Origin of the sequence: Tateyamaria sp. (assembly GCF_039945315.1) — a bacterium.
In the GTDB taxonomy this organism is placed as follows: Bacteria; Pseudomonadota; Alphaproteobacteria; order Rhodobacterales; family Rhodobacteraceae; genus Tateyamaria.
In genome coordinates, this window is sequence record NZ_JBDUXB010000006.1 from 172,684 (window position 1) to 226,932 (window position 54,249).

Genomic DNA, 54,249 nt, shown 5'->3' on the forward strand with positions numbered 1-54,249 from the left:
CCGCGCAACTGAGGCTGCAGTGCGCCGCATCGTCAGAACTCTGATCGCGCTTGTTGTGTTGGGTGTGGCCATCGGGCTGTTCCTGACGCGACCTGGTAATATACCTGATGGATTTACCGCGAATACCGCGGCGAATCCGGAGGCAGGTGCGTTGATCTTTGCGGCCGCGGGCTGCGCATCGTGCCACACATCTCCCGGCTCAGAAACTGACGGCCTGCCCGTGCTGGCTGGTGGTCAGGTCTTTGCCAGCGATTTTGGCACCTTCTACGCTCCCAACATTTCTTCTGATCAAACTGCTGGTTTGGGCGGTTGGAGCCTAGATGAGTTTGCCCGTGCTGTCACCGTGGGTGTCTCGCCTCAGGGCCAGCATTACTACCCCGCCTTTCCCTATTCCGCATACCAACACATGACGGCGGCAGATGTAGCAAACCTATTTGCTTACATACAAACCCTGCCCGGCGACGCGACACCATCGCGCGCCCATGATGTCGGCTTTCCTTTCAATATCCGGCGCGGACTGGGCCTTTGGAAACTGGCGTTTGTGAGCGACAATTACGTCATGGCAGCAGACACCGAAACGCTGGCGCGCGGGCGGTATATGGTCGAAGCGCTTGGCCATTGCACCGAATGCCACACGCCGCGCAACGCCGTTGGCGGCCTTGATCGATCTCGTTGGATGGCCGGGGCTCCGAATCCGTCGGGCAAGGGAACGATTCCGAACATCACGCCCGCTGCTTTGGAGTGGAGTGAAGGCGATCTGGTTGAGTATTTCACCTCGGGCTTCACCCCGGACTACGACAGTGCGGGAGGTAAAATGGCCGAGGTCGTTGAAAACCTCAGCCGCCTGCCCGAGACGGACAGAGCCGCCATCGCGGCCTATGTCAAAGCACTGCCTGCTGTCCCCTAAACGCCAGCTTAGGCCAGTTTAGCCTGCCGGGCCGCACGCAATCGGGCAAAGTCATCGCCCGCGTGGTAAGACGACCGGGTCAAAGGCGTAGCCGAAACCATCAGGAACCCTTTGCCGTAAGCCGCTTTTTCGTAAGAGGCGAATTCGTCTGGATGCACGAAGCGGTCCACTCGGTGATGCTTGGGAGTTGGTTGCAGGTACTGGCCGATCGTGAGGAAATCGATATCGGCGGCGCGCATGTCCTGCATCACCTGAACGACAGACTGGCGGTCTTCGCCAAGGCCAACCATGATACCGGATTTGGTGAACATCGATGGATCCAGCTCTTTTACCCGTTGCAACAGGCGCAGCGAGTGGAAATAGCGCGCACCGGGGCGGACCTCTGGATAAAGGCCGGGCACCGTTTCAAGGTTGTGGTTAAAAACATCCGGACGGGCCTCGACCACAATCTCCAAAACGGATGGGTCACAGCGAATAAAGTCTGGTGTCAAAATCTCGATCGTCGTGGCGGGGCTGCGGTGGCGAATCGCACGGATGGTTTGGGCAAAGTGGTCTGCACCGCCGTCTTCGACGTCGTCACGATCCACAGACGTGATAACAACGTGGTTCAGACCCAGCTTTTCGACGGCATGCGCCACGCGCCCCGGCTCAAACGCGTCAAGGTCCTCCGGCGGTTTGCCGGTGGCAATGTTGCAGAAGGTACAGGCCCGGGTGCAAACCTCGCCCATGATCATCATGGTGGCGTGCCCCTGCGACCAGCATTCACCCACATTCGGACACCCGGCTTCTTCGCACACTGTCACCAGCTTGTTGTCACGCATGATCCTTGCGGTTTCAGCGTATCCTTCACCGCCGGGGGCTTTGACGCGAATCCAGTCGGGCTTCTTGGGCTGCGGGTTGTCCGGGCGGCGCGCTTTTTCGGGGTGGCGCTGTTCAGGAATTTTCAGATCGCGCATGTGCTGTGCCTTGTGGGTGAGTTGCTGTCCGCATCTTAACATAGGCACGCAGCCAATGAACACCACATGGCACAACCCCGCTATGCAATGCGCACTTGGCCCAAAGCCACCATGTGTCTTCTGACAACAAGTACCATGCGGTCTGGGGTAGCGCCCCGGTCCCAGAACCCCAAACAAAAAAATGGCGCTGAGAGGGAGGGATCGCAGCGCCATTTCTGTCAGACCGAAAAGTTGATCAGCCGATCAGGCCGCCCCCCGGCCCTGTGGTTTCGTCATAGTGTTGCTTGAGCCGCATCAACGCGATGCGAAGCACGATTTTGCCCGAACGCGCCGACCAGCCTAACTTCTTCTCCGCCGCTTCAAGCCCTTCAAGGTAGCAGCAGCACCGCAGCACAACATCGGACAGACCCGGGCCAAGGTCTTTGAGGACAAATGCCACACGTCTACGCGCCCGCTCGGGTCCATTGCACACCCCACTGTCGGCAGCAAAACTGCCGCGCCCACCTGCGGTTAGAAATCGATCCCAGTTCTGCGCAACACGCGGCCCCATCTGGGCCAATTCAAAATCCTCACGCAGACGTTCACCCGCGCTGACCAGATCATCCGTAAGGAACACGGCCCCGTCCTTGTCCCGCCTGCGGGCCAAGGACGTCAGTGGCGATTCCGCCAGGTTGTAGCGCACCTTGCGCGATTGACCGGTTTCATTGTCCCGTATCGTGCGCTCGCCCCAGACCCGATGCTGGTCCGCAAATTCCGCCGGGGCTTCGGCCATGCCGGATGCCCCGGCGCCTTCCCCCTCCATCATTTCGGCAAGAGCTGTCCGTCCGGCTGACGTAATCTTGTAGCGGGTGATGCGCCCGGACACGTCCGCACTGATCCACTCCTGCAATGCCATTGCTTCGGCTACCTTGCGGTCCACCACAGCCGTGCGTGTGCTGGACCCTGTGGCACCGTCTCGCACCACGACGGCTTTTTCCATGTCTACAGCTACGGCCAATACGGCACCCGTTTCACAAAGACGGCGCAGGATGCGGCGCGCATCGCGTGTCAGTGTAGTGGCGTCAGGGCCTTGATCCTTGATCGCAAGTCTCATCGGATCCACTTCCTTTTTCTGCTTTTGGGCATTCTTCGAAGTTCGAATGGTCACCCGTGCACCCAGTTTACGAAGCACGGCGTCGATCAGCGGATCATCGCGGCGTGTTTCGTATCTGCGGATCTGACGCAGGACGGTAGACGCATGGCATCCCGATTTTCGGGCCAGTTCGCGGATCGGCAAACCGGCTTCTGTATGGGCCAGATAATGGATAGCAGCGTCCGGCACCCATCTTGGCAATCCCGCAAGCACGGGAGGAGATCCATCGTTTGATTGCATCCGTTGTTTTCCGTCCTCAATATCAGCGTGGCGCGGTCTTAATGCCGAAGTTGTCCACAAGCTATCCACACAACCTAAGAGTGTACTGATTACCCATTCGTTAATATTCGTCGATGTACGCAGCATTGTTTCCAAAAGATAAACAGTTGCTAAACGAACGCGCGGCGGCGTCGGAATCTACGCAACACCCGCTTAGGTTGTGTGATAGTGCAGATGCCAGCATGATGGGGATCAGGCCGGCAGACACTCAAGGAGTACTGGAAAATGCAAGATATCCTGTCGATGCTGAACGCGCTGCACCGCCCACGCCTTCTGATCCGCGCCGCTCGAATCGGAGCAGAAGACTATCGCCGCGCAGCCCATTTGCCGCGCCTGCTTGGCTATGGGCAATTGCCACGCCATGGCAATGCGCTGATGCGCCTGATGGAAATTGAAGGTGAGTTAAACGCGCTGCGCCTCGGCGAAGACTCGTCCTACAGCCTGTTGCGCCACATAGATGTTTTGATCGCCATAGTCGGCGAAGGGCGGATCCTGCGTGCCGCACAGGTTGATGCCCCTGCAGCCTGACAGGACTACATAAAGCTGTCGGGCTCTGCTTCTTTCTTTTGCACGACATAAGCGTCCAGCGCCTCGCGCGTTGCGGGTTCCATGGCCGGTTGCTGATAGTCGCTCAATAGTTTGGCAACGCGTGCAGTGGCCAGGGCTTGCGTATCGCGCGCGCCCTCATCGGCCCATGTTTCAAAAGGCTTGTAATCCAACACATCAGATTTCCAGAACGCGGATTTGAAGTTCTCTTGCGTATGGGCACATCCCAGATAGTGCCCGCCCGGGCCAACTTCCCGTATCGCATCCATCGCTTGGGCGTTTTGATCCATTTGCACACCCGCTGCCAGATGATGCAGTGTGCCAAGCTGATCAGCATCCATCACGAATTTCTCGTATGAACTGACCAGCCCCCCTTCGAGCCAGCCGCAAGAATGAAGCATGAAATTCACGCCTGCCAACAATCCCATGTTGAGCGAGTTAGCGGTTTCATAGGCTGCCTGCGCATCCGGCAGCTTTGAACCACAAAACGACCCCGCAGATCGGAATGGCAAACCCAATCGCCGAGCCAGTTGCCCAGCGCCATAGGTGATATGTGCTGCTTCTGGCGTACCAAAGGTGGGCGCTCCAGAATTCATGTCGATCGAGGTCACAAAGGCCCCAAAAATCACCGGTGCCCCGGCTTTGCACAGTTGTGAATATGCGATACCCGCCAACACTTCGGCCAGCACTTGAGTCAGCGTGCCCGCAACTGACACAGGCGCCATAGCGCCGCCAACAATAAATGGCGAAATAATGCAGCCCTGCCCGGCCTGCGCATAGACCTCCAGCGCGCCCATCATCACATCGTCAAACGTCATGGGCGAGTTGATGTTGATCAGTGAAGTCATGACCGCGTTTTCAGCGACAAATTCCTTACCAAACAATATCTCGGACATCTCGACCGAGTCCTGCGCCCGGCTGGGTTCAGTGACAGACCCCATGTACGGCTTGTCCGACAAAGTCATATGGGCGTGCAGCATATCGAGATGGCGTTTGTTCACTGCAACGTCGGTCGGCTCGCAAACCGTGCCTCCGGAGTGATGCAACCACTTCGACATGTAGCCAAGCTTCACGAAGTTGCGGAAATCTTCCATCGTTGCATAGCGGCGACCGCCAGCGGCATCGCGCACAAAGGGCGGCCCGTAAACAGGGGCGAGCACAAGGTTATTGCCGCCCACCACAACACTGCGTTCGGGGTTGCGCGCATGCTGGGTGTAACTGCTGGGGGCGGTGGCGCAGAGCTGACGGGCCAGACCACGAGGGATGCGGACGCGGTCGCCTTCAATGTCTGCTCCGGCATCCGCCCAGCGCTTGATAGCAGCAGGGTTGTCCGGGAAGTTAACACCGATCTCTTCCAGAATCGTCTCTGCATTGTGCTCGATCACCTCGAGAGCTTCGGTTGTGAGCACTTCGTAATTTGGGATGTTGCGCTCTATGTAGCGGGCAGTCTCAAAAGACACGGCACTGCGCGCCGCACGGCGTGCCGCCCCTCCGCCACCACGGGCGCGTCTGCTCGGTGCTGTCGCCTCAGCCATGTGTCCATCCCCTCATCGCGGTCATCCGGTGCAGTTGGGCTTACCCGATCCGGCCCTTTCAAACGCGCAATAAGCGCCGCACGAGGGAAAAAAGCGACATCCCCGTTTCTTCTGACCAAAAATACAGCGAGGTCTGGGGGGAACTCCTGTCCAACGCTTGCCACCTGCTCCCCCCGCGCCTATTGCACGGGCATGACAGACCAGATTCATGACCGCCTCCTCATCATCGACTTCGGCAGCCAGGTGACGCAGCTAATCGCGCGGCGCTTGCGCGAATTGAATGTCTATTGCGAAATTCACCCCTACCAGAACGTCACAATGGATTTTGTGACTGCGATGGCACCGCGCGCGATAATTCTATCCGGCGGACCGGACAGTGTGACTCGTCCCGGCTCACCCCGCGCACCCGAAGGAATCTTTGGCCTCGGCCTGCCCATCCTCGGCATCTGTTACGGCCAGCAGGTCATGATGCAGCAATTGGGTGGTGAGGTGCTGGGCGGCAAGATATCGGGCGGCGGCGGCACTGCAGAATTTGGACGGGCCTTTGTGACCCCGGCAAGTGACCTTGATCTGCTTAACGGCTGGTTTGACGAGGGTCGCGAACAAGTCTGGATGAGCCATGGCGATCATGTGTCAAAGCTTGCACCGGGGTTTGAGGTCTATGGAACCTCTCCCAATGCGCCTTACGCAGTAACGGCGGACACGATCCGACACTTCTATGCCGTACAGTTCCACCCCGAAGTGCATCACACTCCGCGCGGTGCCAAGCTATATGAAAACTTCGTGCGTCTGGCAGGGTTCAAAGGCGACTGGACCATGGGTGCCTATCGCGAGGAAGCGATCCAGAAAATAAGGGACCAGATCGGCGACAAGAACGTGATCTGTGCTTTGTCAGGTGGCGTGGACAGTTCTGTCGCTGCGGCATTGATCCACGAGGCGGTAGGCGATCAACTCACCTGTGTTTTTGTAGACCACGGCCTACTGCGCAAAGACGAGGCCGCCGAGGTCGTGGGCATGTTCCGCGACAACATGAACCTGTCGGTCATCCACGCCAATGAGGCAGACCTGTTTCTTGGCGAACTTGATGGCGTGTCTGACCCGGAAACCAAGCGCAAAATCATTGGGCGCCTGTTCATCGACGTGTTCCAGAAATACGCAGACCAGATCGAAGGGGCAGAGTTTCTGGCTCAGGGGACCCTCTATCCAGACGTCATCGAATCGGTTTCGTTTTCTGGCGGGCCTTCGGTCACCATTAAATCTCACCACAATGTGGGCGGTTTGCCCGAAAAGATGGGTTTGAAACTGGTCGAACCCCTGCGTGAGCTTTTCAAAGACGAGGTGCGCGCATTGGGCCGTGAATTGGGTCTGCCTGCATCCTTCATCGGGCGCCACCCTTTCCCGGGTCCAGGCCTTGCGATCCGTTGCCCCGGAGAGATCACCCGGGCGAAACTTGAAATTCTGCGCGAAGCTGATGCCGTTTACATCGACCAGATCCGCGCGCATGGCCTTTACGACGATATTTGGCAGGCTTTTGTTGCCATCCTGCCTGTGCGCACTGTCGGGGTGATGGGCGATGGGCGCACCTACGACTATGCCTGTGCCCTTAGGGCCGTCACATCCGTGGATGGGATGACGGCGGACTACTATCCGTTCAGCCACGACTTCCTTGGCGAAACGGCAACCCGGATCATCAATGAAGTGCCAGGAATCAACCGCGTGACATATGACATCACCTCCAAGCCTCCTGGTACCATTGAGTGGGAATGACGTCGCCGTTGACGCCATCCAAATTTTAAACCGGTTGTGTTTGTGCGCCACCCCGGTTGCAGTTTAGCAAACATCACCGCACAGTCCGCCCGCGACGGTTGGACCGGTTCGCAAAGTGCGAACAGGAACCATCAATGAGTTCAGTCCAAAATGCTGCTTCTACGCCTCAGGTCTTGAAGGCTGCCCTTTGGATGACGGGGTCTATCGCCTCGTTCTCCTGCATGGCCGTGGCCGGGCGCGAAGTATCAGGCGATCTCGATACATTTGAAATCATGATGTATCGCAGCATGGTCGGGGTGATCATCGTCTGTGCATTGGCAGGTGCAACGGGCGCTTGGCGGTCCATCAAAACGGAGCGTCTTGGCACGCATACCATGCGAAACTTGGCCCATTTCACTGGCCAGAACTTGTGGTTCTACGCCGTAACGGTCATCCCACTCGCGCAGGTATTTGCGCTTGAGTTCACATCGCCCATATGGGTCATCGTGCTAAGCCCATTGGTCTTGGGCGAGCGTTTGACACTCGTGCGCGGCTTTGCGGCGATCATGGGGTTCATTGGTATCCTGATCGTGGCACGCCCTGACATGGCCGGGCTGAACGCTGGCGTCATTACGGCCGCCTCCAGTGCCATCTTTTTTGCACTTACCATCATGCTGACTAAAAGGCTTACGCGAACAGAGGGAATCACGTCGATCTTGTTCTGGCTGACCGTAATGCAACTGGTGATGGGGGTTGTGATGGCGAGCTGGGACGGAGATGTCGCCTTGCCGAATGCGCAAACGACGCCATGGGTCTTCCTGATTGGTTGCGCAGGTCTGCTGGCCCACTACTGCCTGACTAATGCTCTGGCGATTGCACCAGCCACAGTCGTGGTGCCTATCGACTTTATCCGCTTGCCCACGATAGCCGTGATCGGAATGCTGGCTTACAACGAAGCAATCGATATCTGGGTGTTCGTTGGCGCACTGATCATCTTTGCCGGAAACTACCTGAACCTTTGGGTTGAAACCCGTCGCAATTAGGATTGCAGCGGCGGCGTCACAAATTTATGACGCTCCGTCACAAGTCGGTTTGTGCCCTAGGGTCATTATTGACGCACCCCCCTTGAAAATAGCTTATGCACACCCAGCGCGTACCCACTCAAAACAGATTTCGCGCTTTGGGAGGAAGTAAATGAAAACGTATATTTTGGCGACGTCCGCCGTTTTACTGGGTGCTACAGCAGCGTCGGCAGCAGGAGTGGAACGCACCAATCAATCAGTCGCGCCACTGTTCGAGAACGGCCGCTATCTTGAATTTAGCTATGCGCATATTAGCCCAGACACCTCGGGTGTAGGTGGTTTGGTCACGCCAGGCGCCCAATCGGGTGACTTGACGCCCAGCTACAACCAGTTTGGTTTCGCGTACAAAGCGGACATCAACGAAAAGTTTTCGTATTCATTGATCTATGACCAGCCCTATGGCGCGGACGTAGATTATCCCACCGGTACCGGATACTTCGCTCAGGGTTCAACGGCGTTTTTTGATTCCGACGCACTGACCGCGGTTTTGCGATACAAGATGCCAAACCAATTCAGTGTTTACGGCGGGCTGCGGTACCAAGTTATCTCAGCCGCGGCTGTCGTGCCGTTCGTTACGGCGGTGCCGGGTGTGACTCCACCTTATGAAGCAAACGCCGACAGCGACGGCGCAGTTGGCTACCTCGTTGGTGCGTCTTACGAGATGCCCGAAATTGCGATGCGCGTCTCGCTGACTTACCAGTCCTCCATCGAGCACGAACTTGACACCATCGAAAGCAGCGTTTTGGGAAGCGGTGTTGCGTCAACTACGAAGATCGAAACACCGCAATCGCTGACGCTGGATTTCCAATCCGGGATCGCCAAGGACACGCTTCTGTTCGGTTCGGTGCGCTGGGTCGAGTGGTCCTCGTTCGAAATCGCACCGGAGCAATATGTTGCCTTGGTTGGATCGCCGCTGGTATTTTTTGACGATGATCGGATCACATGGACGCTGGGCTTGGGCCGCAGGTTGAATGATCAGTGGTCCGTTGCAGGATCAGTCAGCTACGAAGAAACCACAGGATCGCCCACAGGGAACCTAGGCCCGACTGATGGCTTTACCAGTGTGGCGCTGTCTGCGATCTACACAAAAGGCAATATGAAAGTCACAACTGGTGTTCGGTTTATCGACATCGGTGATGCAAATACACGCGTCGGCGGAGCGGTGCCTGGCGGTATTTTTGAAGACAACGACGCAATAGCGTTCGGCATCAAGATCGGTTACAACTTCTGATCCATTCCGTCTTGAAAATGACCAAACCCCTGCAGCTAACGCCGCGGGGGTTTTTCTTTGCGCAGCATTCGGGTGGCACCTACTCAGCGCAGCTGACACTACTTCTCACATGACACCACAAAAGACGATGACAGGCCGTGCTTGGGCCGAGATGATCTTGCTGGCCACGGTATGGGGCGCATCCTTTCTGGCCATCCGGGTGGCGCTGGATGAGGTGCCCCCTCTGACTTCTGTTGCCCACCGTACCGGATGGGCGATGCTGGCACTTTGGGCCGTGGTGGCTGTGATGCGTCTGCCCCTGCCCCGCGACCCGCGCATCTGGTTGGGTTTTCTGGGCATGGGGCTGCTTAACAACGTGATCCCGTTTGGTCTGATGGCGTGGGGGCAGCTTTACATTGAAACGGGCCTGACCTCGATCTTGAACGGAGCGACCGCCATTTTCGGGGTGATTGCAGCCGCCCTGTTTTTTGCGGATGAGCGGATCACCACGCGTAAGGCCATTGGGGTGACCTTGGGTTTTTTGGGGGTCGCGACCGCCATCGGCCTCGATAATTTTCGCAGCTTTGATCTGCAAAGCCTTGCACAGCTCGCCATTCTTGCCGGCACAGTGTCCTACGCTCTGGCAAGCGTTTGGGCGCGCCATTTTCTGGGTGGGCTTGCCCCTCAGGTCGCCGCCGCAGGTATGCTGACCGGGTCTACGCTGATCATCCTACCACTCGCGTGGATCGTTGACGGACCAATCAGCCTTGATCTGGCGACACCGACGCTGCTCGCCATTGGATACTATGCTTTCATCGCCACGGCAGGTGCCTACCTGCTCTATTACCGAGTGTTGGCATTGGCGGGCTCAGGCAATCTGATGCTCGTCACCCTGCTGATCCCGCCTGTGGCCATTGCCCTCGGCGCGTTGGTGCGAAGTGAGGCTTTGGGGCCGAATGCCTTTGTCGGCTTTGCCTTGCTGGCCCTTGGTCTTGCCATTCTGGACGGTCGACTTTGGGCATGGGTGCGCAGCACGCGCTGAGCGTCTGGGGGATGGTCGTGTTGACCGCTAGCAGGCACATCGTTACCACGGCGCGAACCGAAGCGAACAGGAACCACGATCATGCTTTATCGCAGTGCCGATGACTGGCGCGCCGCCGCGCAAAAGCGCGTGTTGGTCTATGGCATGTCAGGTCTGGGCAAGACGCACATGTCAAGCATCGTGCGCGCCTCCGGCCACTGGTTCCACTACTCTATCGATTACCGGATCGGCACGCGTTATATGGGCGAGCTGATCGCCGACAACGCCAAGGCCGAAGCCATGAAGGTGCCGTTTTTGCGGTCTTTACTGATGTCTGACAGCATCTATATCGGCTCAAACATCACATTCGATAACCTGTCCCCTGTGTCCACCTATCTGGGCAAACCCGGCGATCCGGAAAAAGGTGGACTGCCCATCGCGGAATATCGTCGCCGTCAAGAACAGTTCCACCAATCAGAACTGTCCGCCCTGAACGACACCAGCTATTTCGCAGACCGGGCGCAGGCGCTTTATGGCTATCCGCACTTTATCTGTGACACCGGCGGGTCAATCTGTGAATGGGTGGACGCTTCTGACGACAACGACCCCCTGCTGACCCATCTGTCGCGCACCTGCCTGCCGCTTTGGATCAAGGGGGATGCCGCCCATACCCAAGCGCTGATCGCACGGTTCGACAAGGCCCCCAAGCCCATGGCCTATCAGCCCGAGTTCCTATTGAACTGCTGGGACACTTATCTGGGCGAAACCGGCCTCGGCGAGGACAAGGTCGATCCAGACGCCTTTGTTCGCTGGACGTACGCGCGCGCATTGGCGCACCGCCAACCCCGCTATGAGGCGATGGAGCGTTGGGGTGTCAGCGTCACGGCGGACGAAGTCGCCTCTCTCAAAGGTGAAGCGGATTTCATCGATCTCGTCGCCGACGCCCTTGAGCGCCGCGCCAGCTAAGGCTATCTGCCTTCCCCTAGCCCTTTCGCCCGGAACCACCCATGCCCCTGAAACTGCCCCGCACCCTGCCCGCCTATTCCGTCCTCGACAGCGAGGGCGTGATGGTGATGGATGACGAGCTGGCGGCCTCTCAGGACATTCGCCCGCTCAAAATCGCGCTGCTGAATCTGATGCCCAAGAAAATTCAGACCGAGACACAGTTTGCGCGCCTCATTGGGGCCACACCATTGCAGATCGAACTGACGCTTGTCCGGATGACCGATCATGAGGCCAAGAACACCTCGGCCGATCATATGGACAGCTTCTATCGCCCGTTTGCAGAGATCAAAGATCAAAAGTTTGACGGCTTGATCATCACGGGCGCGCCCATCGAACACCTCGACTTTGAAGACGTGAGTTATTGGGCAGAGCTGTGCGAGGTCATGGACTGGACCCAAACCAATGTGCATTCCACCTTTGGCGTATGCTGGGGCGGGATGGCGATGCTGCACCATTTTCACGATGTACCCAAACACCTGCTGACGGAGAAGCTGTTCGGCACGTATCGGCACGCAAACCTTGCACCCGCCTCGCCCTATTTGCGTGGCTTTTCAGATGATTGCGTCATCCCCGTAAGCCGCTGGACTGAAGTGCGCCGCGATGAAGTAGAGGCAGCAGGTCTGCCAATTTTGCTGGGGTCGGACGTCACCGGCCCCTGCTTGATCGAAGACCCTCAGCACCGTGCGCTCTACATCCTGAACCACTTTGAATACGACAGTGACACGCTGAAACAGGAATACGACCGCGATCTGGCGTCCGTTCAGGTGCAGGGCGCCAAGATCGCCATGCCGGTCGGGTATTTCCCAAACAATGACGCCAATCAGCGCCCCCTTAACCGCTGGCGCAGCCACGCCCACCTGCTCTATGGAAACTGGTTGTCAGAAGTCTATCTGACCACCCCATATGAGATGGAGCGGATCGGACAAGATCGTACCGACCTACGGGGATAGGCGATGAAAACAGCACTGGTGTTTCTGCTTGCCGTGATTGTGGTCTCGGTTGTGATTGTGCAGTTCTTTTCGATCAAACGCGACAGGGATGCTGCCGCCAACTACCCCCATATGGGGCGATTGATCGATGTGGACGGCGTGACGGTGCACGCGGTGCAGATGGGTCAAGGCCCAGACGTCGTGCTACTGCACGGGGCCTCAGGCAACACGCGCGATTTTTCCTTTGCTTTTGCCGATATGCTAAAGGACCGATACCGCGTCACGATGCTGGACAGACCCGGAATGGGATGGACCGAACAGTTGGACCCGACCCACAAGCGCGCCTTTTCCACCGCTCATGCCAGCCCACGGGATCAGGCAAGGTTATTAAGGGCCGCCACGGATCAGCTGGGGGTCACAAACCCGATTGTGTTGGGGCACTCGTTCGGTGGGATCATAGGATACGCATGGGCGCTGGAATTTGACGATCTGGCCGGGCTTGTGTCGGTCGCTGGCGTGGCCAACCCTTGGCCGGGTGATCTGGGCTGGACCTACCGCATAAATGGCTCGGCTTGGGGCGGCGGGTTGGCGGTGCCTTTGCTGTCAGCTTTCGTGCCAAAAACCTACGTCGAAACCACGCTCGCCAGCATATTCGAACCCCAAGACGCGCCAGATGGCTATCTGGAGCATGTCGGAGCGGCCCTGTCGTTAAGACGCCATTCGATGCGGGCCAATGCCCGTCAGGTGAATTGGCTGCGCCCCTATGTCGTTGAAATGTCCGCGCAATACAGTGAAATCAAAGTTCCCGTGGAAATCGTGCACGGGGATGCGGACACCATCGTGCCGCTGGCGGTCCATTCTGCCAAGGTTCCCGGGCAGATCAAAGGGGCAAATGTCACCGTCCTGCCCGGCATCGGACACATGCCGCAACACACGAACCCTCAAGAGGTAATCGCTGCAATCGACCGGGTCGCTACACGGGCCGGTTTGCGTTAACCGCTAACCTCCCCCATATTGCATGTTAAGAGCAGTAACTTGAGCGGGATATCAAATGACCCTTCCCTTTGACGGTGCCATCACCGAGTTCTACGAAACCGGTGCCCCAGACGATGTGCGCGACAAGATCGCCGGCGCTGACAAGGATGATATCCTGACCCCGACTTACCCTCACGCAGAGCGGATGAAGCGCAAAGATTACGAACGGGAAATGGAAGCTTTGCAGATCGAATTGGTCAAGATGCAGAGCTGGGTCAAAGCAACCGGCGCGCGGATTGCTTGTGTTTTTGAGGGGCGCGATGCCGCCGGAAAGGGCGGCACGATCCAACGGTTTCGCCAGAACCTGAACCCACGTAGCGCTCGGGTCGTCGCCTTGTCAAAACCCACTGAAAAAGAAAGCACGGAGTGGTATTTTCAACGCTATACCAAGCACTTACCCTCTGCCGGTGAATTGGTGATGTTCGACCGCAGCTGGTACAATCGCGGCGTGGTCGAACATGTGTTTGAGTTTTGCACGCCCGCGCAACGAAAGCACTTTTTCGCGCAAGTGAACCCCTTCGAAGAGATGATGATTGACGATGGAATCCACGTCTTCAAGTTCTGGCTGAACGTATGCCGGGCCGAGCAGTTGCGCCGGATCATGGCGCGCGAACGTAACCCGCTCAAACAGTGGAAACTCAGCTGGATCGATGTCGAGGGCCTCAACAAATGGGATAACTACACCGACGCGATCCGCGAAACGTTGCAGCTATCACACTCAAATATCGCGCCCTGGACCATAGTGAGATCGGACGACAAGAAGCGCGCACGCCTGAACGCAATCCGCACGCTTTTGCACGGGTTGGATTACACAAACAAAGACGTGCAAGCCATTGGTAAAATAGAAAAAGACATCTGTGGCGGACCGGATATCTGGGATGCCTAAACGCGGTTATCACCACGGAAATCTTCGACAAGCTTTGATCGATGCGGCCTTGCAATTGATCGAGGAAAAGGGCCCAACAGGTTTCACCCTGTCAGAAGCGGCCAAGCAGGCAGGCGTAACCCCGGCTGCCGTCTATCGACACTATGAAGGGCGCGAGGATTTGATCGCGGAATGTGCGCGGCAGGGCTATGGCATCTTTGCTGATCTGATGGAGCACGCCTATCAATCCGGGCAACCTTCGGCCCTGGCTGCATTCGAGGCGACGGGTCGGGCCTATCTGGCCTTTGCCCGCCGCTTTCCCGGCCATTACATCGCGATGTTTGAAAGCGGCATTTCTGTAAACCGCACCCCGGAACTGGCCGATGTGGCCAACCGGGCCAATGATGTTCTTGAAAAGGCTGCGGGCGATTTAAGTGAGCATATTCCAGAGGATAAGCGCCCACCTGCATCCATGTTTTCCGCCCATATCTGGGCGATGAGCCACGGGGTGGTCGAACTGTTCGCGCGCAACTCGCCCGGGCGCGCTTCGCCCTTTCCGCCTGAGGATTTGCTGGAGTCCGGCATCGGCGTTTATCTGCGCGGTTTGGGGTTGATCAAGCCGGACGAGTAGCATGCACTCAACGGCTTTTTGATGTCTCAGCCAGCACAAATGCCTAGCGGATGTTGACCTCATAAAAACAGGAACAATCGTCTAGTCACACCCCGTGCACCATGTGTGCTCACCCTGTGCACCGCGTGGCATACGATTTACGCAAATGGCAGTCGTTAACGCAACGGACGGTGGCGATTGTAAAAGAAGAGTTAATCATGACAGGCCAGCGCAAAGGTCTCGCCCATCAGTTCCGGTGATCAAGGCCCAAACACCTCGATACACAGCACCACGACCGCGATGGGCAACGTGACGAGGCTGGCTACGACAGCTGCGCCAAACACAGTTGGTTTGGAAGGCGGAGCATAGCAACCTGCCACAGTCTTTTGCGAAGTTTTCCTTGCCGCCATGATCACAGTTAACGCCACATTAGGTTTCGGATGACTTAACAGTGGCGATGGAACCGGATCTCTGCCTGCCCTTACAACAACACCCACAATACAGCGCGGCGTTACGCCAGACCGGTTGCGCCGTGCTTGAGGTTCACCTGCCCAGTGCAGCACCAGTGCAGGCGATATCACGCTTTGGTCTGACGCTAGCCTCTCGCGGGCCAATCTGGTGGGCTGAGTATGGACCAAATGATGCCAACATCCTGCGCTGCTCCGGCCTGAACGTGATCAACAGCATTGGGTACGATCTGGCCGCACTCAGGTCTGCCGGGTACCGCCTGATACATACGCCAAACTGGGTCGCCGAATTGTCCTTGTCGGGCACCTCATCCGCACGTCTGGCCGCGATGAAACCCAAATGGCGCGCAACCTTGAGCCGGGCAGAAAAGGCACGTTTACGGGTCAAACATGACCGATTTGATCCGCTCTGTCACGGCTGGTTACTCTCCGCGGATCTGGCGCAACAGCGTTCCAAGGGATTTCGCAGCCTGCCGCATACTGTGTTGCAGGCCTATGCCAAGGCCAGTCCCGACCACGTGCTGGTGTTCGTCGCATCCGACAAACGAGATCCCGTCGCGGCGATGTTGTTTTTAGTACATGGGCACGTGGCCACTTATCACCTGGGGTGGTCTGGAGTAGCCGGGCGCAGAAGTGGCGCGCATCACGCTCTGTTGGTGCGAGCATGCGATCATCTGGAAAGGCGAGGCTTGGCCCGCCTTGATCTTGGCCAAGTGGATACGGTGAACGCGCCGGGGTTGGCGCGGTTCAAAATCGGCACCGGTGCACAGCTGCGCGCCCTGGGCGGGTCATGGTTGCGTGTACCTTGGCTGTAAGAACCAACGTCAAAAACAAAAAAGGCCGCCCCCGATCGTAGCGGCCTTTTTTCTTTGCTGTAATAGAAAGCTTAACGCTTGGAGAACTGGAAGCTCTTACGCGCCTTGGCCTTACCGTATTTCTTACGCTCAACAACGCGGCTGTCGCGGGTCAGGAAGCCTGCCGCCTTCAGTGCGCCGCGCAAGGACGGATCGTAGAGTTGCAGAGCCTTGGACACGCCGTGCTTGACCGCACCGGCCTGACCAGAGAGGCCGCCGCCTTTGACCGTTGCGACAACGTCGAACTGGCCTTCGACGCCAGCGACGGAAAACGGCTGGGCAAGGATCATTTGCAGCACGGGGCGCGCAAAATAGTCGTTCATCTCTTTGCCGTTCACCGTGACCTTGCCGGAGCCTGGCTTGATCCAGACGCGGGCGACCGCATCTTTACGCTTACCAGTGGCATAGGAGCGGCCCAGTGCGTCACGCACAGGTTCGCGGTGGATCACTTCAGCTTCAACCGGGGCGGCATCGCCGGCCACGGCTTGCAGGTCTTCGAGTGTGTTGATTTCGTCGGCCATGCTCATGCGCTCCGCGTGTTTTTCTTGTTCATGGATGCAACATCCAGAACTTCGGGGCTTTGCGCCTCGTGGGGGTGATCGCCGCCTGCATAGACGCGCAGGTTGGTCATGATCTCACGGCTCAGACGGTTGCCGGGCAGCATGCGCTTGACCGCTTGGGTCACAACGCGCTCGGGGTGCGCGCCTTCAAGGATTTGCTCCTTGGTGCGGCTTTTGATCCCGCCGGGGTGACCGGTGTGCCAGTAGAAGTTCTCCTGACGCTTGTTGCCCGTCATCTGGATCTTCTCGGCGTTGATGATGATGACATTGTCACCACAATCCATGTGCGGCGTGTAAGACGCCTTGTGCTTGCCACGCAGGCGCATGGCGACGATCGAAGCAAGACGGCCCAACACCACGCCTTCGGCGTCGATGAGGATCCATTTCTTGTCGATGTCCGCAGGTGTTGCGGTATAGGTTTTCATGTGTCGCATCCCTTGGGGGGCTCGAATTTCGGATTGGGCGGGTATAGGCGCGGCAGAATTGCGCGTCAACGGACATATGTCAGTTTTAAATATGCAAAAACAATATCTTACAAATAAGGTATTATTATACCCCATCAATTTCGCCGTTTACACTCTTGCAATGGGGTCTCACGTCCAACAAGAGGGTGGCACACCTGTCCTTCGGCTTTGATCTTTTATGTTTTTGTCCCTTGCCGCCCCTGCCCTCGCCGCCCTTGCGTTGATCGCGTTTGGTACGCTTGCAGGCGTTCCGGCGGTGAGAAAGCTAATCGCGGTTTATGAGGCGAAGCATGAGTTGAAGCAGGGCTCCACCGGCTGGCTGCGCAGCATTGGTGGCTGGTCCATCATCGCCTTCTGGCTGATGACCACATGGTTTCTGGCCACGATCATTGGCGATTGGGGCGCGACGGGCGATTTGGAAGGCGCGATTGGCCGGTCCTGGCTGCGCCTGCGTGTGTTGCTTGAGATTGCCATTGCGATCATGGGAGAGGACTGATGGCGGCGCCTGTCATCCAGTCCGAACTGCAATGCGCCACCTGCGCGGGTCAGTGTGTGTACGACCCTGCAGTGCAAGCCTTAAAATGCGCCAGCTGTGGAAACGTCACCTCGCTGGAAACTGCTGACGACGATGCAGCGGCTGAAGAATTCCCATTTGACCCGCTGGCATCCGCCCCTGAGGCGCAGGTCGACTTTGACAGCATCGTTCACCGGTGTGAGACCTGCGGCGGGTCTGTTACCTTTGTGGCCCAATCGCTGAGCACCCGGTGCTCTTATTGCGACGGGCCAGTTGTAGTTGAAACAAATGACCGCGGATACGAGCCCATGGCGTTGATCCCTTTCCGCGTTCCCGAACAGGATGCCCAGACCCTCGCACAGGCTTGGGTGCGCAAACGCATTGCTGCACCCAGTGATCTGGCCGGCGTGGTGGCCAAAGCCCGTGTGGCTGGCCTCTACGTCCCGTTCTGGACCTTTGATAGCGACGAGTTGATCCAGTATTGGGCCAGCTACCGCGTGCGGCGCAACAAGCGCACTGAGACGCGCCAGACCTCGGGCGTGTTGCGTATGCGGGTTGACGATATGCTCGTGCCCGCTTCGCACCATGTGACACCGCTGATCCGTGACGGCATCCTGCACGACTTTTACCCCGAGCGGCTGCGCCCGTATCGCGCTGGCTATCTGTCAGGCTTTGCCGCCGAACAGCATCACCAGACGCTGAGCGAGGGGTTGGAGCGCAAGGGCAATGAAAAGGCGCTGCTGATCCGCAACCGGATCAAGGGGCATGTGAACAAGTCCGGCGTGCACAACATCCGCTATCACACCGACACCAGTGGCATTCATTACCGGCGTATTCTGCTGCCGGTGTGGATCCTGCACTACGAATACAACGGCACCGCAAAAAAGGTCGTTGTCTGCGGGATCGAAGGGCGCGCATACGGAGAGCGTCCGTATTCAGCTTTGAAGCTGGCGGGGTATGCGGCGGCGCTGACAACTTTGGCCGTTGGGTTGGGGCTGGCCTGGGGTGCCGCGGGGTTGATCTAACCGGGCAAATCAACGCCTTGGGGCGGAATGGCATAGGTCAGGCTGGCCCGCGCCACAGGTTTGTCCATGCCTTCGGAATAGATCAGCACGTCCGACACGGACAGTTGCTTGCCCAGTTTCAACAGCCGCCCCCTGGCAATCAGATCGACCCCGGCGGCGGGCTTGCGCATGAAATCAATGGAACAGTTCGTGGTCACCGCCAGCGCGCGCGGCCCAATATGGGCCAGCGTCACCATGTAGGCTGTCACATCGGCAAGGGAGAACATGGCTGGGCCAGATACCGTACCACCGGGGCGCAAATGGCGATCCTGCACAAACAGCCGCAAGGTGACAGTGTCGCCACTGACCTCTTCCACATGGAATTCGCCCGCCACCTCCAGAAACACGCGGCCCAGAAAGGCGTTCATTTCGGCGGCGTCCATCAGTGGGGCCATACTTTTCCTCCTCGCACAATTGCCCTAGGGTTCGCTGCAAAGACGAGGGAGAGCAAGATGGCAATTCTGGAACGTGAGGTCACGGGTGCTGTAATGCATCTGCGGATGAACGCGCCTGAGCGGTTAAACGCGCTGAGTGATGAGATGATCGCAGCGCTGCATGGCGCTCTGGATGACGTGGCAGACGACCGCAGTGTGCGCGCCGTCATATTGTCCGGAGCAGGCAAAGCGTTTTGCGCGGGTCACGATCTGAAACAGATGACCGCGGGGCGTCAGAACGCGGATGGCGGTGCTGCCTATTTCAAAGACCTGTTTGATCGCTGTGCGGCCATGATGGCGCGCATCCAGTCCCTGCCCCAGCCAGTGATTGCTCAGGTACACGGAATCGCCACAGCCGCTGGGTGCCAGTTGGTCGCCACCTGCGATCTGGCCGTGGCCGCACATGGCACCCGATTTGGCGTGAACGGGGTGAACATCGGGTTGTTCTGTTCGACCCCTATGGTCGCCTTGTCCCGCAACATCCCACGCAAGCAAGCGTTCGAGATGCTGACCACAGGTGATTTTATCGAGGCCGAGCGCGCCCAAACGCTGGGCCTGATCAATCGCGCCGTTGCGCCCGAGGATCTGGCAGACGAGGCATCAGCCCTCGCCGAGCAGCTGGCATCGAAACTCGGATCAGCCGTGCGCATTGGAAAAGAAGCTTTTTACGCCCAAATCCAGATGCCCGTCGCCGACGCTTACACCTATACCGGGCAGGTCATGGTCGAGAATATGGTGCACCCAGACACCAAAGAAGGCATTGATGCCTTTATCAACAAACGCCCGCCAGAGTGGTCACAATAGGGTTTCAGCCATATAAATAAGGGTAACCTATGGTTGTCTCCGTATTGGCACCTGATTGTTTCCGAATAAGCTCTATTAATCTGGGCGCAAATGAGGCACAAATTGGACACGGTTAACAACCGGATACGATTTTGGGTCGCCGACTGGCGGAAGGTCCCTCCAGGTCAGCCTCTCACTGACCGACCATCCCCGCAGCGGCGACCCCAAAAATCCCCCCCACCCTGATCAAAGTTGCGCAACGGCGCGCGGTGCCCTACATCCGCCCCATGAAAGAACAATTGCATATCGTTGGCGGCGGCATGGCCGGATCCGAAGCGGCCTGGCAAGCGGCCAATATGGACGTGCCCGTGGTCATCCACGAAATGCGACCCGATGTTGGCACTTTTGCCCATCAGACCGGTCGTTTGGGCGAAATGGTCTGCTCGAATTCGTTCCGCTCTGACGACAGTGAACAGAATGCTGTGGGCCTGCTCCACTGGGAAATGCGGGCTGCCAATGGTTTGATCATGGCCACGGCAGACCAGCATCGCTTGCCAGCGGGCGGCGCACTGGCCGTTGACCGTGATTCTTTTGCCCAGTCGGTGACAGATGCACTGACGGCCCATCCCAATATTTCGGTCGAATACGGTGAAATCACGGAACTGCCCGCCACCGGGAACTGGATTTTCGCAACCGGTCCGTTGACCTCCACAGCATTGGGTCAGGCCATCGCGCAGGAAACTGGCGGCGAAGCCCTCGCCTTTTTCGACGCTATCGCACCCATCGTCTATTTCGACAGCATCGATATGTCCAAGGCATGGATGCAGTCCCGTTATGACAAGGGAGAGACCGAGGAAGAGCGCACCGCCTACCTCAACTGCCCCATGGACCGCGACCAATACGAGGCCTTCATCGACGCACTGCTGTCAGCCGACAAGACCGAGTTCAAAGAGGGCGAAACAGCGGGCTATTTCGACGGTTGTCTGCCGATCGAAGTGATGGCCGAACGCGGGCGCGAGACGTTGCGGTTTGGTCCGATGAAGCCGGTCGGGTTGACCAACCCCCACAGCGACAAAAAGCCTTACGCCGTTGTGCAGCTGCGCCGAGACAACAAGCTGGGCACGCTTTACAACATTGTCGGCTTTCAGACCAAAATGAAATACGGCGCACAAACCGATGTTTTCAAACGCATTCCCGGACTTGAGAATGCCAGCTTTGCACGATTGGGCGGCATTCACCGCAACACATTCCTGAACAGTCCAACCCTGCTGGGCGCGGACATGCGCCTGAAGTCACGGCCCAATATCCGCTTTGCCGGGCAGATCACCGGGGTCGAAGGCTATGTTGAATCCGCCGCCATGGGCCTGCTTGCTGGTCGGATGGCAGCCACGGAGATTCTGGGCGGCGCACTGGACATCCCACCCAACACGACAGCCATGGGCGCCTTGATCACACACATCACCGGCGGTGCTGAGGCCAAGACGTTCCAGCCAATGAACGTCAATTTCGGTCTGTTCCCGCCTGTCGAGGGCCTCAAAGGCGGGCGGCGCGGACGTAAAGACCGCTACAAAGCCTACACAGATCGCGCCAAGGCAGACTGGCAAAACTGGTTGGCTCCTCAGTCACAAGCAGCCTGATCTGGTTCTGACTGGACATGCTGCGGGTGTTGCCCGTTGCCCTGACCTAATCAAGCCACTGGACGCCGCGCATTTGACGCGGCTAACCTACGCCCATGACCAAATTCCTCGACAAAGCTTACACCGCCCGCGACGCAGCTTCGACGCGCGTGCTTTATGACGACTGGGCCGCGAGTTACGAAGCGGAAGTGAGCGAACACGGCTATGCCACGCCCGGGCGCTGCGCGGATGCGCTCAAGCACTATGCAGGCGACACGAGCGCGCCGGTGCTGGACTTTGGCTGTGGCACGGGTTTGTCCGGCCTTGCCCTGAAACTCGCCGGGTTCGAAACCATAGACGGCGTCGACCTGTCAGCAGAGATGCTGGAAGGCGCGCGCAGCAAAAGGGTATATCGCCACCTCGACCAGATCGAAGCGGGCGCGGACCTGCCCCGCAAGGATTACGCGCTGTGCGCCGCAATCGGGGTGATCGGCGCGGGTGCGGCCCCCATTGAGGTGCTGCACATCCTTATGCGCGCCCTACCGCGCGACGGTAAACTGGTGTTTTCGTTCAACGATCATGCTCTCGAAGAACCCGCAAACGAGGCTGGTGTCGCCGAGTGGACCGATTGTGGTGCAGCGCGGTTACTGTTCAAAGAACATGGCCCCCATCTGCCCGGTATCGGCTTGAAGTCCAACGTCTACGTACTTGAAAAAGCGTGATATTCAAAACCCGATTTGCGCCATCCCCGACGGGCCCACTGCATCTGGGCCACGCCTATTCGGCACTGCTTGCCTATGACATGGCCCAGGCTCAAAACGGCACTGTCTTGCTACGGATCGAGGACATCGATCAGACCCGCGCACGTGATCACTGGGAAAGCCAGATTTATGACGACCTTGCATGGCTTGGGGTGAGCTGGACTGAACCGGTGTTGCGGCAATCGGACCGCATGAACTTTTATGCACAAGCGCTTGATATATTATGGGAACGAGGCCTGTTGTATGTATGCGACTGTACCCGTCGCGACATCGAAGCAGCCCTGAGCGCTCCGCAAGAAGGCGTACAGCGCCATGGCCCGGATGGGCTCATCTATCCCGGCACCTGCCGCACCCGTCATCCCCGTACTGGCCCGAGGCCGACAGACAAGGCCCTGCGGCTGGATATGGTGGCAGCAATGCGTCACCTCGCAGCGCCGCTCAGCTATGAAGAGACCGGAGTGAACGCAGGGCAAATCGCAAGCGGTGACCTCGTCACCACGGTGGGTGACATTGTTCTTGCACGTCGCGACATGGGCACATCTTACCACCTGTCTGTGGTCGTCGATGACGCTGCTCAGAGCATCACTGATGTGGTGCGCGGAGCGGATTTGGCAGAGGCCACGATGATTCACGTACTGCTTCAAAAACTTCTGGATGTGCCGACCCCGGCCTATCATCACCACCGTCTGATCCGGGACGAAGCGGGCAAGCGGCTTGCCAAACGCGACGATGGACGCGCAATCTCCAAATACCGCGCAGAAGGCGCGACTCCGGACGACATTCGCGCGATGGTCGGCCTGCCGCCCTACAGCGGTGCCATCAACTCCACTTCGGACCCGTCGACGACTTCGGTATAAAAACAAGTGCGCCGCCCGGTGTGGCAGGCAGCGCCAGTCTGGTTCACTTGCATCAGCAAACAATCGCGATCGCAATCCACACGCAGCGACACGAGTTCCTGAACGTGCCCTGACGTCTCGCCCTTGATCCAGAACGCCTGGCGCGAGCGGGACCAATACGTGACTCGCCCCGTGTCCAGCGTGCGTGCCACAGCCTCGGCATTCATCCACGCCATCATCAAAACCTCTCCGCTCGTCGCATCCTGCGCGATAGCGGGCACCAGCCCTTGCGCATTATAAAGCAAGCTTGCGGGGTCAAAGGGTGTGGTCATAACAAAACCTTTTTGCATCTGGCTTGGGCGGGCTTATGTAGGACGGATAAGTAACCGACACCAGAGCCGGAGGGGACATGCCCGCCGATACCGACCTGATCAAACTCTATTCGACCCGCATTCTGGCGCTGGCGGCGGACATCCCGCACACCAAACGTCTGACGGACGCACATGCGACGGTCAAAAAACGCTCTCCGTTGTGCGGATCGGCTGTGACAGTGGATGTTTGCGTCGAAGACGGTCGAATCACAGATTTTGCCCAGGATGTGAAGGCCTGCGCTCTGGGTCAGGCCGCGGCGGCCGTCACTGGTCATGCCGTGATAGGACGCAGCCTGCCCGAGATTGAGGACGCCCGTGATGGTCTGCGCGCAATGCTGAAATCCGGCGGCGACGTACCCGCAGCCCCCTTTGACGGATTCGAAGTGCTTGCACCCGCGAAGGATTTCAAAAACCGGCACGCGTCAATCCTGCTCGCCATCGAGGCCACGGCTGAGGCAATGGAACAGGCATTACAGGCCAACTGCGCCTGACCCCTTCTGACATGACCAAAAAAAACGCCGCTCATCCGGGAAGGATGGCGGCGCAAGTGAAGCGTGTCTTGCGGGGGACGGATCCGGGACCCCTGCGGGAACAGGGTCACCCTGCGGCAGGCAGAGCCGCTTGGTGAGGACGCCAATTGGGACGGGCGCGAAGGTGGATCACAGGCAAGTACGCAGGCAGAAATTCAGATCAAAGACGGCAAGTGCAAAGCGACCACAAGCATCACAGTCAACGCTGCTGCACCAACCACATCCTGAAGCAAAGTGGCTTCGGCGCGGGTTGCGACATCTTTGAGTGTGCGGAGTGTGGTCATATCAGCATCCTTCCTTGAAGTTGCCCCTTTGTTCTCATAAATTTAACACTCCGTAAAGAACTTTTTGAGAACATTTGCGAACTTTTTGGCACAAAACGGCTTAACCGACTGATATCAAACGGATCGCCTCGTCCTGTCTCATCAACCAAAGAAGAACACGGATTGCTGCGCCGCGCGGGCTGGAAAGTTCAGGATCGTCTGCCAAGGCCTTGCGCGCATCGCTTTGAGCAATGGCCATGAGGTTCGCCTGCCGATCAAGGTCAGCGATACGAAACCGCGGGACACCCGATTGCGCCGTGCCGATGAGATCACCATACCCGCGCATCTGTAAATCGGTTTCGGCAATCTGAAAGCCATCCTCGGTGGCGCGCAGCACCTCAAGCCGCTTTTGCCCGGTCTCTGACAGCGGCGCCTGATACATCAACAAACAGGTCGAGGCGGCCTCGCCCCGCCCCACGCGACCGCGCAACTGATGGAGTTGCGCGAGTCCAAATGTTTCCGCCCGCTCGATCACCATTATGGTTGCGTTGGGAATGTTCACGCCGACTTCGATCACGGTTGTTGCCACCAGCACGCCTGTTTCCCCCGCCTGAAACTTCGCCATGGCGGCGTCTTTTTCTGCGGGTGGCATCTGCCCGTGGACCAGCCCGACACGCCCCTCGCCCAGCGCCGCGCGCAGACGTTTGAATCGCTCCTCGGCGGCGGTGAGGTCCACTGCCTCGCTTTCCTCGACCAGCGGACAGACCCAGTAGCATTGCCGCCCCTCGTCCATCACTGCACGCAGGCGCGTGATCACCTCATCCATCCGGTCTGTGCTGACCAGTGCGGTCTTGATCGGTTTGCGCCCCGGGGGTTTTTCATCAAGTATCGAGACGTCCATGTCGCCATATTGCGCCAATGCAAGGCTGCGCGGGATAGGCGTGGCCGTCATCACCAGCACGTCCGAGCCAGCCCCCTTTTTCCCCAAGGCGAGCCGCTGGCGGACACCAAAGCGGTGTTGTTCATCGACGATTCCGATGCGCAGATCTTTGAACACCACGTCGTCCTGAAACACGGCGTGGGTGCCAACCAGAATCTGGATGTCACCACGGACAAGCGCGGCCAGCTTGGCGCGCCGTTCACTGCCCTTGTCGCGCCCTGTCAAAATTTCCAGCACCACGCCGGCACTCTCCGCCAGTGGCTGCAAACCCTCAAGATGCTGGCGCGCAAGGATTTCTGTAGGGGCCATCATGACGCCCTGCCCGCCCGCCTCGACAGCGATGAGCAGCGCCATGAAGGCCACCAGCGTCTTACCTGCGCCCACATCGCCCTGCAGCAGACGGTTCATGCGGGTGGGCCCGGCCATGTCGGCGGCGATCTGTGCGATCGCGCGGTCCTGCGCCCCTGTGGCGGCATAAGGAAGGTCCGCGCGCACCTTGGCCTGCAATACACCTGTGCCTTGTGTGACCTGCCCCGGCATCTTGCGCTCGGACGCGCGGGCCAGCGCGAGGGTGATCTGGTGGGCCAGCAGTTCGTCATAGGCCAGACGGGTGCGCGCAAGGCTCGTCGCGGCAAGGTCAGCCTGTCCTTTCGGCGCATGAGCCTGTGTCATCGCATCCGCGAAATCGGGCCACTTCGCTGACGCGATCTGGCTGGAGTCGATCCATTCATCAAACGCAGGCATTCGGGTCAGCGCGGCGCGCGTGGCCTTGAACATCGTCTTTTGGGTCACGCCACCGGTCAGTGGATAGACGGGTTCATAAGCGGGGATGTCGCCGGCCTCTTCCACAGGCAGAATGTGGTCGGGATGGACCATGTTGGCGATGCCATCGAACAGTTCGACACGGCCCGACACAACGCGCTCGGCCCCCGTGGGCAGCACTATGTTCAGGTAATCGCTGCGCCCGTGAAAGAAGACCAGTTGAAACGATGTCTCGGCATCCTCAACATGGATGCGGTAGGCCCCGCCCCGGCCACGTGCTGGAGTATGTGCGCCAACTTTGATTTTTACCGTCAGAGTGCTTGGCAACACTGCGCCTTGAATGCTGTCCCGCAAGGCGCGGTCGATGCCGGTATGAGGCAGCGTAAACAGCAGATCACGCGGGGTGGTGATAGCGAGCCCGCCCATGTGCTGCGCGGTTTTCGGCCCCACCCCTTCCAGTGTTTCAAGATCGGCAAAGAGCGGGAAAAGTATTTCAGGACGGCTCATGCTGTGCCGATCAGGTCCAGCCAGCCGTCTTCGTCCAGCGTTTCAATGCCCAGTTCCGCAGCCTTCTTCGCCTTGGATCCCGCGCCCGGCCCCGCGACCAGCAGGTCCGTTTTGGCGCTGACAGAGCCCGAGACCTTGGCGCCAAGCGATTCTGCGCGCGCCTTAGCTTCCGCGCGGGTCATCTTTTCGAGCGTGCCTGTGAAGACAACCGTTTTGCCCGCGACTGGGCTGCCTTCGGTGTTCGGGCGCGTGGCTTCCTTGATGCTGAGTTGCGCGACAAGGCGGTCGATGCTGGCAATCTCGGCATCCTGGTTGAATGTCGTGGCCAGCGCGTGGGCCATCACGGCGCCCACTCCGTCGATGCTCAGCAGGTCGTCCCATGCCGCATTGCCCTCTTCCGCGCTGCGCATCGCTGTGTTGAAAGCCGTCCAAGTGCCGTAATGCGCGGCCAGCAAATTGGCGGCTGCCTCGCCTACATGGCGGATGCCAAGCGCAAAAATAACGCGATTGAGGTCAATGCTGCGTTTTTCGTCTATGGCGTCGAAAAGATTGGCTGCGGACTTGTCCCCCCAGCCTTCGCGGTTCTTGAGTTGCTGAACGCCGTTGCCGAAACGGTCGCGCAGCGTGAAGATGTCGGCAGGTTCTGCGATCCATCTATCTGTGTGGAATTGCTCCACCTGCTTGGCGCCCAAACCTTCGATGTCAAAGGCGCTACGTGCAACAAAATGCTTCAGCTTCTCAACAGCTTGCGCGGGGCAAATGAGGCCACCGGTGCAGCGCCGGATGGCGTCACCGGGCTCGCGCACGGCCTCGCTGTCGCATTCAGGGCACCGTTCGGGCATTCGGAACGGCATCGCGTCGTCAGGCCGCTTGCTCAGATCGACATCCGCCACCTTGGGGATCACGTCGCCTGCCCGATAGACCTGCACCCAATCGCCCACACGGATGTCTTTGCCTGCGCGGATTTCTTCGCCCTTGTTGTCGCGTCCGGCGATGTAATCTTCATTGTGCAACGTGGCGTTGGACACCACGACTCCCCCCACTGTCACCGGGGTCAGACGCGCAACAGGAGACAGCGCCCCGGTCCGCCCCACCTGAATATCAATCGCCTCGAGCCGGGTCCAAGCCAGTTCGGCCGGGAATTTGTGCGCCATCGCCCAGCGCGGCGTGGTCGAGCGAAACCCGAGACGCGCCTGCAAAGCCAGATCGTTGACCTTGTAAACGACACCGTCGATGTCATAGCCGAGCGCCGCGCGCAGCTGTTCGATCTTGCGGTACTGCACGATCATCTCTTCGGGACCGTCGCACAATGCCGTCAGGTCGTTGGTTTGAAAGCCCAACTCTTCGAGCCGTTCGATAGCGCCGTGTTGAGTATCCGACAGCGGGTCCGATAGCGCGCCCCATGCATATGCGAAAAAACGCAAGGGACGCGCGCGGGTGATTGCGCTGTCCAATTGGCGCAGCGACCCAGCAGCGGCGTTGCGCGGGTTGGCAAAGGGTTTTTGGCCCGCCTCTGTCTGGCGAACATTCAACGCCTCGAAATCCGAGTGAGACATGTAAACCTCGCCACGCACTTCGAGTACGTCCGGAGCGTCTGTAAGTTTTTGGGGCACATCGGCGATGGTGCGGGCATTGGCGGTGACGTTCTCGCCCACTGATCCATCCCCACGCGTTGCCGCTTGGACAAGCGCGCCGTTCTCATAGCGCAAGGACAGGGACAACCCGTCGATCTTTGGCTCTGCGGTATAAGCGACCGACGCATCAGCGTTCAGCCCAAGGTATTTGCGCACGCGCCCATCGAATTCCCCCACGTCCGCATCCTCGAACGCATTTGACAGAGACAACATGGCAACGGCATGAGTGACCTTTGAAAACCCGTCGGCAGGTGCGGCGCCAACTTGCTCGGAGGGACTGTCCTGACGTTTCAGTGCAGGAAAACGCGCCTCGATCTCAGCATTTCGGCGTTTGAGCGCGTCATAGTCGGCATCCGAGATGTCTGGCGCATCATGGGTGTGATACGCGCGATTTGCCTCGTCAAGCAGCTCTGCCAGTCGGGCCAGTTCGGCTATGGCCTCCTGCTCGGACAAGTCATTGGTGGGTGTCTCGGCGCTCACATCTGTCCCCGTTTGGTTCTGGCCAAGAGATAAAAGCGTGTGAGCGCCGGGTCCAGTCATAGAAGACATATTTGGGAAAAGGAGCTTGGGCCCCTGCATGCAAGAAACCGGCGCAAGTCTGAGCCGCACCGGTTTCTTGTTAACACATTTGAGTCGGATCAGGCGCCGATGGCCAGCCGTGTGTCATCGCCCTGCTCGACAGGTTCCGGGTCGCGCAGCACATAGCCACGGCCCCAGACAGTTTCGATGTAGTTTTCTCCACCCGTCGCCACGCTCAGCTTTTTGCGCAGTTTGCAGATGAAGACATCGATGATCTTCAATTCAGGTTCGTCCATGCCGCCGTAGAGGTGGTTGAGGAACATTTCTTTGGTCAGTGTCGTCCCTTTGCGCAACGACAGCAGTTCGAGCATCTGATATTCTTTGCCCGTCAGGTGCACCGCTTTGTTATCCACGCTTACCGTCTTGGCATCGAGGTTCACTGACACGTTGCCTGTATCGATGACTGACTGTGAATGCCCTTTGGAGCGGCGGATAATGGCGTGAATGCGCGCCACCAGTTCCTCTCGATGAAAGGGTTTGGTCAGGTAATCATCAGCACCAAAGCCGAACCCCTTGATCTTGTTTTCCGTATCATCTGAGCCCGACAGGATCAAAATGGGGGTTTCCACGCGCGCAAGGCGCAACTGGCGCAGCACCTCGTGCCCGTTCATATCCGGCAGGTCGAGGTCCAGAAGGATCAAATCGTAATCATAAAGCTTGGCCAGATCGATGCCCTCTTCCCCCAGATCCGTGGCATAGACGTTCAGATTTGCATGGGTCAGCATCAATTCGATGCTCTTGGAAGTTGTCGGGTCGTCTTCTACAAGCAGCACGCGCATTCAATCGGTCTCCACAATGGGTGTCGGTGTCGAACTAAACGTGAACCGAAAAGGTCAACCACACGTTACCCTTGTGGGATTTATACGATAACAACCTAAAGTTGTCTATACCTTTGCAAGGCGGTTGCCTTCAGTGCCTCTTCGCCATGGTCTGAAACGGCCTGTACCCACCCTAAAAACTCTTCTTCACTTAGGGAATAACGCTCTAGCGCGTCGGTCTGCGTCAGCAATCCGTACAAAACGCCACGCACCACAGCCGCTTTACGCGATGCAACCCAACGGCGAGTAGCTGGGGGCGGCAAGTCGGCCCGCGTCAGCACCGTACCATCAGGCAAGGTCACTGCGCGGGGTCCATCTACTTTCTTCAAATACATCGCTCTGCTCTTCATTACATTTCGGCCAACATGCGCCTGCGACCCTAATGGCGGGTTAAACCCCCTCTTGAGACTATTTAACATTTTCATATATATGCCACGAACCCTCCCGGAGACTTCGCTATGCTTGACCATTCAGGTCCGCTCAACTCATTGGGCATTGCCAAAGCCCCTGCAGACACACGTGTTGTCGTCGCCATGTCTGGCGGCGTGGACAGTTCTGTTGTGGCGGCTGAGTTGAAAGCGCAAGGTTATGACGTGGTCGGGGTTACCTTGCAGCTTTACGATCATGGTGCGGCTTTGGCGAAAAAGGGTGCGTGCTGTGCGGGCATCGATATCCATGATGCGCGCCGTGTGGCCGAGGAAATGGGCTTTCCCCATTACGTGCTCGACTATGAGAACGTGTTCAAAGACGCGGTCATAGACGAATTCGCCGACAGCTATCTGGGGGGCGCGACGCCTGTGCCCTGCATCCGTTGCAACGAGCGGGTGAAGTTCAAGGACCTGCTGGAGACGGCCAAGGATCTTGAAGCCGATTGCATGGCCACGGGCCACTACATCCAGCGCAAGATGGGCAATGCTGGCCCGGAGCTTCATAGCGCGGCGGATTCGAACCGGGATCAAAGCTACTTCCTGTTCTCGACCACGCCTGCGCAGCTCGATTACCTGCGTTTTCCACTTGGGCACTTGCCATCTAAGGATGACACTCGCGCGCTGGCGGCGAAATATGGTCTATCCGTCGCGGACAAGCCCGACAGTCAGGACATCTGCTTTGTGCCCAATGGCGACTATGCCGCCGTGATCCGCAAACTGCGCCCCGAGGCCGCTGCCCCCGGTGACATCGTTGATGTGGAGGGGCGCGTTCTGGCACGCCATGACGGTGTGGTGAACTATACAATCGGACAGCGCCGTGGGCTTGGTATCGGAGGTCTGGCCGACCCGCTCTATGTGGTGAAACTCGACGCAGATACCCGTCAGGTGATCGTTGGCCCCAAAGAGATGCTGGCCACCCGCACAGTTCCAGTGCGCGAAGTGAACTGGCTGGGCGATGAACCGTTCGCATCACGCGATGAATGGCATGTGGCGGTCAAAGTCCGATCGACCCGGCCGCCCACAGATGCCGTGATTCGCCCCATCAATGAGACCGAGGCAACTGTAGAACTGGTCGCTGCCGAAGCGGGCGTGTCGCCGGGGCAGGCCTGTGTGTTCTATGATCGGGACTCCAGCCGCATCTACGGCGGGGGCTGGATCCACAAGGGCTGAGTACTCTGCCTTGCCGCGCTCGCACCCTTGCGCTTATGTGGCGCAAGGACTGCGTTAGGGGAGCATGAGCGATGAAACTCGAAACAACCAAAGCCGTTGTAACAGGCGGCGCGTCCGGACTTGGGGAAGCGACGGCGAGGTACTTTGCCAAGCAAGGCGCGCGGGTGACCCTGCTGGACCGCGATGCCATACGTGGGGCCCAGGTCGCTGAAGAGATCGGCGGCTTCTTCGCGCAAACTGACGTGACGGACGAGGCGTCCGTACAAGCCGCAATTGACCTAGGCATCGACAAGATGGGCGGGATCAGTGCAGCGGTAAATTGCGCTGGTATAGCTGTGGGCATCAAGACCGTGGGCCGGGACGGCCCGCACCCCCTGCCCGCCTTTCAGCAAACCATCGACATCAATCTGGTAGGCAGCTTTAACGTGGCCCGCCTTGCAGCGGCGGCCATGGCCGGGAATGACCCCGAACCCGATGGCGCGCGCGGGGTGATCATCAACACGGCATCTGTCGCTGCCTTTGACGGGCAAAAGGGACAGGCAGCCTATGCCGCCTCCAAGGGCGGGATAGTCAGCATGACCCTGCCCATGGCGCGTGATCTGGCTAGTTCCGGTGTGCGGGTGATGACCATCGCGCCGGGCATCTTCAAGACACCAATGCTCGCCGGGCTGCCAGAGGACGTGCAAGCTGCGCTGGCGGCAGACGTTCCCAATCCGGCCCGTCTGGGCGATCCGTCCGAATACGCGCGGCTGGCGGGGTTCATCGTTGAAATGGGATATCTGAATGGCGAGGTGATCCGCTTGGACGGCGCCTTGCGCATGCGATAGAGGACCGCTGCGATGTGGCTGGGAAAACTCTTGAGCATTCATACAACGCCGCAGGCACGCGCGCCTATGGTTGGCCATGACATGGCCGAATTGATCGAAGGGGTCGGTATAGCGGGCGACCGTTATGCCAAGGGAATCGATACAGGCACCTACTCTGCCCAACCAGATGTGCGCGAAGTGACCCTGATCGAGGTGGAGACGCTGGAGGCGCTGGCGCGCGACCATGACATTGTGCTGGACGCAAGGGAACACCGCCGCAACCTGACCACCCGTGATGTACCGCTCAATCACCTTGTGGGGCGGCAATTCCGAGTGGGCGATGTCGTGTTGGAAGGTGGACGGCTGAACTATCCTTGCCGTTACATCGACATGATCGCCAAAAAGACGATCTGTGATCTGCTCGAACACCGCTCAGGCCTTAACTGCCGCATTGTCATGGGCGGCACCATTCGCATCGGTGATCCGATCCAACTGGCATGACCAGCGCAAAGGCGAATATGGCGTCAGGTGCGTGGTACTCCTGCCTTGATCCTGAGCTTGAAGCCTTGCGGCTCACAGCGCTTAAGGCGGTATTTGCCCACAACCACTTACCACCGTCCGAGCGACGCACTCTGAGTGCGCCGCTCAAAGCGCTTTTTGCCGCGACCGGGGAAAACTGCCTGATCGAAACGCCGTTTCACTGCTCATACGGGATAAACATCCATCTGGGCGATGCAGTTTTTATCAACAGCGGTTGTGTGATCCTCGACAGCGCGCGTGTGCACATTGGCGATGGAACCCTGATTGGAACGGGCACACAGATCCTCTGCGCCGATCATCACCGAGACCACATCAAGCGCCGTGCCGGGATCGAACGGGCAGCCCCCGTTTCAATTGGGACTGATGTGTGGATCGGCGCGGGCGCGATTGTCTTGCCGGGAGTCACAATCGGGGATCGTGCCATCATCGGTGCGGGAAGCATCGTGACAAAGAACGTCGAAGCGGGTGCAACTGTCGTTGGCAACCCGGGCCGTGCGCTCACCCTGTGATCAGGCGGACGCCTTTTCTTCAAGCATCAGCCACTCCTCTTCGGCCTCATCCAGCCGGGCCTGTCGTTCGATCAGCGCATCCGTGGCCTTTTGAAACTTCACCGGATTTTCGGTGAACAGGTCCGGATCGCTCATCAACTCCTGAAGCTTGACGATCTCAGCCTCCAGCCGCTCCATCTCTGCAGGCAAGGCCTCAAGACGGTGCTTTTCGGTAAAGCTGAGGCCCGCTTTGGAGTTCTCGCCTTGCTTTACCTTCGCCGCGTTAGACTTTGATTTTGCGACGACTTCCCGCGTGGCAGTGGGGCGGCGTTGAGACTGATAGTCGCTCCACCCGCCAGCATAGGCCGTGGCCTTGCCATCCCCCTCCATCGCAATGGTGGTCACGGTCACGCGGTCCAGAAAATCACGGTCGTGGCTGACGAGCATGACAGTGCCATCATATTGATCGATCAGGTCCTGCAACAGGTCGAGCGTTTCGACATCCAGGTCGTTGGTTGGTTCATCAAGCACCAGCAGATTGCTCGGGCGTGCCATCAGCTTGGCCAACAAAAGCCGTGCCTTTTCACCACCCGAAAGCGAACGGATGGGGGCACGCGCCTGCGCCTCATCAAAGAGGAACTCCTTGAGATAGCCCACAACGTGTTTTGGCGCACCGCGCACCATGACCTGATCAGCCTTGCCGCTCACGCGCATCTCCGGATCGCCCGTTAGGCTGTCCCACAGGCTCATGTCCGGATCCAGCTGAGCGCGGGTCTGGTCAAACAGCGCAATCTCGAGGTTGGTGCCAAGGGTCACAGTGCCGCTGTCCGGCGCCTCGCGCCCGATCAAAATGTTGAGCAGTGTGGTCTTGCCCACCCCGTTCGGGCCAACAAAGGCAATGCGGTCGCCGCGCTGGATCGTCAGCGAAAACGGCTCGACAATAACCTTGTCGCCAAACGATTTGGTGACGTCCTTCACCTCGATCACTTTGCGCCCGGACTTGGGCCCAGCCTCAAACGCCATAGCAGCCGTGCCCTGCCGTTTGATCTGCGAGGACCGTTCGGCGCGCAATTCCTGAAGTGCACGTACCCGGCCCTGATTGCGCTTGCGCCGTGCGCTGATTCCTTCCACCGCCCAGCGGGCCTCGGCCTTGATCTTGCGGTTAAGTTTGTGTCGCTGCGTATCTTCTTCTTCCCACGTGGTGTCACGCCAGGCTTCGAACGCCTCAAACCCCTTTTCCTGACGGCGTACCATACCGCGATCGATCCACAGGGTGGCGCGGGCCAGCGCACGCAGAAAGGCGCGGTCGTGGCTGATCAGAACAAACCCTGCGCGGGTCGCCTTCAACTCGGATTCGAGCCAGCCAATGGCCTCGATATCGAGGTGGTTTGTCGGCTCGTCTAGCAGCATCAGATCAGGGGATTCGGCCATCAGACGGGCCAGAGCAGCACGGCGACGCTCACCTCCGGACGCTGTGGACACAAGGCGCGCGGGATCAAACTTCAATCCCTCACCCGCCCGCTCGACCTTATAAAGGTCCGACGGGTCCAGCCCGTGCATGGCAAAATCACCCAACGTGGCAAAACCTGCCATGTCGGGATCCTGTTCCATGTAGCCGACGGACACGCCGGGGCCTGCAACGATCTCTCCGCGATCCGCTTCAACAATGCCGGCCATCACTTTCATCAAGGTCGATTTACCCGACCCGTTGCGCCCCACAAGCGCGACACGGTCGCCGGGCTGTACAACCAAGGACAAGTCGTCAAAAACCGGGTCGCCCCCAAAGGTCAGGGAGATGTCCGAAAGCTGTAAAAGTGGAATGCGTGCCATGGGCGCCAGCTAGTCTCTTGGCCACGCGGGGTCAACTGATGCGGTGCGGGTTTCTTTGTGCCCAAAGTTCTGCGGCGCTTTTATGGGCTACCCCCAAGGCATTACCCTAGCACAGCCCGCAAAAGACGTTTGCGCGCCGGCGGGATGGCCCCGATCTCGACACCTGTAAAGACATGCAGCGTGTTCATCCGATCATCCACCACCGCATGATCACTGACCCAGCCCCCCATCAGCAGGTAGGTGCGCAGCAACGGCGGCATGCGCAGCATCGCCTTTTTGGCGTCCGGCTTGCGGCGCAGGCGCGCTGCAAATTTGAAAACCTTGGGCGCTTTGACCCTGGGTAACCAGCGTTTGGGGGCCAGATGACGCGCCTTGAGCATGGCGAAGGCGTCCAGATAATCCGCCGTCTCGGTGCCGGAAAAGGACGAACAGCCGAACAGCAATTCAACCCCGTTGCCGTCAACATAGGCGGTCATTGCACCCCATGCGACGCGCAGAATGTCAGGGTCGCGCACCTCTGGGTCCACGCAGAACCGCCCCATCTCAACCATTTTGCCGTTGTAAGCCGCCAAGGCGTCCAGCGCATAATACTGTGCCGAATAGCTGCGCGCGATTTCCGCCCCTGACAGCGGCATCATGCGAAAACAGCAGACCAAAGCCTCGTCGCTCAGCCGGCGGATCAGGATGTGGGTGCACAATGGATCGAATGTGTCCGCGTCCCGATCCAGATCGAAACAGCGCGCCCTCAAAGCCTGCGCATCTGCAATGTCAGCAGGACATTGCCCTTCGACAACGCGGTAGCGACCTTTTTTCAAACCGATCATGCGCATTTCTCTGTTCCGTGGCTTTTTGCACCTCCTAGCACATATTCGATCAAAGCAATGTGACGGCTCACCCGCCACCAAAGTCAGGACTGACCTGTCCGATACCACCGAGCAATTGGCGAATGAAGGTAACATTGGTGAGGTCAGCGTCAGTAACACGGCGCGTCAGTGCAACCACGCGGCCATCTTCAAGCCCAAAGCTTTCGATGTTGTCCAGAACACCATTCCCGTCAAATGAGATGGCCAACACTTGTCGGTCGATCACTTCGGGACGGCGTGGACCAATGGTTTTTACAGTACTGCGCACATAATAGTAGTTGCCCCCCTCCAGAACGCCGCCCGCGGTAGGCGGACCCACGACATCTTCGACGCTCGAACGAGTGTCGATGCCGACAACCAATTCCTGCAGGTCTTCTTCGGGCGGGATATAACCGTGGTTGCGAAATGTCGGTGAACAGGCCGCAAGCCCCAGCGACAGCATCGCCACTGTCAGATATGCCAAGGCGCGCATGTCGGCCCCCTTTATGTGTGCCGCCCCTTGTGTGCAGGGCGCAGTCCTTTTATCTCGACTTACTCAAGGATTGCCTGCGGTTCAAGAAACGAGTTACGCGCCATGTCCAAGACACAACCTTCCAGATCTGCCCTACGGGTCGCCGACCTGGCCCAAAATACGGGCACGACGTTTGAGATCGTGCCTGACAAGACTGCTCTGTCAGCGATGGCAGAACTGCTCGAACTGACGGGTTTGCGCAAAGTACGTTTTTCCGGTGAGGTGCGGGCACAAGGAAAAGAGGACTGGCTTTTGACCGGCACATTGGGTGCGACGGTTACTCAGCCCTGTGCCGTGACATTGGCACCGGTGGTCACGCGCATCGATACGCCAGTGCGCCGCGTTTATCTGCGCGATTATGCCGATGACAGCGATGCGCCCGAGGTCGAAATGCCTGAGGATGATGAGGTAGAGCAACTGGGCGCATGGATTGATCCTGATGCAGTGCTGATCGAAGCGCTAATCCTTGCCCTGCCCGACTATCCCCGTGCGCCGGATGTGTCCTTGGGCGAAACAGTTCTGACCGAACCCGGAAAAGCGCCATTGACGGATGAGGCGGTCCGCCCATTTGCAGGACTGGCGGATCTGAAGAAAAAGTTGGGCAAAGACCCAGAGGAATAGGGGCGCGGGGGCGAATTTCGCCTTGCACGTGCGAAAGATATGCGTATTTTGCCGCCCTCACGCCATTTTGGGTTGGACATGGGCGGGGCCATTGCCTAAACGCACGTCACGCCCAAAAGTGGACGACCGAAATTATGCCCGATTCCGGGCGACTTGAAACATGCACCCGCGCGCGTCGCGGCTCTGCCCGAACCTCAAAGGCCCATTCCAATGGCTGTGCAACAGAACAAAGTGTCGAAATCGCGCCGCAACAACCGCCGCGCCCACGACAGCCTGACGCCCGCGAATCCCAACGAATGCCCCAACTGTGGTGAGCTGAAACGCCCCCACCACATCTGCGCGGCATGCGGTCACTATGACGACAATGAAATCGTCCCGATGACCGAAGAAGTTGATCTGGAAGACGACGCGGCCTAAGCCTAGGATCAACACAGGCAAAAGAGCTAGGCAGCATCACATGACGGCCCCCATAACTAAACAGGCCGACACGAACGCCGCTCTTGCGTTTCCTATTATTCTTTCCGTGGACACCATGGGCGGGGATCAAGGCCCCGCCGCTGTTGTTGCGGGCTGTGCGATATCTGCAAAAAAGAATCAGGACCTTGGTTTCATCCTGCATGGGCCGAAGGACGAACTGACGCGCCTCGTCGCGCGCCGCAAGGGTCTGGCCGGACGGTGCGAAGTGCGTGACGCTACCGGCGTCGTCACAATGGAAGACAAGCCAAGCCATGTGGTGCGCAACGGCAAAGGCACTTCAATGTGGTCTTGTGTCGAAGCGGTGCGCAACGGAGAGGCGACCGTCGCAGTGAGTTGCGGCAATACAGGCGCCTTGATGGCGCTGTCGATGATCCGCCTTCGCAAGTTGCCCGGCGTCAACCGCCCTGCCATCGCCGTGCTCTGGCCGTCGCGCAACCCGCAGGGCTTTAACGTGATGCTGGATGTGGGCGCAGATATTCGTGCAGATGCCGATGACCTGTTGCGCTTTGCGCTGATGGGTGCATCCTATGCCCGAAACGGGATGGATCTGGCCCGCCCGCGCATCGGTCTGCTGAATGTCGGCACCGAAGAGCACAAGGGCCGTACGGAATTGAAAGAAGCCTATGATCTTATTGGCGCACACGCGGGTGAAGCAGAGTTCGACTTTGTCGGTTTTGTTGAAGGCGGCGATATTCCAGGGAACGTGGCAGACGTGATCGTAACGGACGGATTTACAGGCAATGTTGCCATAAAGACCGGCGAAGGCACGGCCAGCCTGATCGGCGAGTTGCTGCGTGAGGCGTTCAAATTCTCACCTTTGTCGCGCCTTGCTTACTTGCTGTCCTATACCTCTATGAATCGCCTCAAAAAGCGGATCGATCCGCGGCGTAACAATGGTGGCGTGTTTCTGGGCCTGAACGGCACCGTGGTCAAATCACACGGCAGTGCTGATGCCACGGGCGTTTCGGCAGCCCTGAAACTGGCCGCACAACTGGCCGAGCTACGCTTTAGCGACAAGTTGGCGGCCCGCGTGGCCGCAGCCGGCCCAACCGGGGAAAAGAGCGAACTATGACTGTGCGTGCCGTCATCAAGGGTACGGGTCACTACCTGCCTGCCCGCGTGGTTGAGAATGCCGAGTTCGAGGCGACGCTGGACACCACAGACGAGTGGATCAAGTCCCGCTCCGGCATTGAGCGCCGTCATTTCGCAACAGAGGGTGACACCACGTCTTCCATGGCATGTGCCGCCGCAACAGCCGCGCTGAAAGATGCCGGGCTGGTGGCGGATGACATCGATGCCATCATTGTAGCAACCTCGACAGCCGACCTTACTTTTCCTTCAGCGGCAACCATGGTGCAATCCCAACTGGGCATGACCCGCGGCTTTGCCTTCGACGTTCAGGCGGTTTGTGCCGGGTTTATCTACGCGCTGGCCAATGCCAATGCGCTGATCGTGTCCGGACAGGCCAAACGGGCGCTGGTGATCGGCGCGGAAACCTTTTCCAAGATCATGGACTGGACCGACCGGGGCACTTGTGTGTTGTTCGGCGACGGTGCAGGCGCCATTGTGCTAGAAGCACAGGAGGGCGCGGGTACGTCCGGGGATCGGGGCATTCTGTCAACAGACCTCAATTCCGACGGGCGCCTGCGCGATCTCCTCTATGTGGATGGCGGCGTCAGCACGGGCACGTCTGGTTATTTGCGCATGCAAGGGAATCAGGTGTTCCGGCACGCGGTAGAAAAACTGGCCGCAACCGCCCATACGGCCATGGATCGGGCTGGAGTCACTGCCGAAGACGTGGATTGGATCGTTCCCCATCAGGCAAACATCCGCATCATTCAGGGGACGGCCAAAAAGATGGGCGTTTCGATGGATCGGGTTGTTGTGACCGTTCAGGATCATGGCAACACATCGGCGGCTTCCATCCCGCTGGCGCTGTCTGTGGCGCGCGCGAATGGTCAGATCAAAGCCGGTGATCTGGTCGTGACCGAAGCCATCGGCGGCGGTTTGGCATGGGGTGCCGTGGTCTTACGCTGGTAAGATCTGCACGCATTATCCTGCAATAGGCCGTAATTGCCCGTTTTGCTTGCAGATTCCCGCCACTCTGCAAGCCATTGATATTGACTCGGAATTTCCCCTCAACTTATGCTTCGCTAAAGGGGAGTGATTTATGGCTGACAAGACATTGACGCGTATGGACCTGAGCGAAGCGGTATTTCGCGAGGTTGGGCTGTCACGCAACGAAAGCGCGCAGCTGGTAGAAAGCGTGCTGGATCACATGTCCGACGCATTGACACGTGGCGAGCAGGTGAAGATTTCCTCCTTCGGTACGTTCTCGGTTCGGGACAAGTCTGCCCGCGTAGGTCGCAACCCCAAGACCGGTGAAGAAGTACCGATCAATCCACGCCGAGTACTGACCTTTCGCCCCTCGCATCTGATGAAAGATCGCGTAGCAAGCGGGAATAAATCGTAGGTCCCATGGCAAAGTCTGCAGACGCCTTTCGCACCATCTCTGAAGTGGCTGATTGGCTGGGCGTCCAGACCCATGTTCTGAGGTTCTGGGAAAGCAAGTTCACCCAGGTCAAACCAGTAAAGCGTGCAGGCGGACGGCGGTACTACCGCCCGGCGGACATGCTGCTTTTGGGTGGCATTCGTAAGTTGCTGCATGATGACGGCCTAACGATCAAAGGCGTGCAAAAAATCCTACGCGAAGAGGGAATCGCACACGTCGCCGATTTGTCGCCACCTCTTGACGATGACACGGCCGGCCAGCTGGACGCTGATCTCGTCTCAAAAACTGACGCGGACGTCGAAACTGCACCCAAACCAACACCAATCGCCGAAAGCCTTGATCAGGCACCAGAGCACTCGCGTCCCGATGCGGCTGCGGAACCATCGGCTTCCGCGCCGACGGAACAGGGTGAAGACGCTGGAGCCGCCCTGCCCTCGTTCATGCGTGGTCCGGAACCGTCGCCGGATCCGGATGCTGAGGTTACGCCGCGTGCGCCGGACGTGCCGACACTCACGCCCGAAATGGCCAACTTTGACGTAGGGGCGGATATGTCGGAAGCGGGTGCAGACGATACGCCCCCGGATGAGGCCAACCCACCGCAAGAGACATACGCGCCAGTGCCCGAAGACGTGCCCGCCACCCCGCCGGAGGTCCCGGTTGCAACCTTCGCACCTGAGCCGACAGTGCCGGATGAGGTTCAAGAGCCTGCTGTGTTTAGCTTTGGCGCGCCTGAAACGCCTTCTGAAGCAGTGTTTGAAAGAGGACTTGCGGAAGAAACACCGTCCGAAGCGCCCACGGAGACACCACAATCAGAACCCACCCCCAATGCGGCGCCGATGTTCACGCACACCGAATCTGATGCTGAACCCGAGCCAGTAGCACCTCCGCGCCCACGTATCGTAGATGTGCCAGACGACGACGGGATCGAAGCCGCGGACTTCTCTCCATCGCTCCTTACCCGGGCGACAACGCTGCGCCAGTTGACACCCGTGCAAGCCGACGCATTGAGCCCTCTTATGGCCCAATTGACGGCGCTGAGGGACCGGATGGCCCGTGCGCGGCAAGATCCGCGATAAAGAGACGACAACCTTTGCGCATTCACCCTTGCCTCGGGCCGGAATTCGGGTATGACACGCTTCACGTCGGGCTATGGCGCAGCCTGGTAGCGCGTCCGTCTGGGGGACGGAAGGTCGCAGGTTCGAGTCCTGCTAGCCCGACCATTTACACCCGCCCCAGCGCTACGGGGCCTATCCAAATCTCCGCTTTGACATGTATTGACGACGAGGGGACGAGATGACCGGTGTACTTGCAGACAGCCAACTGACGGACATGATCACGCGTGGCGAGATTTCGGCGCGCCCTGCAGTTACTTCTGCCCAAATCCAGCCCGCCAGCCTTGACCTGCGCCTTGGGCAGGTCGCCTACCGCGTACGTGCCTCTTTTCTTGCCGGACATGGGCGCACTGTTGCCGACCGGCTCGAAGAGTTTGAGATGCACCGCGTTGATCTTAACGACGGAGCGGTTCTGGAAAAGGGTTGCGTATATGTTGTCCCGCTTATGGAGCGTTTGTCCCTGCCCGCCGATGTCCAGGCGGTAGCGAATGCCAAGAGTTCAACTGGACGCCTTGATCTGCTGACGCGCACGATCTGCGATGGTGGGACCGAGTTTGACCGCATTGTTCCCGGCTATGATGGCCCGCTATACGCTGAAATCTGTCCGCGTTCGTTTTCAGTATTGGTACGTCCGGGCATGCGACTGAACCAGATCAGGTTCCGCGCCGGGCAAGCGGTGTTAAGTGACGCCGACCTCACCGCGTTACACACTGACATGCCGCTTGTGGACGGAGACGCCGTGATTGACGACGGACTTGGCTTTTCCGTGGATCTGCGTCTGCCCAACACAACTCTGGTGGGCTATCGGGCCAAACCCCACACCGGCGTCATCGATCTGGATAATATAGGGCACTATGCCCCTGCCGACTTCTGGGAAGAGGTCCACAGCAGCGACGGTCATATCATACTGGACCCGGGCGCCTTCTACATTCTGGTGAGTCGCGAGGCGGTCCATATTCCCCCTGATTACGCTGCCGAAATGGCACCATACCTCGCGATGGTCGGGGAATTTCGCGTGCACTACGCGGGTTTCTTTGATCCGGGTTTTGGTCACGATGCCGCTGGCGGTGCTGGCGCGCGCGGCGTGCTTGAGGTGCGCTGTCACGAAGCGCCCTTTGTGCTGGAACACGGGCAGATCGTGGGTCGGTTGATTTACGAGCGTATGGCTGTGCGTCCAGCACGGCTTTACGGAACAGGCATTGCCTCAAACTATCAGGGGCAAGGCCTGAAGCTGTCCAAACACTTCGCGGCCCCCGCCTAGTTGTTCGGCGGTTCTGTCACTGCTGCGGGGTGGGGTTGTTCGAGGACCGCTGCCTCTGTTGTACCGCCTTCCCCATTGCCATTCCCATTCCCATTGCCGTTGTCATTGTTCTCGTCTGTTGCGAATAGACGCTTGCCCGCCGCCTGAATCGAGGCGAAGGCGTCTTCGGCCATAAAACCAGACAGGAAGGCCACAAAAGCAACGGTGTAAGGGCTCAGTTCAACATTCTCGGCACTGCCCCCCCCTTGGGTCAGGGCCAGCATACCCGCCCCAGAAAACAGAAAGATCGCAATCGCCGCCGCGATCCCTTCGCCCACATTCACGAACAGACGGCTCAAGGTCAGGTCCGCAGAACTGGTGGAGGAGTAATAGCGGCGGGAAAACGCAACCACTGTGCCCAAAGCACCTGCAGCGATTGTCACGATCAGGGTCAGAAAAATAGTCGGGAAGCTGACCAGCCGTAACAACAAATCAGGCGCGATCGGCAAGTCCAGAGACAGCGACGACAGACGCGCACGGATCACGGACTCAAGGGGCAGAACCCGCCGAAGAGCTGCGATGTTTTCGTCATTCAAGCGGTTACGGTCCTCGCGCGCAGCAATCTGATCCTCGATCAGTTCGCCTTCCTGCTGGACTGCATGGGAGGCTGCGTTCGCCGCTTCGATGTCGCCCAGTGCCAGTTTCAGCGCAATCTTGGCAGCATTGCTAAGGTCCACGTAACTGTCGCGTGCATCTTCATCGAGGTCTGCCGCATCAATTCCTGTGTCCAACACCGTGAGCAATTCTGTCAGCTTGGCAAAAGGTTGCAGATCCTCATCATTAACCGTGTTTTCATATTTGAACCGATCTGGACCGGTCAGAGCATATTGATAGTCGGCCAAGTCAATAATGGTGCGATTAACGAACAGTCGCATCTCTTCGCGTTCGCGGGCTATCGGACCAAAGGAAATATTGACCTGCGCCTCATTTTCGGAGAGCCGCTGTCGCAAAGCCCGTATCTCGGCAGCTACGATCAGCTTGTCATCTTCGATCACTTTTTCACGGCGCAGCAAAAAAACGTTGTTGTCGATATCGGTATCAATTTCGATTTCACCCGCAGCCTCGTCAGCCAAAATAATGGGCGGATTGGCCTGCCAAGTGGTCCGGAATATGTAAGTTCCGAACCCGAAGGTCACCATCGATACGAAGAGTACATACAGCAGAATAACTGTAATGCCCAATGACACAGAGGATGCGCGCACGCCGATATTTTGATCAGCCATAACCCAGTTTCCTATCTTTAAAACAATGGGATTGAGGCTAGGCTACTACTTATACGTGATCAACGGTGGATTTCCTGACCGTCAGCCGGTGTTGATACGAGCCGCAGCTTCTGCCGCGCGGGCTGCACGCTTGGCGGCCAATTTGCGTTGAATCTTGGCCTCTTTGGGCCCGAGTTCTGTTGACGGCGCAGGCGTTGCCTGAGAAGCGCGCGCATGGGCGTGCCTTGGTTGGGGGCGCGGCACAGGCTGCGCGCTGCGTGCACCCGAGACCTTCTTCATCCCAGCATTGATCCCGCCATTGATCGCTTTGCGCATGACGATGCGGACAACCATGTTGATAATCTGATTGGCATTCATGGAACTGCTCCTGCCTGACGTTTTGCCGACAATATAGAGCAGAATGCGGCGATTTTCGGGTCAATCCTCAAAAAGTTCGCTTTGACCTTCGATGTCCTCATCCTCATCTTCGCTTTCAGGTCCCGGCGTCAGACCCGGTGCGGGTCGGTTTTCCAGCAGACCTGCGGCGCGCAACTCCTTGAGGCCCGGTAGATCGCGGGCATTTTCGAGCCCAAAGTGGTCAAGGAACGACTGCGTCACAACAAAGGTTACAGGCCGCCCCGGCGTCATTTTGCGCCGTCCGAAACGGATCCATTCAAGTTCCAGTAGTTGATCCACGGTGCCCCGGCTGACGCTGACGCCACGGATTTCTTCGATCTCGGCCCGGGTAACTGGCTGGTGATAGGCAATGATGGCCAGCGTTTCGATGGCCGCGCGCGATAACTTGCGGGTCTCGACCGTTTCCTTTTGCATCAGAAATCCAAGGTCAGGCGCCGTGCGTATGGCCCATGCGTCCCCGACTTTCATGACCGCAACGCCACGCCCTTCGTAGCGTTTGCGCAGATAAACCAGTGCCTCTGCCGGATCGCAACCATGGGGCATACGTGCACTCAATTCCGCGACGGTGATGGGATCGGCGGTGGCGAACAGGATCGCTTCGACCATGCGTTCCTGTTCGGCCATGGGGGGCGCTTCAAACAGGCTTTCTTCTTGATGTTCAGCTGGTTCTGTCACGGGGCTCATCTCGTTTGCGCAATTGAATTGGCGCGAATGTATCGGTCTGACGGATTTCCAGGTGGCCCTCTTTGACCAGTTCCAGACTTGCGGCAAACGTAGCTGCTGTAGCCGAGCGGCGCTTGATCGGATCCATTTCCCAACCTTCTGGCAAATAGGAAAGAATGTCGGTCCATTCACCAGCATAGCCGATCAATCCGCGCATCCGCTCCAATGCTTGCTCCATCGTAAAGACCGCGTCTCTGTCCATTACGAAGGGCCGGAATTCGTCGCGCGTGCGTATACGGGCGTATCCCTGCATCAAGTCGAGCAACGTCGCCGAATACGTCACCTTGCGCACCCGCGTCACCATTTCGGATTGCCCGCGGGCAAAGAAGTCGCGCCCCAGCCGATCGCGCGCCATCAGCTTGGCGGCAGCGTCGCGCATGGCCTGCAAGCGTTCGAGTTGAAAGGCGAGGTGTGCTGCAAGATCCTCGCCCGATGGCCCCTCTTCGGTCGGGTCCGGGGGCAGCAACAGCCGGGATTTAAGAAACGCGAGCCATGCAGCCATCACCAGATAGTCAGCCGCCAGTTCAAGGCGCAGCGCTTTGGCTCTTTCAACAAAGGCGAGGTACTGGCGGGCCAGTTGCAGGACCGAAATCTTGCGCAGATCCACCTTTTGCGTGCGGCTTAGGGTCAGCAGCAGGTCAAGCGGCCCTTCATACCCATCCACGTCGACAATCAGTGCCTCCGCCGCAAGGCGATCGGCCACAGACATTGTGTCTTCCTCGAATGTGTCGTCAGCCATATGGTCGCCCGCTCAACAGCGTCTCAAGTTCGGCTGTCAGCGCGGCAATGTCAATGTCATCAGGGGTGCGACGGGCAGCCAATGCGGCCTCGGCGCGGGTTTGTGCAGCGTCGGTCATTTGCCCGGCCGCACCGGCACAGGCAATGCGATCCGCAAGAGGAGCATTGCAATGCAGGATCACGTCGCACCCTGCGGCCAGCGCCCCTTTGGCGATCTGTGGAACTGTACCGCTAAGCGCCTTCATCCCGATGTCGTCCGTCATGATCAGCCCGTCAAAGCCAATGTCATCCCGCACCAGCGCCATGGTGTCAGGCGACAGAGTTGCGGGAGCATCGTCAATGTCGCTGTAGACCACATGGGCCGTCATCCCCATGGGCAGGTCGTTGAGGGCGCGGAACGGAGCAAAATCCGTCTCGCGCAATTCGTCCAGTTCGGTATCCACGCGGGGCAAATCAAAATGACTGTCCAGATCGGTACGCCCATGTCCTGGGATGTGTTTCAGAACCGGCAGCACGCCACCATCCAGAAGACCGTTGGCTGCCGCACGACCCAAGGCCGCAACATCGCCCGGGGTGCTGCCGTAGCAGCGGTTGCGCAGAAACTCGTGCGTGTGGCGCACGATCAGATCGACCATCGGCGCGCAGTTGCTGTCGATGCTCAGCGCTTTAAGTTCGTGGGCTATGTGCCTGTGGCGTAGATACATTGCACGCTCAGCGTCATCTCCAGCGGCTTGGATAAAATCAAGCGGTGCCGCCCATTCTGTCCAGGTGGGGCTACGCAGTCGCTGAACCCGGCCGCCTTCCTGATCAATTGTGATCGGCGCGTCTCGCCCGACTGCATCGCGCATGTCGGAACACAAGGCATAGATCTGATCAGGCTCAGAGATGTTGCGGGCAAACAGGATGAACCCAAATGGATCGGCATCGCGAGAGAATGCCGCTTCATCCTTGCTCAAACGCAGCCCGTCGGCATCCAGAATGGTCGCGCCAAAGCTCATCTGGTCACAACTGGAATACAGTCCGCCCCTTCGGCCACGAGGGCCGAGCAAAAACGGCGTGCATCGCTCAGGTCCGTAAAACCGTGCGCGCGCAGGCGGTAAAAGGTGCGCCCTCCACTTTCCGCGGTTTGAATGATGCGGTCTTTGCCCTCAAGATAGTCGCCAAATCTCTGTTCCATCTTGTCCCACTCGGCGCGAGCAATCTCCGGCGTGTCATAGGCACCGAGCTGAACCAGACGCGTTCCCGTGGGGACCGATGCTGCATCGATGTCCTTGACCGTTTCTTTAACGGGTGCAGACACAGGCACCACAACCGTCGGCGCAGTACGGGGCCGCAATTGAGGGCGGTAGCTTTGCTTGGGGCCGGGTCCGGTGACCACAGCCGCTACTGTTTCCGGTTTCGGTGCTGCCGCGACACTGACCAACACAGGCTTGGTTTCGTCTTCTGTATCTGTGGCGGCTCCGATCGGGGTTACCCCTTGTGTCAGCTGGCGCACAATCTCATCAACTTCGCCATTTTGCAGCTCAAAGGCCACGTTGATCGGCTCGGCGTCGAGGCTCGCAACCACGTCCAGAGGAGCGGGTTGTTGCACAGGGGCCACTGGTTCGGCGGCCATTGGCTGATCTTCGTCACTCAGATCAACGGGACGCGGTGCGAGGGTCAGGCTGTCCACAGGGCCCGAAGCTTCACCAGCTCCGGCGACTTCGTTTACGGCAAGGCCGGTATTTTGCGCCAACTGTCCTCCAGGTTCCTCAGGACGAATGCGCATCTCACCTTGCGTGGCACGCACAACCGGAATGCCCGACACATCGCGCACAACCAGTTGATAACCCCAGACCGCCACCCCTGCGATCAGGGCAAGAGACGTTACACCTCCCGCAAGGTTTGCCATGTTTTTTATAGGATTAGAGCGCAATGTTGAAGTTGATTCCGGTGCGTGCCCGACATGACCCATGTCATGGGAATAGTGCATATCTGCCATCTCTGCCTCGTTGCCCACGCCGATACGTGCCCGCGCGGGTCATCTGATTGTACGTCACCCGGAAGCCCCGGGTGCATCTTGGAAATCGTGCCTGTTCGCCCCTTTTGCGGGACTTAACGCAGCTCTTCGGCTGGTTCTACGCCAAGAATACCAAGGCCGGCGGCAATTACAACGCCGCAGGCACGCGCAAGAGCGATTTTTGCCTGTGTGGTGGCCGCGTCGTCCTGCACAAAGCGCAATGTGGGCACATCATTGCCCCGGTTCCAAAGTCCGTGGAAGGCGCTGGCCAGATCGTTGAGGTAAAATGCAACCCGATGGGGTTCGTTGCTGCGTGCTGCAGTTTCCACAAGGCGAGGCCACTCGGCGAGCTTTGCGGCGAGCGCCAATTCCGCTTCGTGATCCAACTTGGACAGATTGGCAGCGGCCAAAGTCGCATCATCAACAGCAATACCGGCCTCTGCAGCCTTGCGCAAAACCGAAGCGACCCGTGCATGGGCGTATTGCACGTAAAACACCGGGTTTTCACGGCTTTGCTCCAGCACCTTGTCGAAATCGAAATCAAGCGGTGCGTCGTTCTTGCGCGTCAGCATGTGAAAACGCGTGGCCCCTGCCCCGACCTGATCCACCACATCGCGCAAGGTGACAAAAGTCCCTGCCCGCTTGGACATTTTGAACGGCTCACCATTCTTGAACAGCTTGACCAGTTGCGTGAGCTTGATGTCGAGCGGCACAGTGCCACCGGACAGCGCGCTTACGGCTGCTTTCATACGTTTGACATAGCCACCGTGGTCGGCGCCAAACACATCGATCAGCGCATCATAGCCGCGCTGAACCTTATCATAGTGATAGGCGATATCGGGCGCGAAATAGGTCCACCCGCCGTCCGATTTCATCACGGGCCGGTCGACATCGTCGCCATGTTCGGTGGATTTGAACAGAGTTTGCTCGCGCGGCTCCCAATCCTCAGGCTGTTTGCCTTTGGGGGGCTCCAAAACACCTTCGTAGATCAGGCCCTTGCTGCGCAGGTCTTCCAACGCTGCCTCGATCCGGCCCGTCCCATACAAAGACTTTTCAGAATAGAAGACATCCATTTCGACGCCAAGTGCTGCAAGGTCTTCGCGGATCAGGTCCATCATAGCTTCGGTCGCAAATTCGCGGATCTCTTCCAGCCAGAACTGTTCGCCCTTGCCAACATAGGCGTCCCCGACCTTGGCCTTGAGATCCTCACCGACCTTGACCAGATAGTCGCCGGGATAGGTCCCGTCCGGAAAGGCAACCTCTTGCCCATGCGCTTCGAGATACCGCAAGTAGACTGACCGGGCGAGCACATCGACCTGTGCACCGCCATCGTTGATGTAGTATTCGCGCGTCACGTCAAACCCGGCAAAGTCCAGCAACGACGCCAAAGCATCGCCAAACACCGCCCCACGTGTGTGTCCAACGTGCAAGGGCCCGGTGGGGTTGGCCGAGACGTACTCGACATTGACCTTCTTGCCAGCACCGAGGTCCGAGCGGCCAAAACCAATGCCAGCAGCCAGCACGGCGCCAACCACGTTTTGCCATGCATATGGCGCCAGACGCAGATTCAAAAAACCGGGTCCTGCCACTTCTGCGCTGGTAATGCGTTCATCCGCACTCAGGCGGGTGGCCAGTGCCTCTGCGATGTCGCGAGGTTTGAGGCCTGCAGGTTTTGCAAGTACCATCGCGGCATTGGTGGCCATGTCCCCGTGCGCGGTATCGCGCGGGGGTTCAACCGTGACGTTGTCAAATGGGAGGCCTGCGGGCAAATCCCCGGCCTCCACCATCTCGGCAAGGTTGGACAGCACTACGGCGCGGATATCGGCAAAGAGGTTCATTTTCGGGGTCTTTCGGAGTGTGTTGGGGCGGTCTATCACGCCCAAGAGCCGGGTCAACCATCCCCGCAAGCTTGAGCGCCCGCCTTTGTTGAGGCATAAGGGGGCAGACATGGAGATTTGATGTCCTGATTGCTGTGGCCCGCATGCTGGGCGCCCTATCAAACTGAAACGCATTCAACGCGCCTGTAAAGGCGCAGTCCTGTTTCGTTTGTCCAAATACATTCCATATCTCAGGCCGCGCGCTTCGGACGTTGTGGCACCAAAAAGGACACATCTGACAATGATCAGAGACTTTGACATCAATGATACTGAAACTCTTGTAACTATTTGGCGGAAGGCCTCTGCCCTTGCCCACCCGTTTCTGACTGCCGGTTTTATCGAGGCGGAGGCCGAGAACCCGCGCAGCGTCTACCTGAATTTTGCCCGAACATGGGTGATTGAGGTCGAGGGGCGCGCCGTGGGTTTTGCGTCTGTGGTGGAGGATGCTTTGGCCGGCCTTTTTCTTGATCCTGCTGTACACGGGCGTGGATACGGCCGTGCGCTTGTCGATGCGGCCGTCACCCACACTGGTCCGTTGAGCGTCGAGGTATTCGAGCAAAATACCATCGGGCGAAAGTTTTATGCCGCCTATGGCTTTGTCGGAGATGACGTCAGCGTGCACGAACCCACAGGTCAAAGGCTGCTGCATTTACAGTATGCCGGAACCACTTGACCTAATGGGCGCGTGTAACGTTGTTGCGCGCGCCTAACTGGCGTGAAACAGCCTTGCATGTTCTTGCAAGGCAAAGCGATCCGTCATGCCTGCAATGTAGTCCGCAGTTAGACGGGCCAGTGCAGTCGCGTCGCCTTGCGCCTCGCTAACGTCAGTTTGCCACCCGGCAGGCAGAAGGTCCGGTTGTGCCATCAGGGCCGGGAACAGATCTTCGACCACTTTCGTGACCTCTGCGCGCTTGGTCATGACGCTGGGCGCGCGGTACATGTTTTTGAAGAGATACGCGCGGATCACTTGCAGATCCGCCCACATCGGGTCGGAAAATCTGATCACGGGGCGGCCCAGATTGCGAATGTCTTCGACTGACGCAGCACCACTGTCTGCAAGCAGAGCCCGCGAGGTTTCAATCACATCGCTGACCATCGCGCCAAAGACCTGTCGCAGAGCCTCATGCCGACGCCGGACCGGATCAAGGCCGGGATACTTGTGATCCACCTCAAAGTAGGCCTCGCGCGCTATGGGCAAGGCAGCCACATCCTCTTCCTTCAGCAGCCCGGCGCGCAGGCCATCGTGCAGGTCGTGGTTGTTGTAGGCGATGTCGTCGGAAAGGGCTGCAACCTGCGCCTCGGCACTGGCATGGGTGGCCAACTCCAGATCGTGCTGCGCGTCATACTCTGCCAGCGCAAAGGGCAGATCACCGACCACCGGGCCGTTGTGCTTGGCAATCCCCTCAAGGCTTTCCCATGTGAGGTTCAGCCCGTCAAAGGCGGCGTAGTGGCATTCCAGTTTCGTCACAATCTTGACGGCCTGAGCGTTGTGATCAAAGCCGCCATAGGGGGCCATCAACGCCTGCAGCGCGTCTTCGCCTGTATGTCCGAACGGCGGATGGCCAAGGTCGTGGGCAAGCGCAACCGCTTCGGTCAATTCGGGGTTCAGATCAAGCGCACCGGCAATCGTGCGTGCGACTTGAGCTACCTCAATCGAATGGGTCAGTCGGGTGCGGAAATAATCGCCCTCATGTTCCACAAAAACTTGGGTCTTGTGCTTGAGCCGACGAAATGCCGAGGCATGGATAATCCTGTCGCGGTCGCGCTGAAAGCACGAGCGAAAAGGGGATTCATCCTCGGGCCAGCGCCGTCCCCGGGCACGGGCTGGATCAGAAGCAAAGGGCGCAGACATCTGCCTTGTCCTTGTCGCCAGTTATTTTGCTTCATATATTGCAAGTGCAGCAAAGATGAAACGCGCCATTTGCCAAGGAGCAGCTGATGCAATTGCCACCCACAGTGACCCCCCGAGCCTTTGAACGGCTGGCCGAAATCGGTGCGGCGAACGAAGGGCAAGCGTTACGCGTGGCCGTTGAAGGCGGCGGATGCTCGGGCTTTCAGTACGAAATCGCGCTTGATGCACCCAAGGACGATGATCTGGTGCTGGAAGGTGCTGGCCAAAAGGTCGTCGTGGACGCGATCAGCCTACCTTTTCTGTCGAACGCAGTGATCGACTTTTCCGAGGAACTGATCGGCGCACGCTTTGTGATCGAAAACCCCAATGCAACCAGTTCATGCGGATGCGGCACGTCCTTTTCAATGTGACAACGGCGGCTTTGCCGTCACAGCTGTGTCGCGCGGGCAAAGATTTCGAAGAAATTCCCGAACAGCGGGCTTGAGGCGACCGTCGTTTGCAAAGTGAGCGCGCTTTCCTCATCAAGCATATCCAACACGCCTGATTGCATTTGTTCCCAATCTGCACTGCGGGTCTGTCCAAAGGACATGAGCGCCGCCGACATCGCCCTCAAGACAGGTGCTGCACCATCCGGTTGGACAAAAACACAGCGACCAACCGGCACGGCACTGCCCGTATCATCGGCCCCTGCCGCAACCATCGCCCAAGTCGAGACGAGATATTCGTGATAGTGATCAGTCAGGGCCATCTGATCATCCGCAACAATTGAGAATCCAGACAGATTGGCGCGCACAGCGTCTTCCCAGATCGGGCTTGGCAACCTGCCTGCCTGTCGAATGGCAACACAAACTTCGGCCAACAAATCCATATTCTGTTCAAGATGGGCAAGGATACCTGTATATTCGAGGCTCATCAGCGCATGCGCATCCAGCTGCGGGTCGCTGCGGCCGTATTCGGACAGGTAAAACACGATATGCGTCAGCTCATACGCCGCTTTCTTGTTGGGCAGCGCAAAGGTTTCAGGGCGATTGATGAAGGCGCGCAGACGGTCATCAAGATGCGTGTCGACGAGTCCGGAGCCGACACCACGGCGAGCCAACAATCTGCGGGATTCGGCGCGTTGAAGGTCGCTTAGCTCCGCTTCGGCAAGCTTCTGGGTGCCGACCCAGGCACACAACCGCTCCATCTGGGTTCCCGGCAAGCCGAGGTCTTCAAGATCGAGGCCGATAGACAGCAAGAAACGGTAATATTGCGGGAAAAACGAAATACGATCAGGCAGTTGGTGATAGAACGTCAGGTGCGGCTCAAGATCTGCTTCCGACAAACTGCGGCCGGTGCATTCTAAAATGTTGAGCAGTTCTGCGTTTTCTTTCAGCCAGAATACATCATCTGGTATGCGGCGTTGGCGGGCAAAGCAGTCGACCAGTGCGCTTGTGCGATCACACAGGCGTTGGCGGCGCGGCGGGGCGTTCAGGGCAACGATGTTTGACATAAGATCTGTCCTTTCAAAGCGTATTTCACAAACGTCCCGCCGCAAGTAGGTTCAGGAACCTGAAGAGAACAGGCCCGTGACAGCGCCATCTGTCAGCGTGCCACTGGTGGGAGCTGAGCCGGAGGAGAACATCTCGGTTGCATCCCCTGCAACAGCTGCCGTGCCAGACGGTGCGGAGCCCGAAGAAAACATCTGAACAGCATCCCCTGTGCACAAATCACCCCGTGCCGGTGAAGAGCCGGAGGAAAACATTTCAACAGCGTCCCCCGTTGTCGTTGCACTTCCCGACGGGGCTGAGCCGGAAGAGTACATTTGCACGGCATCCCCGGCACTCAGATCACTGCGCAGTGGGGCCGAACCAGACGAGAACATCTCCACCGCATCCCCTGTCATGATATCCGAGCTCTCAGGCGCACTGCCGGAAGAGAACATTTCCACGTCGCATCCGTTGTGCATTGTGCTCAGGTCGGTGGTGGTCAGGGCGTAGTTGATTTTGCGTTGGGCAGTCATTGGATCGTCCTTTTCTTCTCTGAGTTGTGATGCCCTCACCAATGCTCGCCATGAGTGTTTTCGCAAATGAAAAATCGCGCAGAAGCTGCGCAGCGTCCAAGTTATCCACATAAGGAAAGCCACAGAAAGGATTGAGCTTTGGTCAAATCAACTTGCGCTTGAACCGGTGGAAAAAACTTATCCACAGTTCTGTTTTCATTGCATTTTACATAATATTTCAATCCATGAAGACGAGGTTACACCGAATCAATTGGTTAAGAAATAGTTAATTCAGCGCGCGTAGCTTGTGCACTTGAAGTCCCGCAAGGCATCCGTCACACCTGTGATGTTCCCAAGCCAGAGGTTGCAACATGAAAATCGCCACCTTCAACATCAATGGTATCAAAGCGCGCATTGACGCCCTGCCCCGCTGGCTGGATGCCGCAACCCCCGATGTGGTGCTGTTCCAGGAAATCAAATCGATCGACGAAAATTTTCCGCGCGAAATATTCGAAGAGCGCGGGTACAACGTCGAAACCCATGGGCAAAAGTCGTTCAACGGCGTTGCCATCCTGTCCAAACTGCCCTTGGAAGATGTCAGTCTGGGCCTGCCCGGTGATGATGAAGACGAACAAGCCCGCTACATCGAGGCCACAGTGATTGGCGAACGGGACGCTGTTCGGATCTGCGGGCTGTACCTGCCCAACGGAAACCCTGTGCCGGGGCCGAAATACGACTATAAACTGGCTTGGATGGAACGCTTGCGCCAGCGCGCCATTGCACTGTTGGCCGAAGAGACACCATTTTTGATGACGGGCGACTATAATATTATCCCTCAGGCCGAAGACGCCAAGCGCCCCGATGCGTGGCGCGAGGATGCGTTGTTTCGCCTCGAGTCGCGCACCGCATATCGCCGCCTGATCAACCTTGGCCTGACCGAGGCGTTCCGCGCCCGCACCCATGGTCCGGGACACTATTCCTTCTGGGACTATCAGGCAGGCGCCTGGAACCGCGATGATGGCATACGCATCGATCACTTCCTGATGTCACCAGCCTGTGCCGACATGATGACGGACTGTCAGATCGACAAACAGGTACGGGGTGAGGAAAAGCCATCCGATCACGTGCCCGTCTGGGTGGATCTGGCGGCCTGAACCGCGTTCGGCCGGCGTAACGGTCGCCGGAAG

At 58.4% G+C, this 54,249-nt stretch carries 59 protein-coding genes and 1 tRNA gene (2 of these 60 cut by a window edge); 35 read left to right on the forward strand and 25 right to left on the reverse strand.

Going from position 1 to position 54,249, the window contains the following annotated elements; all coding sequences use genetic code 11:
* Positions 1-12, forward strand: partial view of a c-type cytochrome gene (locus ABJD00_RS02865; RefSeq protein WP_413829293.1) — the 3' portion only. 465 nt of this gene lie to the left of the window's left edge; the window shows 12 of its 477 coding nt (coding positions 466-477); its start codon lies off the left edge, out of view; the stop codon is at positions 10-12.
* A protein-coding gene (locus ABJD00_RS02870) for a c-type cytochrome (RefSeq protein WP_413849680.1) crosses the window boundary here: on the forward strand, positions 1-907 show its 3' portion. The gene continues 41 nt to the left of window position 1, outside the view; the window shows 907 of its 948 coding nt (coding positions 42-948); the start codon falls outside the window, past its left edge; it ends in the stop codon at positions 905-907. Before ABJD00_RS02865 ends, ABJD00_RS02870 begins: the two co-directional genes overlap by 53 nt.
* A gap of 8 nt (positions 908-915) precedes the next feature.
* Here ABJD00_RS02870 and lipA read toward each other — a convergent pair whose 3' ends face one another.
* Positions 916-1,863: a lipoyl synthase gene (lipA, locus tag ABJD00_RS02875; protein WP_413829295.1), complete on the reverse strand. Its 948-nt coding sequence runs from the start codon at positions 1,861-1,863 to the stop codon at positions 916-918.
* A 235-nt stretch (positions 1,864-2,098) separates the two neighbouring features.
* Positions 2,099-3,235 carry a DUF6456 domain-containing protein gene (locus ABJD00_RS02880; RefSeq protein ID WP_413829296.1) on the reverse strand — a complete coding sequence of 379 codons (1,137 nt, stop codon included), beginning with the start codon at positions 3,233-3,235 and terminating at the stop codon, positions 2,099-2,101.
* 264 nt (positions 3,236-3,499) lie between these two features.
* On the opposite strand from ABJD00_RS02880, the gene ABJD00_RS02885 reads away from it, so the two are divergent.
* Positions 3,500-3,802 carry a DUF6477 family protein gene (locus ABJD00_RS02885; RefSeq protein ID WP_413829297.1) on the forward strand — a complete coding sequence of 101 codons (303 nt, stop codon included), beginning with the start codon at positions 3,500-3,502 and terminating at the stop codon, positions 3,800-3,802.
* A 5-nt stretch (positions 3,803-3,807) separates the two neighbouring features.
* On the opposite strand, the gene ABJD00_RS02890 is transcribed toward ABJD00_RS02885, so the two are convergent.
* A complete protein-coding gene (locus tag ABJD00_RS02890) occupies positions 3,808-5,355 on the reverse strand; it encodes a trimethylamine methyltransferase family protein (RefSeq protein ID WP_413829298.1) in 1,548 nt (515 codons plus the stop codon).
* A gap of 192 nt (positions 5,356-5,547) precedes the next feature.
* On the opposite strand from ABJD00_RS02890, the gene guaA reads away from it, so the two are divergent.
* The 10 genes from guaA (at position 5,548) to ABJD00_RS02940 (ending at position 16,140) form a co-directional block, all read left to right on the forward strand.
* Positions 5,548-7,122, forward strand: a complete 1,575-nt coding sequence (gene guaA, locus ABJD00_RS02895; protein ID WP_413829299.1) for a glutamine-hydrolyzing GMP synthase — start codon at positions 5,548-5,550, stop codon at positions 7,120-7,122.
* 134 nt (positions 7,123-7,256) lie between these two features.
* On the forward strand, positions 7,257-8,144 hold the full coding sequence (locus ABJD00_RS02900; RefSeq protein WP_413829300.1) for a DMT family transporter: 888 nt from the start codon (positions 7,257-7,259) through the stop codon (positions 8,142-8,144).
* A gap of 151 nt (positions 8,145-8,295) precedes the next feature.
* Positions 8,296-9,414 (forward strand): OmpP1/FadL family transporter, encoded by a 1,119-nt coding sequence (locus ABJD00_RS02905; protein WP_413829301.1) that lies wholly within the window; start codon positions 8,296-8,298, stop codon positions 9,412-9,414.
* A gap of 109 nt (positions 9,415-9,523) precedes the next feature.
* Positions 9,524-10,435 (forward strand): DMT family transporter, encoded by a 912-nt coding sequence (locus tag ABJD00_RS02910; protein WP_413829302.1) that lies wholly within the window; start codon positions 9,524-9,526, stop codon positions 10,433-10,435.
* 81 nt (positions 10,436-10,516) lie between these two features.
* On the forward strand, positions 10,517-11,380 hold the full coding sequence (locus ABJD00_RS02915) for an ATPase (protein ID WP_413829303.1): 864 nt from the start codon (positions 10,517-10,519) through the stop codon (positions 11,378-11,380).
* Positions 11,381-11,421: 41 nt separating this feature from the next.
* Entirely contained in the window at positions 11,422-12,369 is a 948-nt protein-coding gene (locus ABJD00_RS02920) for a homoserine O-succinyltransferase (RefSeq protein WP_413829304.1), read from the forward strand.
* Between the two features lie 3 nt (positions 12,370-12,372).
* Positions 12,373-13,344: an alpha/beta fold hydrolase gene (locus tag ABJD00_RS02925; protein WP_413829305.1), complete on the forward strand. Its 972-nt coding sequence runs from the start codon at positions 12,373-12,375 to the stop codon at positions 13,342-13,344.
* Positions 13,345-13,399: 55 nt separating this feature from the next.
* Positions 13,400-14,269 carry a polyphosphate kinase 2 gene (gene ppk2, locus ABJD00_RS02930; protein WP_413829306.1) on the forward strand — a complete coding sequence of 290 codons (870 nt, stop codon included), beginning with the start codon at positions 13,400-13,402 and terminating at the stop codon, positions 14,267-14,269.
* Complete coding sequence (locus ABJD00_RS02935) at positions 14,262-14,879, forward strand: TetR/AcrR family transcriptional regulator (RefSeq protein ID WP_413829307.1); 618 nt, start codon at positions 14,262-14,264, stop codon at positions 14,877-14,879. Before ppk2 ends, ABJD00_RS02935 begins: the two co-directional genes overlap by 8 nt.
* A gap of 436 nt (positions 14,880-15,315) precedes the next feature.
* Entirely contained in the window at positions 15,316-16,140 is an 825-nt protein-coding gene (locus tag ABJD00_RS02940; protein ID WP_413829308.1) for a GNAT family N-acetyltransferase, read from the forward strand.
* A gap of 71 nt (positions 16,141-16,211) precedes the next feature.
* Here the strand turns inward: ABJD00_RS02940 and rpsI are convergent, their stop codons facing one another.
* Positions 16,212-16,700, reverse strand: a complete 489-nt coding sequence (gene rpsI, locus ABJD00_RS02945) for a 30S ribosomal protein S9 (RefSeq protein WP_108837733.1) — start codon at positions 16,698-16,700, stop codon at positions 16,212-16,214.
* Positions 16,701-16,702: 2 nt separating this feature from the next.
* A complete protein-coding gene (gene rplM / locus ABJD00_RS02950; protein WP_108837732.1) occupies positions 16,703-17,164 on the reverse strand; it encodes a 50S ribosomal protein L13 in 462 nt (153 codons plus the stop codon).
* Positions 17,165-17,381: 217 nt separating this feature from the next.
* On the opposite strand from rplM, the gene ABJD00_RS02955 reads away from it, so the two are divergent.
* Both ABJD00_RS02955 and ABJD00_RS02960 read left to right on the forward strand, forming a co-directional pair.
* The gene (locus tag ABJD00_RS02955) at positions 17,382-17,699 is read left to right on the forward strand and encodes a hypothetical protein (protein ID WP_413829309.1); all 318 of its coding nucleotides are present in this window, start codon (positions 17,382-17,384) and stop codon (positions 17,697-17,699) included.
* A complete protein-coding gene (locus ABJD00_RS02960; RefSeq protein WP_413829310.1) occupies positions 17,699-18,742 on the forward strand; it encodes a hypothetical protein in 1,044 nt (347 codons plus the stop codon). The genes ABJD00_RS02955 and ABJD00_RS02960 overlap by 1 nt, the downstream gene beginning before the upstream one ends.
* On the opposite strand, the gene ABJD00_RS02965 is transcribed toward ABJD00_RS02960, so the two are convergent.
* Positions 18,739-19,176 carry a PaaI family thioesterase gene (locus ABJD00_RS02965; RefSeq protein ID WP_413829311.1) on the reverse strand — a complete coding sequence of 146 codons (438 nt, stop codon included), beginning with the start codon at positions 19,174-19,176 and terminating at the stop codon, positions 18,739-18,741. The genes ABJD00_RS02960 and ABJD00_RS02965 overlap by 4 nt on opposite strands.
* 18 nt (positions 19,177-19,194) lie before the next feature.
* On the opposite strand from ABJD00_RS02965, the gene ABJD00_RS02970 reads away from it, so the two are divergent.
* The 4 genes from ABJD00_RS02970 (at position 19,195) to gluQRS (ending at position 23,232) form a co-directional block, all read left to right on the forward strand.
* On the forward strand, positions 19,195-20,019 hold the full coding sequence (locus tag ABJD00_RS02970; protein WP_413829643.1) for an enoyl-CoA hydratase: 825 nt from the start codon (positions 19,195-19,197) through the stop codon (positions 20,017-20,019).
* Between the two features lie 266 nt (positions 20,020-20,285).
* On the forward strand, positions 20,286-21,635 hold the full coding sequence (gene trmFO / locus ABJD00_RS02975) for a methylenetetrahydrofolate--tRNA-(uracil(54)-C(5))-methyltransferase (FADH(2)-oxidizing) TrmFO (RefSeq protein WP_413829312.1): 1,350 nt from the start codon (positions 20,286-20,288) through the stop codon (positions 21,633-21,635).
* Between the two features lie 95 nt (positions 21,636-21,730).
* Positions 21,731-22,336, forward strand: a complete 606-nt coding sequence (locus tag ABJD00_RS02980) for a class I SAM-dependent DNA methyltransferase (RefSeq protein ID WP_413829313.1) — start codon at positions 21,731-21,733, stop codon at positions 22,334-22,336.
* Positions 22,333-23,232, forward strand: coding sequence for a tRNA glutamyl-Q(34) synthetase GluQRS (gene gluQRS / locus ABJD00_RS02985; protein ID WP_413829314.1), 900 nt, complete (start codon positions 22,333-22,335; stop codon positions 23,230-23,232). The genes ABJD00_RS02980 and gluQRS overlap by 4 nt, the downstream gene beginning before the upstream one ends.
* Here the strand turns inward: gluQRS and hisI are convergent.
* Positions 23,181-23,543 (reverse strand): phosphoribosyl-AMP cyclohydrolase, encoded by a 363-nt coding sequence (gene hisI / locus ABJD00_RS02990; RefSeq protein WP_413829315.1) that lies wholly within the window; start codon positions 23,541-23,543, stop codon positions 23,181-23,183. The two genes, gluQRS and hisI, sit on opposite strands and share 52 nt — an antisense overlap.
* 77 nt (positions 23,544-23,620) lie before the next feature.
* Between hisI and ABJD00_RS02995 the strand changes: the two genes are divergently transcribed.
* On the forward strand, positions 23,621-24,073 hold the full coding sequence (locus ABJD00_RS02995) for an iron-sulfur cluster assembly scaffold protein (protein ID WP_413829316.1): 453 nt from the start codon (positions 23,621-23,623) through the stop codon (positions 24,071-24,073).
* A gap of 194 nt (positions 24,074-24,267) precedes the next feature.
* Here ABJD00_RS02995 and ABJD00_RS03000 read toward each other — a convergent pair whose 3' ends face one another.
* The 5 genes from ABJD00_RS03000 to ABJD00_RS03020 all read right to left on the reverse strand — a co-directional run bounded on the left by ABJD00_RS03000 (position 24,268) and on the right by ABJD00_RS03020 (position 29,950).
* The gene (locus ABJD00_RS03000; RefSeq protein ID WP_413829317.1) at positions 24,268-24,396 is read right to left on the reverse strand and encodes a hypothetical protein; all 129 of its coding nucleotides are present in this window, start codon (positions 24,394-24,396) and stop codon (positions 24,268-24,270) included.
* A gap of 100 nt (positions 24,397-24,496) precedes the next feature.
* Entirely contained in the window at positions 24,497-26,584 is a 2,088-nt protein-coding gene (gene recG, locus ABJD00_RS03005) for an ATP-dependent DNA helicase RecG (protein ID WP_413829318.1), read from the reverse strand.
* Entirely contained in the window at positions 26,581-28,758 is a 2,178-nt protein-coding gene (gene ligA / locus ABJD00_RS03010; RefSeq protein ID WP_413829319.1) for an NAD-dependent DNA ligase LigA, read from the reverse strand. The genes recG and ligA overlap by 4 nt, the downstream gene beginning before the upstream one ends.
* Before the next feature lie 98 nt (positions 28,759-28,856).
* The gene (gene ctrA / locus ABJD00_RS03015; RefSeq protein WP_413829320.1) at positions 28,857-29,576 is read right to left on the reverse strand and encodes a response regulator transcription factor CtrA; all 720 of its coding nucleotides are present in this window, start codon (positions 29,574-29,576) and stop codon (positions 28,857-28,859) included.
* A gap of 95 nt (positions 29,577-29,671) precedes the next feature.
* Positions 29,672-29,950 (reverse strand): DUF1153 domain-containing protein, encoded by a 279-nt coding sequence (locus ABJD00_RS03020; protein ID WP_413829321.1) that lies wholly within the window; start codon positions 29,948-29,950, stop codon positions 29,672-29,674.
* A gap of 123 nt (positions 29,951-30,073) precedes the next feature.
* Between ABJD00_RS03020 and mnmA the strand changes: the two genes are divergently transcribed.
* The 4 genes from mnmA to ABJD00_RS03040 all read left to right on the forward strand — a co-directional run bounded on the left by mnmA (position 30,074) and on the right by ABJD00_RS03040 (position 33,068).
* Positions 30,074-31,213, forward strand: a complete 1,140-nt coding sequence (gene mnmA / locus ABJD00_RS03025; RefSeq protein WP_413829322.1) for a tRNA 2-thiouridine(34) synthase MnmA — start codon at positions 30,074-30,076, stop codon at positions 31,211-31,213.
* A gap of 71 nt (positions 31,214-31,284) precedes the next feature.
* Positions 31,285-32,040: an SDR family NAD(P)-dependent oxidoreductase gene (locus tag ABJD00_RS03030; protein WP_413829323.1), complete on the forward strand. Its 756-nt coding sequence runs from the start codon at positions 31,285-31,287 to the stop codon at positions 32,038-32,040.
* Between the two features lie 30 nt (positions 32,041-32,070).
* Positions 32,071-32,520, forward strand: coding sequence for an MOSC domain-containing protein (locus ABJD00_RS03035; RefSeq protein ID WP_413829324.1), 450 nt, complete (start codon positions 32,071-32,073; stop codon positions 32,518-32,520).
* Positions 32,517-33,068 carry a sugar O-acetyltransferase gene (locus ABJD00_RS03040; RefSeq protein WP_413829325.1) on the forward strand — a complete coding sequence of 184 codons (552 nt, stop codon included), beginning with the start codon at positions 32,517-32,519 and terminating at the stop codon, positions 33,066-33,068. The genes ABJD00_RS03035 and ABJD00_RS03040 overlap by 4 nt, the downstream gene beginning before the upstream one ends.
* Here ABJD00_RS03040 and ABJD00_RS03045 read toward each other — a convergent pair whose 3' ends face one another.
* The 3 genes from ABJD00_RS03045 to ABJD00_RS03055 form a co-directional block, all read right to left on the reverse strand.
* Positions 33,069-34,877: an ABC-F family ATP-binding cassette domain-containing protein gene (locus ABJD00_RS03045; protein WP_413829326.1), complete on the reverse strand. Its 1,809-nt coding sequence runs from the start codon at positions 34,875-34,877 to the stop codon at positions 33,069-33,071.
* Between the two features lie 101 nt (positions 34,878-34,978).
* Entirely contained in the window at positions 34,979-35,701 is a 723-nt protein-coding gene (locus ABJD00_RS03050; RefSeq protein WP_413829327.1) for a GNAT family N-acetyltransferase, read from the reverse strand.
* Between the two features lie 67 nt (positions 35,702-35,768).
* Positions 35,769-36,212: an outer membrane protein assembly factor BamE gene (locus ABJD00_RS03055; protein WP_413829328.1), complete on the reverse strand. Its 444-nt coding sequence runs from the start codon at positions 36,210-36,212 to the stop codon at positions 35,769-35,771.
* A gap of 102 nt (positions 36,213-36,314) precedes the next feature.
* Here ABJD00_RS03055 and ABJD00_RS03060 point away from each other — a divergent pair, with 102 nt between their 5' ends.
* The 8 genes from ABJD00_RS03060 (at position 36,315) to ABJD00_RS03095 (ending at position 42,234) form a co-directional block, all read left to right on the forward strand.
* Positions 36,315-36,872 carry a YceD family protein gene (locus ABJD00_RS03060; protein WP_413829329.1) on the forward strand — a complete coding sequence of 186 codons (558 nt, stop codon included), beginning with the start codon at positions 36,315-36,317 and terminating at the stop codon, positions 36,870-36,872.
* Between the two features lie 210 nt (positions 36,873-37,082).
* A complete protein-coding gene (gene rpmF, locus ABJD00_RS03065; protein ID WP_108837712.1) occupies positions 37,083-37,289 on the forward strand; it encodes a 50S ribosomal protein L32 in 207 nt (68 codons plus the stop codon).
* 40 nt (positions 37,290-37,329) lie between these two features.
* Positions 37,330-38,421 (forward strand): phosphate acyltransferase PlsX, encoded by a 1,092-nt coding sequence (gene plsX, locus ABJD00_RS03070; protein WP_413829330.1) that lies wholly within the window; start codon positions 37,330-37,332, stop codon positions 38,419-38,421.
* The gene (locus ABJD00_RS03075) at positions 38,418-39,389 is read left to right on the forward strand and encodes a beta-ketoacyl-ACP synthase III (RefSeq protein ID WP_413829331.1); all 972 of its coding nucleotides are present in this window, start codon (positions 38,418-38,420) and stop codon (positions 39,387-39,389) included. The genes plsX and ABJD00_RS03075 overlap by 4 nt, the downstream gene beginning before the upstream one ends.
* 130 nt (positions 39,390-39,519) lie before the next feature.
* A complete protein-coding gene (gene ihfA, locus ABJD00_RS03080; RefSeq protein WP_108837709.1) occupies positions 39,520-39,822 on the forward strand; it encodes an integration host factor subunit alpha in 303 nt (100 codons plus the stop codon).
* A 5-nt stretch (positions 39,823-39,827) separates the two neighbouring features.
* Positions 39,828-40,937 carry a MerR family transcriptional regulator gene (locus ABJD00_RS03085; RefSeq protein ID WP_413829332.1) on the forward strand — a complete coding sequence of 370 codons (1,110 nt, stop codon included), beginning with the start codon at positions 39,828-39,830 and terminating at the stop codon, positions 40,935-40,937.
* 67 nt (positions 40,938-41,004) lie between these two features.
* A tRNA-Pro gene (locus ABJD00_RS03090) sits at positions 41,005-41,081 on the forward strand.
* Between the two features lie 73 nt (positions 41,082-41,154).
* On the forward strand, positions 41,155-42,234 hold the full coding sequence (locus ABJD00_RS03095) for a 2'-deoxycytidine 5'-triphosphate deaminase (protein ID WP_413829333.1): 1,080 nt from the start codon (positions 41,155-41,157) through the stop codon (positions 42,232-42,234).
* On the opposite strand, the gene ABJD00_RS03100 is transcribed toward ABJD00_RS03095, so the two are convergent.
* From ABJD00_RS03100 to argS, 7 genes are all read right to left on the reverse strand, one after another.
* Positions 42,231-43,496: a hypothetical protein gene (locus tag ABJD00_RS03100; protein WP_413829334.1), complete on the reverse strand. Its 1,266-nt coding sequence runs from the start codon at positions 43,494-43,496 to the stop codon at positions 42,231-42,233. The two genes, ABJD00_RS03095 and ABJD00_RS03100, sit on opposite strands and share 4 nt — an antisense overlap.
* An 81-nt stretch (positions 43,497-43,577) precedes the next feature.
* The gene (locus tag ABJD00_RS03105; RefSeq protein ID WP_413829335.1) at positions 43,578-43,853 is read right to left on the reverse strand and encodes a hypothetical protein; all 276 of its coding nucleotides are present in this window, start codon (positions 43,851-43,853) and stop codon (positions 43,578-43,580) included.
* A gap of 60 nt (positions 43,854-43,913) precedes the next feature.
* Positions 43,914-44,576: an SMC-Scp complex subunit ScpB gene (gene scpB / locus ABJD00_RS03110; RefSeq protein ID WP_413829336.1), complete on the reverse strand. Its 663-nt coding sequence runs from the start codon at positions 44,574-44,576 to the stop codon at positions 43,914-43,916.
* Complete coding sequence (locus ABJD00_RS03115) at positions 44,551-45,354, reverse strand: segregation and condensation protein A (protein WP_413829337.1); 804 nt, start codon at positions 45,352-45,354, stop codon at positions 44,551-44,553. Before ABJD00_RS03115 ends, scpB begins: the two co-directional genes overlap by 26 nt.
* Complete coding sequence (gene nagZ, locus ABJD00_RS03120) at positions 45,347-46,351, reverse strand: beta-N-acetylhexosaminidase (protein WP_413829338.1); 1,005 nt, start codon at positions 46,349-46,351, stop codon at positions 45,347-45,349. The genes ABJD00_RS03115 and nagZ overlap by 8 nt, the downstream gene beginning before the upstream one ends.
* Entirely contained in the window at positions 46,348-47,334 is a 987-nt protein-coding gene (locus ABJD00_RS03125; RefSeq protein WP_413829339.1) for an SPOR domain-containing protein, read from the reverse strand. Before ABJD00_RS03125 ends, nagZ begins: the two co-directional genes overlap by 4 nt.
* Positions 47,335-47,447: 113 nt before the next feature.
* Positions 47,448-49,190, reverse strand: a complete 1,743-nt coding sequence (argS, locus tag ABJD00_RS03130; RefSeq protein ID WP_413829340.1) for an arginine--tRNA ligase — start codon at positions 49,188-49,190, stop codon at positions 47,448-47,450.
* A 280-nt stretch (positions 49,191-49,470) separates the two neighbouring features.
* On the opposite strand from argS, the gene ABJD00_RS03135 reads away from it, so the two are divergent.
* On the forward strand, positions 49,471-49,902 hold the full coding sequence (locus tag ABJD00_RS03135; protein ID WP_413829341.1) for a GNAT family N-acetyltransferase: 432 nt from the start codon (positions 49,471-49,473) through the stop codon (positions 49,900-49,902).
* A gap of 33 nt (positions 49,903-49,935) precedes the next feature.
* Here ABJD00_RS03135 and ABJD00_RS03140 read toward each other — a convergent pair whose 3' ends face one another.
* Complete coding sequence (locus tag ABJD00_RS03140) at positions 49,936-51,081, reverse strand: deoxyguanosinetriphosphate triphosphohydrolase (RefSeq protein ID WP_413829342.1); 1,146 nt, start codon at positions 51,079-51,081, stop codon at positions 49,936-49,938.
* Positions 51,082-51,167: 86 nt separating this feature from the next.
* Between ABJD00_RS03140 and ABJD00_RS03145 the strand changes: the two genes are divergently transcribed.
* Positions 51,168-51,491, forward strand: coding sequence for a HesB/IscA family protein (locus ABJD00_RS03145; RefSeq protein ID WP_108837699.1), 324 nt, complete (start codon positions 51,168-51,170; stop codon positions 51,489-51,491).
* Between the two features lie 17 nt (positions 51,492-51,508).
* On the opposite strand, the gene ABJD00_RS03150 is transcribed toward ABJD00_RS03145, so the two are convergent.
* Positions 51,509-52,573, reverse strand: a complete 1,065-nt coding sequence (locus ABJD00_RS03150) for a DUF6902 family protein (protein ID WP_413829343.1) — start codon at positions 52,571-52,573, stop codon at positions 51,509-51,511.
* A 51-nt stretch (positions 52,574-52,624) separates the two neighbouring features.
* A complete protein-coding gene (locus ABJD00_RS03155; RefSeq protein WP_413829344.1) occupies positions 52,625-53,083 on the reverse strand; it encodes a hypothetical protein in 459 nt (152 codons plus the stop codon).
* Positions 53,084-53,433: 350 nt separating this feature from the next.
* On the opposite strand from ABJD00_RS03155, the gene xth reads away from it, so the two are divergent.
* Entirely contained in the window at positions 53,434-54,216 is a 783-nt protein-coding gene (xth, locus tag ABJD00_RS03160) for an exodeoxyribonuclease III (protein WP_413829345.1), read from the forward strand.
* Positions 54,217-54,249: the final 33 nt, after the last annotated feature.

What these genes read in the sequence shown, in the direction of transcription:
- argS (WP_413829340.1), bottom strand. Translation starts at nt 49,190, where the DNA reads ATGAACCTCTTTGCCGATATCCGCGCCGTAGTGCTGTCCAACCTTGCC.
- rpsI (WP_108837733.1), bottom strand. Translation starts at nt 16,700, where the DNA reads ATGGCCGACGAAATCAACACACTCGAAGACCTGCAAGCCGTGGCCGGC.
- ABJD00_RS03020 (WP_413829321.1), bottom strand. Translation starts at nt 29,950, where the DNA reads ATGTATTTGAAGAAAGTAGATGGACCCCGCGCAGTGACCTTGCCTGAT.
- ABJD00_RS03055 (WP_413829328.1), bottom strand. Translation starts at nt 36,212, where the DNA reads ATGCGCGCCTTGGCATATCTGACAGTGGCGATGCTGTCGCTGGGGCTT.
- mnmA (WP_413829322.1), top strand. Translation starts at nt 30,074, where the DNA reads ATGCTTGACCATTCAGGTCCGCTCAACTCATTGGGCATTGCCAAAGCC.
- ABJD00_RS02925 (WP_413829305.1), top strand. Translation starts at nt 12,373, where the DNA reads ATGAAAACAGCACTGGTGTTTCTGCTTGCCGTGATTGTGGTCTCGGTT.
- xth (WP_413829345.1), top strand. Translation starts at nt 53,434, where the DNA reads ATGAAAATCGCCACCTTCAACATCAATGGTATCAAAGCGCGCATTGAC.
- ABJD00_RS02965 (WP_413829311.1), bottom strand. Translation starts at nt 19,176, where the DNA reads ATGGCCCCACTGATGGACGCCGCCGAAATGAACGCCTTTCTGGGCCGC.
- ABJD00_RS03060 (WP_413829329.1), top strand. Translation starts at nt 36,315, where the DNA reads ATGTCCAAGACACAACCTTCCAGATCTGCCCTACGGGTCGCCGACCTG.
- trmFO (WP_413829312.1), top strand. Translation starts at nt 20,286, where the DNA reads ATGAAAGAACAATTGCATATCGTTGGCGGCGGCATGGCCGGATCCGAA.
- ABJD00_RS02960 (WP_413829310.1), top strand. Translation starts at nt 17,699, where the DNA reads ATGGCGGCGCCTGTCATCCAGTCCGAACTGCAATGCGCCACCTGCGCG.
- ABJD00_RS03155 (WP_413829344.1), bottom strand. Translation starts at nt 53,083, where the DNA reads ATGACTGCCCAACGCAAAATCAACTACGCCCTGACCACCACCGACCTG.
- ABJD00_RS03145 (WP_108837699.1), top strand. Translation starts at nt 51,168, where the DNA reads ATGCAATTGCCACCCACAGTGACCCCCCGAGCCTTTGAACGGCTGGCC.
- ABJD00_RS03115 (WP_413829337.1), bottom strand. Translation starts at nt 45,354, where the DNA reads ATGGCTGACGACACATTCGAGGAAGACACAATGTCTGTGGCCGATCGC.
- ABJD00_RS02980 (WP_413829313.1), top strand. Translation starts at nt 21,731, where the DNA reads ATGACCAAATTCCTCGACAAAGCTTACACCGCCCGCGACGCAGCTTCG.
- ppk2 (WP_413829306.1), top strand. Translation starts at nt 13,400, where the DNA reads ATGACCCTTCCCTTTGACGGTGCCATCACCGAGTTCTACGAAACCGGT.
- ABJD00_RS02905 (WP_413829301.1), top strand. Translation starts at nt 8,296, where the DNA reads ATGAAAACGTATATTTTGGCGACGTCCGCCGTTTTACTGGGTGCTACA.
- ABJD00_RS02935 (WP_413829307.1), top strand. Translation starts at nt 14,262, where the DNA reads ATGCCTAAACGCGGTTATCACCACGGAAATCTTCGACAAGCTTTGATC.
- ABJD00_RS03030 (WP_413829323.1), top strand. Translation starts at nt 31,285, where the DNA reads ATGAAACTCGAAACAACCAAAGCCGTTGTAACAGGCGGCGCGTCCGGA.
- ABJD00_RS03105 (WP_413829335.1), bottom strand. Translation starts at nt 43,853, where the DNA reads ATGAATGCCAATCAGATTATCAACATGGTTGTCCGCATCGTCATGCGC.
- ligA (WP_413829319.1), bottom strand. Translation starts at nt 28,758, where the DNA reads ATGACTGGACCCGGCGCTCACACGCTTTTATCTCTTGGCCAGAACCAA.
- ABJD00_RS02880 (WP_413829296.1), bottom strand. Translation starts at nt 3,235, where the DNA reads ATGCAATCAAACGATGGATCTCCTCCCGTGCTTGCGGGATTGCCAAGA.
- scpB (WP_413829336.1), bottom strand. Translation starts at nt 44,576, where the DNA reads ATGAGCCCCGTGACAGAACCAGCTGAACATCAAGAAGAAAGCCTGTTT.
- ABJD00_RS03100 (WP_413829334.1), bottom strand. Translation starts at nt 43,496, where the DNA reads ATGGCTGATCAAAATATCGGCGTGCGCGCATCCTCTGTGTCATTGGGC.
- ABJD00_RS03075 (WP_413829331.1), top strand. Translation starts at nt 38,418, where the DNA reads ATGACTGTGCGTGCCGTCATCAAGGGTACGGGTCACTACCTGCCTGCC.
- ABJD00_RS02940 (WP_413829308.1), top strand. Translation starts at nt 15,316, where the DNA reads ATGGAACCGGATCTCTGCCTGCCCTTACAACAACACCCACAATACAGC.
- ABJD00_RS03045 (WP_413829326.1), bottom strand. Translation starts at nt 34,877, where the DNA reads ATGGCACGCATTCCACTTTTACAGCTTTCGGACATCTCCCTGACCTTT.
- ABJD00_RS03095 (WP_413829333.1), top strand. Translation starts at nt 41,155, where the DNA reads ATGACCGGTGTACTTGCAGACAGCCAACTGACGGACATGATCACGCGT.
- ABJD00_RS03000 (WP_413829317.1), bottom strand. Translation starts at nt 24,396, where the DNA reads ATGACCACACTCCGCACACTCAAAGATGTCGCAACCCGCGCCGAAGCC.
- ihfA (WP_108837709.1), top strand. Translation starts at nt 39,520, where the DNA reads ATGGCTGACAAGACATTGACGCGTATGGACCTGAGCGAAGCGGTATTT.
- lipA (WP_413829295.1), bottom strand. Translation starts at nt 1,863, where the DNA reads ATGCGCGATCTGAAAATTCCTGAACAGCGCCACCCCGAAAAAGCGCGC.
- guaA (WP_413829299.1), top strand. Translation starts at nt 5,548, where the DNA reads ATGACAGACCAGATTCATGACCGCCTCCTCATCATCGACTTCGGCAGC.
- ABJD00_RS03050 (WP_413829327.1), bottom strand. Translation starts at nt 35,701, where the DNA reads ATGATCGGTTTGAAAAAAGGTCGCTACCGCGTTGTCGAAGGGCAATGT.
- ABJD00_RS02995 (WP_413829316.1), top strand. Translation starts at nt 23,621, where the DNA reads ATGCCCGCCGATACCGACCTGATCAAACTCTATTCGACCCGCATTCTG.
- ABJD00_RS03135 (WP_413829341.1), top strand. Translation starts at nt 49,471, where the DNA reads ATGATCAGAGACTTTGACATCAATGATACTGAAACTCTTGTAACTATT.
- ABJD00_RS02900 (WP_413829300.1), top strand. Translation starts at nt 7,257, where the DNA reads ATGAGTTCAGTCCAAAATGCTGCTTCTACGCCTCAGGTCTTGAAGGCT.
- ABJD00_RS03150 (WP_413829343.1), bottom strand. Translation starts at nt 52,573, where the DNA reads ATGTCAAACATCGTTGCCCTGAACGCCCCGCCGCGCCGCCAACGCCTG.
- ABJD00_RS03125 (WP_413829339.1), bottom strand. Translation starts at nt 47,334, where the DNA reads ATGGCAGATATGCACTATTCCCATGACATGGGTCATGTCGGGCACGCA.
- ABJD00_RS02890 (WP_413829298.1), bottom strand. Translation starts at nt 5,355, where the DNA reads ATGGCTGAGGCGACAGCACCGAGCAGACGCGCCCGTGGTGGCGGAGGG.
- ABJD00_RS03040 (WP_413829325.1), top strand. Translation starts at nt 32,517, where the DNA reads ATGACCAGCGCAAAGGCGAATATGGCGTCAGGTGCGTGGTACTCCTGC.
- ABJD00_RS03140 (WP_413829342.1), bottom strand. Translation starts at nt 51,081, where the DNA reads ATGTCTGCGCCCTTTGCTTCTGATCCAGCCCGTGCCCGGGGACGGCGC.
- rplM (WP_108837732.1), bottom strand. Translation starts at nt 17,164, where the DNA reads ATGAAAACCTATACCGCAACACCTGCGGACATCGACAAGAAATGGATC.
- ctrA (WP_413829320.1), bottom strand. Translation starts at nt 29,576, where the DNA reads ATGCGCGTGCTGCTTGTAGAAGACGACCCGACAACTTCCAAGAGCATC.
- ABJD00_RS02915 (WP_413829303.1), top strand. Translation starts at nt 10,517, where the DNA reads ATGCTTTATCGCAGTGCCGATGACTGGCGCGCCGCCGCGCAAAAGCGC.
- rpmF (WP_108837712.1), top strand. Translation starts at nt 37,083, where the DNA reads ATGGCTGTGCAACAGAACAAAGTGTCGAAATCGCGCCGCAACAACCGC.
- ABJD00_RS03085 (WP_413829332.1), top strand. Translation starts at nt 39,828, where the DNA reads ATGGCAAAGTCTGCAGACGCCTTTCGCACCATCTCTGAAGTGGCTGAT.
- ABJD00_RS02920 (WP_413829304.1), top strand. Translation starts at nt 11,422, where the DNA reads ATGCCCCTGAAACTGCCCCGCACCCTGCCCGCCTATTCCGTCCTCGAC.
- ABJD00_RS02910 (WP_413829302.1), top strand. Translation starts at nt 9,524, where the DNA reads ATGACACCACAAAAGACGATGACAGGCCGTGCTTGGGCCGAGATGATC.
- ABJD00_RS02885 (WP_413829297.1), top strand. Translation starts at nt 3,500, where the DNA reads ATGCAAGATATCCTGTCGATGCTGAACGCGCTGCACCGCCCACGCCTT.
- plsX (WP_413829330.1), top strand. Translation starts at nt 37,330, where the DNA reads ATGACGGCCCCCATAACTAAACAGGCCGACACGAACGCCGCTCTTGCG.
- nagZ (WP_413829338.1), bottom strand. Translation starts at nt 46,351, where the DNA reads ATGAGCTTTGGCGCGACCATTCTGGATGCCGACGGGCTGCGTTTGAGC.
- recG (WP_413829318.1), bottom strand. Translation starts at nt 26,584, where the DNA reads ATGAGCCGTCCTGAAATACTTTTCCCGCTCTTTGCCGATCTTGAAACA.
- hisI (WP_413829315.1), bottom strand. Translation starts at nt 23,543, where the DNA reads ATGACCACACCCTTTGACCCCGCAAGCTTGCTTTATAATGCGCAAGGG.
- ABJD00_RS02955 (WP_413829309.1), top strand. Translation starts at nt 17,382, where the DNA reads ATGTTTTTGTCCCTTGCCGCCCCTGCCCTCGCCGCCCTTGCGTTGATC.